Source organism: Aeromonas sp. LsrichE-8G, from assembly GCF_022869435.1.
GTDB lineage: Bacteria > Pseudomonadota > Gammaproteobacteria > Enterobacterales > Aeromonadaceae > Aeromonas > Aeromonas caviae.
In genome coordinates this window covers 1-57337 of record NZ_JALIHH010000044.1, presented here as the reverse complement: position 1 = coordinate 57337, position 57337 = coordinate 1, and the positions used below count along the sequence as shown (strand labels likewise).

53 protein-coding genes and 1 pseudogene (1 of these 54 cut by a window edge) are annotated in these 57337 nt (G+C 61.9%); 25 read left to right on the top strand and 29 right to left on the bottom strand.

Annotation, left to right across the window (positions count from 1 at the left end; all coding sequences use genetic code 11):
• A protein-coding gene (locus MUW49_RS09250; protein WP_244812652.1) for a DMT family transporter crosses the window boundary here: on the top strand, positions 1-39 show its end. 876 nt of this gene lie to the left of the window's left edge; 39 of the gene's 915 nt are visible here — the last part of the coding sequence; its start codon lies beyond the left edge, outside the window; the stop codon is at positions 37-39.
• A gap of 35 nt (positions 40-74) precedes the next feature.
• Here the strand turns inward: MUW49_RS09250 and envZ are convergent, their stop codons facing one another.
• Positions 75-1385, bottom strand: coding sequence for a two-component system sensor histidine kinase EnvZ (envZ, locus tag MUW49_RS09245; RefSeq protein ID WP_010672557.1), 1311 nt, complete (start codon positions 1383-1385; stop codon positions 75-77).
• The gene (ompR, locus tag MUW49_RS09240) at positions 1382-2101 is read right to left on the bottom strand and encodes a two-component system response regulator OmpR (RefSeq protein WP_103858161.1); all 720 of its coding nucleotides are present in this window, start codon (positions 2099-2101) and stop codon (positions 1382-1384) included. Before ompR ends, envZ begins: the two co-directional genes overlap by 4 nt.
• Positions 2102-2303: 202 nt before the next feature.
• Between ompR and greB the strand changes: the two genes are divergently transcribed.
• A complete protein-coding gene (gene greB, locus MUW49_RS09235) occupies positions 2304-2777 on the top strand; it encodes a transcription elongation factor GreB (RefSeq protein ID WP_045522388.1) in 474 nt (157 codons plus the stop codon).
• 268 nt (positions 2778-3045) lie between these two features.
• Positions 3046-5352, top strand: coding sequence for a Tex family protein (locus tag MUW49_RS09230; RefSeq protein ID WP_244812651.1), 2307 nt, complete (start codon positions 3046-3048; stop codon positions 5350-5352).
• A 58-nt stretch (positions 5353-5410) separates the two neighbouring features.
• Here MUW49_RS09230 and MUW49_RS09225 read toward each other — a convergent pair whose 3' ends face one another.
• The 3 genes from MUW49_RS09225 to bioH form a co-directional block, all read right to left on the bottom strand.
• Positions 5411-6175: a putative metalloprotease CJM1_0395 family protein gene (locus MUW49_RS09225; protein WP_182976163.1), complete on the bottom strand. Its 765-nt coding sequence runs from the start codon at positions 6173-6175 to the stop codon at positions 5411-5413.
• A 1-nt stretch (position 6176) separates the two neighbouring features.
• A complete protein-coding gene (locus MUW49_RS09220) occupies positions 6177-6410 on the bottom strand; it encodes a hypothetical protein (RefSeq protein WP_010672552.1) in 234 nt (77 codons plus the stop codon).
• Between the two features lie 72 nt (positions 6411-6482).
• On the bottom strand, positions 6483-7247 hold the full coding sequence (bioH, locus tag MUW49_RS09215; RefSeq protein ID WP_134996703.1) for a pimeloyl-ACP methyl ester esterase BioH: 765 nt from the start codon (positions 7245-7247) through the stop codon (positions 6483-6485).
• 38 nt (positions 7248-7285) lie between these two features.
• Between bioH and MUW49_RS09210 the strand changes: the two genes are divergently transcribed.
• Positions 7286-8014, top strand: a complete 729-nt coding sequence (locus MUW49_RS09210) for a ComF family protein (protein ID WP_134996702.1) — start codon at positions 7286-7288, stop codon at positions 8012-8014.
• Positions 8015-8162: 148 nt separating this feature from the next.
• Positions 8163-8741 carry a Fe-S biogenesis protein NfuA gene (nfuA, locus tag MUW49_RS09205; RefSeq protein WP_011704302.1) on the top strand — a complete coding sequence of 193 codons (579 nt, stop codon included), beginning with the start codon at positions 8163-8165 and terminating at the stop codon, positions 8739-8741.
• A gap of 69 nt (positions 8742-8810) precedes the next feature.
• Here the strand turns inward: nfuA and gpsA are convergent, their stop codons facing one another.
• Genes gpsA through MUW49_RS09190 form a run of 3 tightly spaced genes read right to left on the bottom strand, consistent with a single transcriptional unit; the run spans position 8811 to position 10767 of the window.
• The gene (gene gpsA, locus MUW49_RS09200) at positions 8811-9815 is read right to left on the bottom strand and encodes an NAD(P)H-dependent glycerol-3-phosphate dehydrogenase (RefSeq protein ID WP_010672548.1); all 1005 of its coding nucleotides are present in this window, start codon (positions 9813-9815) and stop codon (positions 8811-8813) included.
• A gap of 2 nt (positions 9816-9817) precedes the next feature.
• A complete protein-coding gene (gene secB, locus MUW49_RS09195) occupies positions 9818-10288 on the bottom strand; it encodes a protein-export chaperone SecB (protein WP_010672547.1) in 471 nt (156 codons plus the stop codon).
• Positions 10289-10335: 47 nt separating this feature from the next.
• Positions 10336-10767, bottom strand: coding sequence for a rhodanese-like domain-containing protein (locus MUW49_RS09190; protein WP_010672546.1), 432 nt, complete (start codon positions 10765-10767; stop codon positions 10336-10338).
• A gap of 348 nt (positions 10768-11115) precedes the next feature.
• Here MUW49_RS09190 and gpmM point away from each other — a divergent pair, with 348 nt between their 5' ends.
• Together gpmM and MUW49_RS09180 are read left to right on the top strand one after the other, a co-directional pair.
• Entirely contained in the window at positions 11116-12645 is a 1530-nt protein-coding gene (gene gpmM / locus MUW49_RS09185; RefSeq protein WP_043153519.1) for a 2,3-bisphosphoglycerate-independent phosphoglycerate mutase, read from the top strand.
• A gap of 9 nt (positions 12646-12654) precedes the next feature.
• A complete protein-coding gene (locus tag MUW49_RS09180; RefSeq protein ID WP_039039497.1) occupies positions 12655-14058 on the top strand; it encodes a peptidoglycan DD-metalloendopeptidase family protein in 1404 nt (467 codons plus the stop codon).
• Positions 14059-14264: 206 nt separating this feature from the next.
• On the opposite strand, the gene MUW49_RS09175 is transcribed toward MUW49_RS09180, so the two are convergent.
• Complete coding sequence (locus MUW49_RS09175; RefSeq protein ID WP_041212172.1) at positions 14265-14915, bottom strand: Qnr family pentapeptide repeat protein; 651 nt, start codon at positions 14913-14915, stop codon at positions 14265-14267.
• Between the two features lie 88 nt (positions 14916-15003).
• Between MUW49_RS09175 and MUW49_RS09170 the strand changes: the two genes are divergently transcribed.
• Together MUW49_RS09170 and MUW49_RS09165 are read left to right on the top strand one after the other, a co-directional pair.
• Complete coding sequence (locus MUW49_RS09170) at positions 15004-16011, top strand: substrate-binding domain-containing protein (protein ID WP_045522401.1); 1008 nt, start codon at positions 15004-15006, stop codon at positions 16009-16011.
• Positions 16012-16121: 110 nt separating this feature from the next.
• A complete protein-coding gene (locus MUW49_RS09165) occupies positions 16122-16511 on the top strand; it encodes a nuclear transport factor 2 family protein (protein ID WP_039039500.1) in 390 nt (129 codons plus the stop codon).
• Positions 16512-16566: 55 nt separating this feature from the next.
• Here the strand turns inward: MUW49_RS09165 and MUW49_RS09160 are convergent, their stop codons facing one another.
• The 4 genes from MUW49_RS09160 to MUW49_RS09145 all read right to left on the bottom strand — a co-directional run bounded on the left by MUW49_RS09160 (position 16567) and on the right by MUW49_RS09145 (position 20415).
• Positions 16567-17259: an AraC family transcriptional regulator gene (locus MUW49_RS09160; RefSeq protein ID WP_080990075.1), complete on the bottom strand. Its 693-nt coding sequence runs from the start codon at positions 17257-17259 to the stop codon at positions 16567-16569.
• A 138-nt stretch (positions 17260-17397) separates the two neighbouring features.
• Positions 17398-18039, bottom strand: coding sequence for a bifunctional 4-hydroxy-2-oxoglutarate aldolase/2-dehydro-3-deoxy-phosphogluconate aldolase (locus MUW49_RS09155; protein WP_244812650.1), 642 nt, complete (start codon positions 18037-18039; stop codon positions 17398-17400).
• 9 nt (positions 18040-18048) lie between these two features.
• Complete coding sequence (edd, locus tag MUW49_RS09150) at positions 18049-19845, bottom strand: phosphogluconate dehydratase (RefSeq protein ID WP_043153528.1); 1797 nt, start codon at positions 19843-19845, stop codon at positions 18049-18051.
• A gap of 60 nt (positions 19846-19905) precedes the next feature.
• Complete coding sequence (locus MUW49_RS09145) at positions 19906-20415, bottom strand: gluconokinase (protein WP_039039504.1); 510 nt, start codon at positions 20413-20415, stop codon at positions 19906-19908.
• Positions 20416-20580: 165 nt separating this feature from the next.
• Here MUW49_RS09145 and MUW49_RS09140 point away from each other — a divergent pair, with 165 nt between their 5' ends.
• The 4 genes from MUW49_RS09140 (at position 20581) to MUW49_RS09125 (ending at position 28005) form a co-directional block, all read left to right on the top strand.
• Entirely contained in the window at positions 20581-21942 is a 1362-nt protein-coding gene (locus MUW49_RS09140) for a GntP family permease (RefSeq protein ID WP_223931884.1), read from the top strand.
• Between the two features lie 152 nt (positions 21943-22094).
• Positions 22095-23444 carry a CDP-diacylglycerol--serine O-phosphatidyltransferase gene (gene pssA, locus MUW49_RS09135; protein ID WP_244812649.1) on the top strand — a complete coding sequence of 450 codons (1350 nt, stop codon included), beginning with the start codon at positions 22095-22097 and terminating at the stop codon, positions 23442-23444.
• A 176-nt stretch (positions 23445-23620) separates the two neighbouring features.
• Complete coding sequence (gene recG / locus MUW49_RS09130) at positions 23621-25690, top strand: ATP-dependent DNA helicase RecG (protein WP_201956040.1); 2070 nt, start codon at positions 23621-23623, stop codon at positions 25688-25690.
• A gap of 254 nt (positions 25691-25944) precedes the next feature.
• Positions 25945-28005: an AsmA-like C-terminal region-containing protein gene (locus MUW49_RS09125; RefSeq protein ID WP_201871940.1), complete on the top strand. Its 2061-nt coding sequence runs from the start codon at positions 25945-25947 to the stop codon at positions 28003-28005.
• Positions 28006-28051: 46 nt separating this feature from the next.
• On the opposite strand, the gene MUW49_RS09120 is transcribed toward MUW49_RS09125, so the two are convergent.
• Positions 28052-28960 (bottom strand): bifunctional GNAT family N-acetyltransferase/hotdog fold thioesterase, encoded by a 909-nt coding sequence (locus MUW49_RS09120; protein ID WP_010672532.1) that lies wholly within the window; start codon positions 28958-28960, stop codon positions 28052-28054.
• Positions 28961-29133: 173 nt separating this feature from the next.
• Between MUW49_RS09120 and MUW49_RS09115 the strand changes: the two genes are divergently transcribed.
• Positions 29134-29814, top strand: coding sequence for a methyltransferase domain-containing protein (locus MUW49_RS09115; protein WP_244812648.1), 681 nt, complete (start codon positions 29134-29136; stop codon positions 29812-29814).
• Between the two features lie 66 nt (positions 29815-29880).
• Here MUW49_RS09115 and dtd read toward each other — a convergent pair whose 3' ends face one another.
• From dtd to typA, 3 genes are all read right to left on the bottom strand, one after another.
• A complete protein-coding gene (gene dtd, locus MUW49_RS09110) occupies positions 29881-30318 on the bottom strand; it encodes a D-aminoacyl-tRNA deacylase (RefSeq protein ID WP_039039510.1) in 438 nt (145 codons plus the stop codon).
• A 126-nt stretch (positions 30319-30444) separates the two neighbouring features.
• Complete coding sequence (locus MUW49_RS09105; protein ID WP_039039511.1) at positions 30445-31317, bottom strand: virulence factor BrkB family protein; 873 nt, start codon at positions 31315-31317, stop codon at positions 30445-30447.
• A gap of 164 nt (positions 31318-31481) precedes the next feature.
• Complete coding sequence (typA, locus tag MUW49_RS09100; protein WP_039039512.1) at positions 31482-33293, bottom strand: translational GTPase TypA; 1812 nt, start codon at positions 33291-33293, stop codon at positions 31482-31484.
• A 350-nt stretch (positions 33294-33643) separates the two neighbouring features.
• Here typA and glnA point away from each other — a divergent pair, with 350 nt between their 5' ends.
• The 5 genes from glnA (at position 33644) to add (ending at position 39527) form a co-directional block, all read left to right on the top strand.
• Positions 33644-35053, top strand: coding sequence for a glutamate--ammonia ligase (gene glnA / locus MUW49_RS09095; protein WP_010672526.1), 1410 nt, complete (start codon positions 33644-33646; stop codon positions 35051-35053).
• A 191-nt stretch (positions 35054-35244) separates the two neighbouring features.
• Positions 35245-35814: a DUF4124 domain-containing protein gene (locus tag MUW49_RS09090; RefSeq protein WP_010672525.1), complete on the top strand. Its 570-nt coding sequence runs from the start codon at positions 35245-35247 to the stop codon at positions 35812-35814.
• Between the two features lie 86 nt (positions 35815-35900).
• Complete coding sequence (gene glnL, locus MUW49_RS09085; protein ID WP_010672524.1) at positions 35901-36956, top strand: nitrogen regulation protein NR(II); 1056 nt, start codon at positions 35901-35903, stop codon at positions 36954-36956.
• A gap of 9 nt (positions 36957-36965) precedes the next feature.
• Positions 36966-38384, top strand: coding sequence for a nitrogen regulation protein NR(I) (gene glnG / locus MUW49_RS09080; protein WP_010672523.1), 1419 nt, complete (start codon positions 36966-36968; stop codon positions 38382-38384).
• Positions 38385-38525: 141 nt separating this feature from the next.
• Positions 38526-39527, top strand: coding sequence for an adenosine deaminase (gene add, locus MUW49_RS09075; RefSeq protein ID WP_223945712.1), 1002 nt, complete (start codon positions 38526-38528; stop codon positions 39525-39527).
• A gap of 67 nt (positions 39528-39594) precedes the next feature.
• On the opposite strand, the gene hemN is transcribed toward add, so the two are convergent.
• The 4 genes from hemN to MUW49_RS09055 form a co-directional block, all read right to left on the bottom strand.
• Complete coding sequence (hemN, locus tag MUW49_RS09070; protein ID WP_244812647.1) at positions 39595-40968, bottom strand: oxygen-independent coproporphyrinogen III oxidase; 1374 nt, start codon at positions 40966-40968, stop codon at positions 39595-39597.
• A 28-nt stretch (positions 40969-40996) separates the two neighbouring features.
• Positions 40997-41437: a DUF2489 domain-containing protein gene (locus MUW49_RS09065; RefSeq protein ID WP_039039514.1), complete on the bottom strand. Its 441-nt coding sequence runs from the start codon at positions 41435-41437 to the stop codon at positions 40997-40999.
• Between the two features lie 11 nt (positions 41438-41448).
• Positions 41449-42030: a Der GTPase-activating protein YihI gene (gene yihI / locus MUW49_RS09060; protein WP_039039515.1), complete on the bottom strand. Its 582-nt coding sequence runs from the start codon at positions 42028-42030 to the stop codon at positions 41449-41451.
• Between the two features lie 800 nt (positions 42031-42830).
• Positions 42831-43448 (bottom strand): c-type cytochrome, encoded by a 618-nt coding sequence (locus MUW49_RS09055; protein WP_042882257.1) that lies wholly within the window; start codon positions 43446-43448, stop codon positions 42831-42833.
• A 143-nt stretch (positions 43449-43591) separates the two neighbouring features.
• Here MUW49_RS09055 and yihA point away from each other — a divergent pair, with 143 nt between their 5' ends.
• Positions 43592-44245, top strand: coding sequence for a ribosome biogenesis GTP-binding protein YihA/YsxC (gene yihA, locus MUW49_RS09050; protein WP_041212162.1), 654 nt, complete (start codon positions 43592-43594; stop codon positions 44243-44245).
• Between the two features lie 978 nt (positions 44246-45223).
• On the opposite strand, the gene aroE is transcribed toward yihA, so the two are convergent.
• The 7 genes from aroE to MUW49_RS09015 all read right to left on the bottom strand — a co-directional run bounded on the left by aroE (position 45224) and on the right by MUW49_RS09015 (position 51276).
• Positions 45224-46045: a shikimate dehydrogenase gene (gene aroE, locus MUW49_RS09045; RefSeq protein WP_041214090.1), complete on the bottom strand. Its 822-nt coding sequence runs from the start codon at positions 46043-46045 to the stop codon at positions 45224-45226.
• A gap of 103 nt (positions 46046-46148) precedes the next feature.
• Positions 46149-47057, bottom strand: a complete 909-nt coding sequence (gene hemF, locus MUW49_RS09040) for an oxygen-dependent coproporphyrinogen oxidase (RefSeq protein WP_119197053.1) — start codon at positions 47055-47057, stop codon at positions 46149-46151.
• 100 nt (positions 47058-47157) lie between these two features.
• Positions 47158-47718 carry a Sua5/YciO/YrdC/YwlC family protein gene (locus MUW49_RS09035; RefSeq protein WP_039039520.1) on the bottom strand — a complete coding sequence of 187 codons (561 nt, stop codon included), beginning with the start codon at positions 47716-47718 and terminating at the stop codon, positions 47158-47160.
• 273 nt (positions 47719-47991) lie between these two features.
• Complete coding sequence (locus tag MUW49_RS09030; RefSeq protein ID WP_045522424.1) at positions 47992-48549, bottom strand: type I DNA topoisomerase; 558 nt, start codon at positions 48547-48549, stop codon at positions 47992-47994.
• A gap of 55 nt (positions 48550-48604) precedes the next feature.
• Positions 48605-49078, bottom strand: coding sequence for a DUF494 family protein (locus tag MUW49_RS09025; RefSeq protein WP_010672510.1), 474 nt, complete (start codon positions 49076-49078; stop codon positions 48605-48607).
• The gene (gene dprA / locus MUW49_RS09020) at positions 49071-50186 is read right to left on the bottom strand and encodes a DNA-processing protein DprA (protein ID WP_134996691.1); all 1116 of its coding nucleotides are present in this window, start codon (positions 50184-50186) and stop codon (positions 49071-49073) included. The genes MUW49_RS09025 and dprA overlap by 8 nt, the downstream gene beginning before the upstream one ends.
• A 1-nt stretch (position 50187) precedes the next feature.
• Entirely contained in the window at positions 50188-51276 is a 1089-nt protein-coding gene (locus MUW49_RS09015) for a LysM peptidoglycan-binding domain-containing protein (protein WP_128345206.1), read from the bottom strand.
• Positions 51277-51384: 108 nt separating this feature from the next.
• On the opposite strand from MUW49_RS09015, the gene def reads away from it, so the two are divergent.
• From def to MUW49_RS08990, 5 genes are all read left to right on the top strand, one after another.
• Positions 51385-51897 (top strand): peptide deformylase, encoded by a 513-nt coding sequence (gene def / locus MUW49_RS09010; RefSeq protein WP_010672507.1) that lies wholly within the window; start codon positions 51385-51387, stop codon positions 51895-51897.
• 12 nt (positions 51898-51909) lie between these two features.
• Positions 51910-52854, top strand: coding sequence for a methionyl-tRNA formyltransferase (gene fmt, locus MUW49_RS09005; protein ID WP_041212156.1), 945 nt, complete (start codon positions 51910-51912; stop codon positions 52852-52854).
• 60 nt (positions 52855-52914) lie between these two features.
• Positions 52915-54207 carry a 16S rRNA (cytosine(967)-C(5))-methyltransferase RsmB gene (gene rsmB, locus MUW49_RS09000; RefSeq protein WP_223945715.1) on the top strand — a complete coding sequence of 431 codons (1293 nt, stop codon included), beginning with the start codon at positions 52915-52917 and terminating at the stop codon, positions 54205-54207.
• A gap of 74 nt (positions 54208-54281) precedes the next feature.
• Positions 54282-55658, top strand: coding sequence for a Trk system potassium transporter TrkA (gene trkA / locus MUW49_RS08995; protein ID WP_223945716.1), 1377 nt, complete (start codon positions 54282-54284; stop codon positions 55656-55658).
• A gap of 93 nt (positions 55659-55751) precedes the next feature.
• Positions 55752-57194, top strand: coding sequence for a TrkH family potassium uptake protein (locus tag MUW49_RS08990; RefSeq protein WP_010672503.1), 1443 nt, complete (start codon positions 55752-55754; stop codon positions 57192-57194).
• An 18-nt stretch (positions 57195-57212) separates the two neighbouring features.
• On the opposite strand, the pseudogene MUW49_RS08985 reads toward MUW49_RS08990, so the two are convergent.
• Positions 57213-57337: pseudogene (locus MUW49_RS08985) on the bottom strand (IS630 family transposase); the annotation flags it as partial.

The following is a 57337-nucleotide window of genomic DNA, read 5'->3' as shown; positions in this document are numbered from 1 at the left end:
GGCAAGCGCTACCGCAAGGTGAGCGACCCCCACTCCTGACAGACAAAGGGCGTATCCCTCGATACGCCCTGCTTTCAATCCATCCACTCCAGCGGCTGGTTCTTGGGTAGCCGGATCTCCACCTGCAAGCCCCCCAGTTCGGATCGCCCCAACCTGATGGTGCCGTGATGCTGGGAGACTATCTTGGCAACGATGGCCAGCCCCAGCCCACTCCCGCCACCGGTGCGCGCCACATTACCCTGGGTGAAGGGCTTGAGCACCCGGGAGTAGTCCTCTTCTGCAATCCCCGGGCCATTGTCGGAGAGTCGCAGCCGCACCCAGTGGCCATCATCCCTGAGCTCGGCCTGCAACCGAGTCGCACCATAGCGCAGGGAGTTGCCCGACAGATTGTTGAGGATACGGCGAATGCTGATGGGATGGCAGGCCACACGCACCGCCTCCTCCGGCAGGAGCAGCTCCACTTCCAGTCCCTGATCGGTCTGCATCAGCAACGCATCGTGAATGAGCTGGGTCAGGTCGACGGGCCGGGCATCGAGCCCCTCGTTCGGGCGAATGTAATCGATGAACTGATCAATGATGCCGTTCGACTCATCGATGTCCGCATTGATGCTCTCCTTGAGGTACTCATCCCCCGAGGACATCATCTCGGTTGCGAGACGAATGCGGGTGAGAGGGGTGCGCAAATCGTGGGATACCCCGGCCATCATCAGGTTGCGCTCCTCGATCAGCCCCTTGATGGAGCTCGACATGTGGTTGAAGGTGCGGGTCAGGCGGCGCACCTCCCGCGAGCCCTGCTCCCCCAGGGCATCGGGAAAGTTGCCGCGCGCTACCGCCACGGCCCCCGCTTCCAGATCCTCCAGCGGTCGCACCAGCTGACGGGCAAAACGCCAGGCTGCAAACAGGGTCACCACCAGCAAGACGCTCATATAGAGGATGAGCGGTTCGATGTCGTCATCTTCAATTTCCGTCAGGGGAATGCGAACCCACATCTGGCTGGCCTGGGGAGGCTGGATCCAGATGATGTAGTGATCCTGGATTTCAACTCTGACCCTGGTATCCCCTTTCAATTCGCGGCTGATGCTCTGCTCCAGATAGGGGTAGGGCTTGGAATCATTCAGCCCGTGCTGCTCCGCCTCGCTCTGGGTATAGATGTCGCTGCCAGTGGTCACATAGACCAGCGCCTCGGCATCTTCACTGAGCGCCAGCTGGTTGTTGTCCACCGGAAAGATGAGTTTGACCTGGTTTGCCAGCAGGTGGCTGATCTGCTTGACGGTCGGCGCCAGCAGGTAGTTGTAGAAGGTAACGTAGGAGACGACTTGATAGACCACCAGCACGGCAGCCAGAAACCAGAGCATACGGGAGAACATGCTGCCCACTTTCTTCATGCGTTCTCACCGTCCGGTACGAACACATACCCCAGACCCCAGACAGTCTGCAGATAGCGGGGCTGGGCCGGGTCCTGTTCCAGCAGGCGGCGCAGGCGGGAGACCTGCACATCAATGCTGCGCTCGGTGGCCGTGTACTCGCGACCACGGGCCAGGTTCATCAGCTTGTCACGGGAGAGCGGTTCGCGAGGATGACTCACCAGCACCTTGAGCACGGCGAACTCCCCGCTGGTCAGGGAAACCGGTTCGCCATCACGGCTCAGTTCACGGGTCGCCAGATTGAGTTGGTAGGCCCCGAAACTTACCATCTTCTCCGCCGCGGAAGGGGCGCCGGGCAGCTCCACGGTATGGCGGCGCAGCACGGCGCGGATCCGGGCCAGCAGCTCACGGGGGTTGAACGGCTTGGGCAGATAATCGTCGGCCCCCATCTCCAGGCCGACGATGCGATCCACTTCGTCCCCCTTGGCGGTGAGCATCAAGACAGGGATCTGGTTGCCGGCCTCGCGCAGGCGGCGGCAGATGGAGAGGCCGTCTTCCCCCGGCAGCATCAGATCAAGCACCATCAGGCTGAAGTTTTCACGCGTCAGCAGGCGATCGGCCTGCTCCCCGTTGGCGACACCTCGCACTACAAACCCCTGCTCGGTGAGGTAGCGCTCCAGCAAGGAACGCAGTTTTAGATCGTCGTCCACCACCAGGACCTTGTATTGCTGACTCATTGCCACCTCTCTTTTCTGTCTCCCCTCATACTAGAGCCGCCCCCTGCAACCACAAAGCATAAATATGTTACCGGTTATTGCCCTCATTCGGCCCCGGAGCCGGGAGGGATGGATGGCCAGCTCTGCTTTTTGCTCGACAGCGCGGCGACAATGACTAAGATCCCGAGCAACCGGATGCAATTGGCGAGGGAGTGATAACCCCATGAAAACCAAACTCATTACCCGTGAAGGCTACACCAGGCTCCGGCAGGAGCACGACATGCTCTGGCGGGAGGAGAGGCCCGATGTCACCAAAAAAGTGGCCTGGGCGGCGAGCCTGGGTGATCGCAGCGAGAATGCCGATTACCAGTACAACAAGAAACGCCTGCGGGAGATCGACCGCCGGGTTCGCTACCTGCGCAAGTGCCTGGAAGAGCTGACCATAGTCGACTACTCCCCCTCCCAGGAGGGCAAGGTCTTCTTCGGCGCCTGGGTCGAGGTAGAAAACGACGAGGGTGAGACCAAGCGCTTTCGCATCGTCGGCTATGACGAGATCTTCGGCCGCAAGGATTACATCTCCATCGACTCCCCCATGGCCCGTGCCCTGCTCAAGAAAGAGGTGGGCGATGAAGCCTTGGTGCAAACGCCAGTGGGTGACGCCTGCTGGTACGTCAATGAGATCAGCTATCCCAAATAAGCCAGGCCGACCCTGACTGCCAAATCGGCTGACAAGGCCAGGAGAGACCGAGCATGTCCGCCCACCGGGTATGAGAAACGTCATTTCTACCGGGGTGGCATCCCGCTGCCCGACCCCATATAGTGCTCACACCCGGCGCCTTGCGGCGCCAACCGGCCCGCGCGGCAGTGGCCTGGCAGGTATCTAAAGTATCGCCAGGACAGACCCCCTGCTCGGCGACATAGCCCCACGCTGGCCAGTTAGACAGGACCCGACCAAGAGACCCTCGATGCAAAGCCACGTAATAGAACATCAGATCGCCGGTGAGCTGAATGCCCGCCCGGAACAGGTGCAGGCAGCCGTTCGCCTGCTGGACGAAGGCGCGACCGTTCCCTTCATCGCCCGTTACCGCAAAGAGGTGACCGGCGGTCTGGACGACAGCCAGCTGCGTACCCTGGAGAGCCGCCTCGGCTACCTGCGTGAACTGGCGGATCGCCGCCAGGTGATCCTGCGCTCCATCGAAGAGCAGGGCAAACTGACCCCCGAACTGGCCCGCGAGCTGAACGAGGCCGACAGCAAGACCCGGCTGGAAGACCTCTACCTCCCCTACAAGCCCAAGCGGCGCACCAAGGGGCAGATGGCCATCGAGGCGGGGCTGGAGCCACTGGCGGATTTGCTGCTGGGTGACCCCATGAAGGATCCCGAACAGGAGGCGGTTCGCTTCCTCAATGCCGAGCAGGGGATCACCGACGGCAAGGCCGCCCTCGACGGTGCCCGTTACATCCTGATGGAGCGCTTCGCCGAGCAGGCCGATCTCCTTGAGAAGTTGCGGGACTACCTGTGGCACAACGCCACCCTGCGTGCCCGCGTGGTGGCCGGCAAGGAGCAGGAAGGGGCCAAGTTCAAGGACTACTTCGAACACGACGAACCCCTGCACAAGGCCCCCTCCCACCGGGTGCTGGCCATGCTGCGCGGCCGCAACGAGGGGATCCTCAACCTGGCGCTGGTTGCCGGCGACGACGAGAGCGCCAGCCCCTGCGAAGGGATCATCGCCCATCACCTCAGGCTCAACCTGCAACACCGCCCGGCCGACAAGTGGCTGCAGGGGGTGGTGAGCTGGACCTGGAAGATCAAGCTATCGCTCCAGATGGAGACCGAGCTCATCGGCCGCATCCGCGAGTCGGCAGAAGAGGAGGCGATCAAGGTATTCGCCATGAACCTCAAGGATCTGCTGATGGCGGCGCCGGCCGGCATGCGCTGCACCATGGGGCTGGATCCGGGCATCCGCACCGGGGTCAAGGTGGCGGTGGTGGATGCCACCGGCAAGCTGGTCGATCACGCGACCATCTATCCGTTCGAACCCAAACGCCAGGTTGACCAGAGTCTCAAGACCCTGAGCGAGCTGTGCCAGAAGCACAAGGTCGAGCTCATCAGCATCGGCAACGGCACCGCATCCCGGGAAACCGACCGCCTGGTGAGCGATCTGTTCGAGCGCTACCCGGCCGCCAAGGCGCAGAAGATTGTGGTGAGTGAAGCGGGGGCATCGGTCTACTCCGCCTCCGAGCTCGCCTCCCAAGAATTCCCGGATCTCGACGTCTCCATTCGTGGCGCCGTCTCCATCGCTCGCCGGCTGCAGGATCCGCTGGCCGAACTGGTCAAGATCGACCCCAAGAGCATAGGTGTCGGTCAGTACCAGCACGATGTCGGCCAGAGCCAGCTGGCCCGCCGCCTCGACGCGGTGGTCGAGGATTGCGTGAACGCGGTGGGGGTGGATGTGAATACCGCCTCGGTCGCCCTGCTCAACCGGGTTTCCGGCCTCTCCCAGACCCTGGCCCAGAACATCGTCGCCTACCGCGACGAGAACGGCGCCTTCCAGCATCGTCAGCAGCTGCTGAAAGTAAGCCGACTCGGGCCCAAGGCATTCGAGCAGTGCGCCGGCTTCCTGCGCATTCGGGGCGGCAGCAACCCGCTGGACGGCTCGGCGGTGCACCCGGAATCCTACCCGGTGGTGGAGCGGATCCTCGCCAAGCTGGAGCAGACCGTCGACAGCCTGCTCGGCAACAGCAGCCTGCTGCGCACCCTCAAGCCCACCGACTACACCGATGAGCAGTTCGGGGTGCCTACCGTCACCGACATCATCGGTGAGCTGGACAAGCCAGGCCGCGACCCGCGCCCCGAGTTCAAGACCGCCACCTTCAAGGAAGGGGTGGAGAAAATCAGCGATCTGGTGCCCGAGATGGTGCTGGAGGGTGTGGTCACCAACGTCACCAACTTCGGCGCCTTCGTCGACATCGGCGTCCATCAGGACGGGCTGGTGCACATTTCTTCCCTCACCGATCGCTTCGTCAAGGATCCCCGCGAGGTGGTCAAGGCCGGTGACATCGTCCGGGTAAAGGTGCTGGAAGTCGACGTACCGCGCAAACGCATCAGTCTGACCATGCGTCTGGATGAAAAAGCCGGCCAGCCTGCCCGCAAACCGGCCGAGCCGCGTCACACCGGCAACACCCGACCGAAACAGGCGCCCCGTCAGAGCACTCCGACCGAGGGTGCCATGGGCAACGCCTTCGCGGCTGCCCTGTCGAAACTGAAGAAATAAGCCCCCAGAATGCAAAAAAGCCCCGAAAGGGGCTTTTTCATGCCTGCACGGAGCGGGATCAGACGTCCTGACTCAGGCTATGCGGGGAGGCCGACCTCACCGCTTGCTGATAGTGCCTGGCAATCACCTGGTTTCGATTGTCCATATAAGCACCGAGCGGGCCTGTGGTTTCCTGCCTGAGGGTCATCAGATCCTTGCGGGCCTGTGCCTCCTTGCCAGAGGCGGCACGGGCCACACTCATGTCTTGTGACGATGGTTCATCGGGAGCCAGTGCTGCGGCACGCACCTGCTGCATCTTGGCGATGGTCGCGGCGGGATCCCCGGGAATGGTCCCCATGTCGATGACCACCTCCCCCCCGGTGGCATAACGCTTGCCATCCGGCCCACGGGAAAACTGGTAGGTAGGGCTTCCCGCATGCTCGCCGCCGGCTGCCTGGTGCGCCTGCTCGTGCTTGCGAACTTCGAGATCCCGTTCGACCAGCGCAGCCACCTGACGCTGCTGCTGCTTTTGCTGCTCCTGCTGTTCACCCTCCTGACGTTGTCGACGCTCCCCCTCCTCCCCCGTTGCCTCGACAAAACGGTGCGCCACCATCACGGGGCCGGTCTGGCCGTTCTCTTTCGTGGACGAGGATGGGGCGGCGGGATTGGCCTGGGCGGCCCGGGATCTCTCTTTCTGGGAACCGACGCCGGACTCGGCGTTGGACGCTTCGCTCTGGCGGCTGGGGGGCACCAGTTCTGCGCGGCGGTTGTCAGTCTGTGCCGATTCCGTCTGCGGCTGCAGTTGATTCGGGATGATGGTCGGCAGACTGACGTTGATGTTCATGTCACACCCGGATATCGATCAGGGTGCCCAGCATGTCGCTGGCCGTCTGGATCACCTTGGCGGATGCCCCGGCATGCAGCTCGGCCACCTTGAGATTCACCAGTTCATCCGGCAACTGCACCTGATCACCCGCTGGCGTATTGAGACGGGCGATCTGGCTGGAAGCCTGGCCCGCCAACTGCTCGGCCCGTTGGAACCCCTGCACGCCTGCCGTCATGGCTGATTCGATACGCATTGGCACACTCCTCTGTAGGGTTGGCTAATTATCCATCAACCTGACGAGTTATTGAAGCCTGCCGCTCAAATCTCAGTCAATGAACTGCCGCAGGAGGGTGATGAACTGCTCTGGATGGGAGATGAAGGGGGCATGGGATGCCTTCTCCAGCACCAGACTGTGGCTGGCAGGGTAACGCGCATCCAGCAAGGGAATGGCGGCCTTCGGCACCAGGGTATCCAGCCTGCCGTAAAGACGCTGCCAGGGCAGATCCAGGCCGATCAGTTCATCCCGCAGATCGACCTCGGCCAGCAGGCCCAGACCCGCCTCCAGGGCCGCAAGCCGGGGAGCGGGTCGCTCCGCCAGCCAGTGACGCAACTGGCGAATGTCGTTTCTGGCATGCTCGCTGCCCATGGCCTGGATCGCGAGGAAGCGCTCTATGGTCTGCATGAAGTCGCCGGCCAGCATCTGGTTGAACCCCGCCAGCACCTTGGGGGCAATCCCGGGCCACTCGTCGCGGGCCATGAAGCAGGGAGAACTGGCTACGGTAATGAGAGAGTGAAGGCGTTCAGGCATGGTCAGCGCCAACTGACTCGCCACCAGACCACCGAGGGACCAGCCGAGTAGATGGCATTTTTCAGGCAATATGGCCGCCACCTGCTCTGCCAGCCAGGGCAGGGTGTAGTCTGTCCCTGCTTGCAGGGGGCTGTTGCCAAAGCCGGGCAGGTCCACCAGATGCAGCCGATAGTGGGCAGCCAGTTCTTGGGCAATACCGTGCCAGACGGCCCCGTTCATGCCCCAGCCATGCAACAACACCAGGTCCGGGCCCTGGCCAAACCGCTCAACCGATACGCTCATCTAGACTCAAGATCCCTGTTTATCTGCTTGGAGCCTGCATGTTAAAGCGGCTGCTCGCCAAAGCAAGTCCGATCCTTGGCACCCAGTCCGACTGGCTCGGTCTGTGCCTGCTCTGTCGCCAGCCCTGTGACGAGACGCCTTTGTTGTGCTCCTGGTGCCGCCACGCCCAGCGCCAACACGACAGACGATGCCTGATGTGTGCAGCACCGCTGCCGGAGCAACATCGCGAGAGCGAACTGCTGTGCGGACGATGCCAGCGCAGACCCGCCCCCTGGGAGCGTTTGCAGGTGATCGGCGATTATCAGGCACCTTATGCCCAGCTCATCCCCCGGCTGAAGTATTCCGGTCAGATCCTGCTCGCGCCGCTGCTTGCCCGCCTGCTGGCAGACCATCTGGACCTCGCCAGTCCGCCGCAGGTCATCATTCCGGTTCCCCTGCACTGGTGGCGCCAGTGGTGGCGCGGCTTCAATCAGGCAGAAGAAATCGGCCATGCCCTGAGCGCACTCACCGGCATTCCTTGCGACACCCGCGTACTGCGCCGGACAAGGTCGACCCCGCAACAGACCCGGCTCAGTGCCGGCCAGCGGCGACGCAATCTGCGTGGCGCCTTCGAAATAGAACATCACCACTACCGGCATGTGGCACTGCTCGACGACGTAGTCACCACGGGAGCCACGGCCGGTCAGCTCACCCGGTTGCTCCATGAGAGCGGCATCATAAAGGTGGAGGTGTGGGCCATCTGCCGCACCCTCAGGCACCCCAGATAGCCTTGCAGTGAGCCGGCCAGAGAGGCCTGTGGCGGCAGGATTCCAATACGCTCGCGCTCACAAGCTCACCATCTGCACGCTACCCAAGCCCCGCCAAGCGCGTTATCATGAATACCCTAGTCGTACACTCAGGTTTATGAGGATAGTGATGATCAGCATTTCCGACACCGCCCAGGCCCACTTCCGCAAGTTGCTGGAGAAGCAGCCTGATGGCACCAACATCCGGGTGTTTGTGGTCAATCCGGGAACCCAGAATGCCGAGTGCGGCGTATCCTATTGCCCACCCGACGCGGTCGACCCGGAAGATCAGCACCTGCCTTTCAGCGGCTTCGACTGCCTGGTCGATCCCCTGAGCGCCCCCTTCCTGGTGGACGCCACCATCGATTTCGTCACCGATCAGATGGGCTCCCAGCTCACCCTGAAAGCCCCGAACGCCAAGATGCGCAAGGTGGCCGACGACGCTCCGCTGATCGACCGCATCGAGTACGTGCTGATGTCCGAGGTGAACCCCATGCTGGCCGGTCACGGCGGCAAGGTCACCCTGGTCGAGCTGACCGAGGACAAGCTGGCCATCCTGCAATTTGGCGGCGGTTGCAACGGTTGCTCCATGGTCGACTACACCCTGAAAGAGGGGATCGAGAAGCAGTTGCTGGAGAAATTCCCGGGCGAGCTCAACGGTGTGAAAGATGCCACCGAACACCAGCGTGGCGACCACTCCTACTACTGATTGGCCGTCTTGCGGCAAAGAAAAGGCCCCGCCAGCTGGCGGGGCCTTTTGCATTCTGCGGCTGGCAGATCACTCGTCCTTCTTGTCTCGCGACAGCAGGGCGATGGCTGCCTCTTTCGGGTTCTTGCCCTCGTAGAGCACCTTGAAGATCTGTTCGCAGATGGGCATCTCGACGCCACAGCGGGCCGCCAGCAGATGTACTTCCTTGGTGTTGCGATAGCCTTCCACCACCTGGCCTATCTCGGCCATGGCGGTGTCAACCGACTTGCCCGCTCCCAGCGCCAGACCAAAACGGCGGTTGCGCGACTGGTTGTCGGTACAGGTCAACACCAGATCCCCGAGCCCCGCCATCCCCATGAAGGTCTTGGCGTCGGCCCCGAGGGCGGCGCCCAGACGCTGCATCTCCACCAGGCCCCGAGTGATGAGCGCAGTTCTGGCGTTGGCGCCAAAGCCGAGTCCGTCAGAGAGACCGGCACCGATGGCGATGACGTTCTTGACCGCCCCGCCCAGCTGCAGACCGATGAAGTCCGGATTGGTATAGACCCGGAACGAGCGGCCGCAGTGCAGCAGGTGGGAGAGATCGTCGGCAAAGTCGTCGTGGGTCGAGGCCACCGAGATGGCGGTCGGCAGACCGGCGGCCAGCTCGCGGGCGAAGGTCGGGCCCGAGATGACCGCCAGTGGAATGGCATCCCCCAGCACCTCCCGCGCCACCTCTTGCAGCAGACGGCCGCTGTCCGGCTCCAGCCCCTTGGTGGCCCAGGCGATCCGGGTATCCGGGCGCAGGAAGGGTTTGACCCGGGCCAGTACCTGGCCGAACACATGACTCGGCACCACCAGCAGCAGCACGGGAGCGGCTTGCACCGCCGCCTGCAGATCCGACGTCAGTTGCAGATCGGCCGGGAAGGGGACATCCGGCAAGAATGCCTTGTTGCAGCGATCCTGTTCCAGCTCGGCGACATGGGCAGGGTCGTGACCCCACAGCAGGGTCGGATGACCATTGCGCGCCAGAGAAATGGCAAGGGCGGAGCCATAAGACCCCGCCCCCAGGACCGAGATTGCGATCTGGTCGGCCATTATCAGGCTTCCGCAGTCGCCTGCTGGGCCTGTACCTGCGCCATGTGCTGGGCGAACAGGGCGTCGAAGTTGACCGGTGCCAGGTTCAGCTGCGGGAAGGAACCCTTGCTCACCAGGTTGGACACCGCTTCGCGGGCATACGGGAACAGGATGTTCGGGCAGAAGGCCGCCAGGCAGTGGGCCAGTTGCGGCTCAGGCAGGTTGCCGATGGTGAAGATGCCGGCTTGCTGCACTTCGCACAGGAAGGCGGTCTCGGTTTCCAGCTTGCAGGTGACGGTCAGGGTCAGCACCACTTCATAGACGCTGTCGGCCAGGACATTGGTCTTGGTGTCCATGTCCAGCTTGACGTCCGGCTGCCACTCTTTCTGGAAGATGTGCGGAGTATTCGGGGCTTCGAAGGAAACATCCTTGGTGTAGACACGCTGGATGTGGAATTCCGGTTGCACTTCCTGGTTGTTGATTTCGTCAGCCATTTCGTTTGATTCCTTTTTAAGATAATGAGTGGGCGCAGGCCCTTAAATCAGCGTTTTTTGGTCACCGGCAGATTGTCTGCACGCCATTGGGCCATGCCACCGCTGAGCACATACACCTGCTTGAAACCGGCCTTGCTCAGTTGGCGACCCGCGCCACCAGCGGTCATCCCCGACTCGCACACCACTATGATGGGGGCATCCTTGTGCTTTTCAACCGGACCCAGATTATTCGCCTGGATCTGGGCGAGCGGCAGGTGATGGGCCCCGGCCAGATGACCCTTGGCAAATTCATCCTGACTGCGAATGTCCACGACGGTGGCGTTTTCACGGTTGATAAGCAGGGTAGCGGCGTGGTTGTTGACCGCCTTCACCGGAGAAAAACGAGCACGCACAGTGGTATACACCAGGGTGCCTGCCAGGCCCAACCAGGCTGCGGTCAGCAGCGGATTGCGGGCCGCGAAATCCAAATACTCTTGCATCTTCTACTATCCAGGGACCAAGACAAGGGCCCGAGTATACATGGGGCCCTGCATAAGATCAGCCATCTTGGCGGCAAAGCGAGAGCAAGCTCCCATCAGGGATGGCTGCCGATTCTTCCTCCTCCAACCGGGCAGAACGAGAGGATGTGCCATGCCGAAAAGAGGGGGGAAACAGAGGAAACCCCGCCGCGGCAGACAAGCCGGCAACATGCCTAAAACAGCGGGATAACAGTTAAAAAGCGAGGCTGGAGAGGGACTTGGCTATCAGGTGACTATTTCGGCAGATGTAGTAATATTACGCTAGTTTCACTTCCCGCAATTCATTCCTATCCGAGAGGACATAGCCTTATGTCAACAGCTAAGAAACCGCTGGTTCTGGTCATCATGGACGGTTGGGGCTACAGCACCAAGCAAGAGTACAACGCCGTTGCTGCTGCCAAGACCCCCAATCTGGATCGCCTGGCCCGTGACTACACCAGCACCCTGATCTCCGGCTCCGGCCTGGACGTGGGTCTGCCGGACGGCCAGATGGGCAACTCCGAAGTGGGCCACACCAACATCGGTGCCGGTCGCGTCGTCTATCAGGAGCTGACCCGCATCTCCAAGGACATCCAGGACGGCGACTTCTTCCAGAACGTCGAGCTGGCCAAGGCTGTCGACGCTGCCGTGACCAAGGGCAAGGCCGTGCACATCATGGGTCTGATGTCCCCGGGTGGCGTACACAGCCACGAAGAGCACATCATGGGCATGATCGAGATGGCCGCCAAGCGTGGCGCCGAGCAGATCTACTTCCACGCCTTCCTGGATGGCCGCGACGTCCCGCCGCGCAGTGCCCAGTCCTCCATCGAGCTGTTCGACGCCCTGTTTGCCCGACTGGGCAAGGGTCGTTTCGCCTCCATGATCGGTCGTTACTACGCCATGGACCGCGACAACCGCTGGGATCGCGTGCAGCAGGCCTATGACCTGATGACCCAGGGCAAGGGCGAATTCACCGCCGACAACGCCACCGACGCGCTGGCCGCTGCCTATGCCCGCGACGAGAACGACGAGTTCGTCAAGGCCACCCGCATCGGCGACGCTGCACCGATGATCGACGGCGACGCGCTGATCTTCATGAACTTCCGTGCCGACCGCGCCCGCGAAATCACCCGCGCCTTCGTCGATACCGACTTCACCGGCTTCGCCCGCACCGCCACCCCGGCCCTGCACTTCGTGATGCTGACCGAATACGCGGCCGACATCAAAACCGCCTGCGCCTATCCGCCCACCGCCCTGGTCAATACCCTGGGTGAGTGGCTGGCCAAGCAGGGCAAGACCCAGCTGCGCATCTCCGAGACCGAGAAGTACGCCCACGTCACCTTCTTCTTCAACGGTGGCGAAGAGGCCTGCTTCAGCGGCGAAGATCGCGAAATCGTGGCGAGCCCGAAAGTGGCTACCTATGACCTGCAGCCGGAGATGAGCTCCGAAGAGCTGACCGACAAGCTGGTTGCGGCCATCAAGAGCGGCAAGTACGACGTCATCATCTGCAACTACCCGAACGGCGACATGGTCGGTCACACCGGCGTGTTCGATGCGGCCGTCAAAGCCTGTGAAGCGGTCGACCACTGCATCGGTCGCGTCACCGACGCCCTGGCGGAAGTGGGTGGCGAGTGCCTCATCACCGCAGACCATGGCAACGCCGAGAAGATGATGGACGAAGAGACTGGTCAGGCCCACACCGCCCACACCAATCTGCCGGTTCCCCTCATCTACTTCGGTCGTAAAGCCGAGGTCGCCGAAGGTGGCAAACTGTCCGATCTGGCCCCCACCATGCTGACCCTGATGGGTCTGCCGGTGCCGCCGGAAATGACTGGCAAGCCCCTGATGATTCTGAAATAATCCTGCCCCATGCGGGGATGCGAAATTATTTCACAGAAAACCAGTCGCGTCGGCCTGTTGGCCGGCGCGCTGTTTTTTTGCCTGATCGGCGGTACCGGCACAGCCCAGGCTGCGAACCAGCAGCTGGGGGCCATGCAGTCCCAGATCAAGGAACAGCAACAGACCCTCAAGCTCAGCAAGCAGGAGCTTGCCAAGCTCAACACCCAGCTCAAGGCTGACGAGCAGGCCATTTCGGCTGCCGCCGCCAAACTCGAGCAGACCAGACAGCAACTCCGGCAGAACCAGCAGAAGCTGGCGTCCCTGCAGCAGGACAAGCTGGCACTGGAGCAACAAGCAAAACATCAGAAACAGTTGCTGGCCAAGCAGGCGGAAAGCGCCTTCCAGGCGGGCAACCACGATTACCTCAAACTGCTGCTCAACCAGCAGGATCCGGCCAAGCTGAGCCGCGCCCTCGACTACTTCGACTACCTCAACAAGGCCCGCATCGAGGCCATTGAAGCCCTGCGCGCCACCCGTGACAAGCTGGCCAAGAACCAGCAGGCCACCAGAGAGACCGAGAACCGCCTCCAGACCCTGCTCGGCGAGCAGCAGGAGCATCACCAGAGCCTGCTGGCCAGCCAGCAGAGCCGTGCCAAGGTGCGCAACCAGTTGCAGCAATCGGTGCAGGCCGACGAGCAGAAGCTCGACAAGCTGGTCAAGGCGGAGAAAGCGCTCAAGGCGCGGCTGGAAGAGCTGCGTCGCCAGCAGGAAGAAAAGGAACGCCGCGAACGGGCCGAGCGGGAGCGCCTTGCCAAGATCAAGGCCGAGCAGGAGCGCCAGCGCCGTCTGGAGGCCCAGCGCCTGGCAGCCGAACAGAAACGCATCGAGGAGCAGCAGCGGATCGCGGCCCAGCAGCGCCAGGTCGGCGAACAGCAGCGGCTGGCGGCCCAGCAGCAACGCGTCGCTGAACAGCAGGCCAAGGTGGCGCAGCAGCAAGCGGCCGCCCGCAACAGCGCCAAGGCAAGCAGCAACGGCTACGGCGGTCTGAGCACGGGTGGCAACCTGCGCTGGCCGGTGCAGGGCCCCATCCTCATCTCCTACGGCTCGCCACGTACCGCCGAGCTGAAGTGGAAGGGCACCCTGATCGGCGCCAGCGAAGGGACCCAGGTCAAGGCGGTGGCACCGGGCCAGGTGGTCTACGCCGACTGGCTCGACGGCTTCGGCATGCTGCTGGTCATCGACCATGGCAAGGGCTACATGAGCCTCTACGGCCACAACCAGTCGCTGCTGCGACAGGTGGGACAAAAGGTGGAGCAGGGTGAGCCCGTGGCCCTGGTCGGCGACAGCGGCGGACAGGAGCGCTCCGGCCTCTACTTCGAGATCCGCTATCAGGGCGAGGCCATCAACCCGACCAAGTGGCTGGCCAGACGCTAAGCCCGCCTTGTCGGTGCCCGAGTGGAGTCCGCTACCTCATCCCCAGCCCTTCTCCCGCGAGGGGAGCAGGGAGCAAAAGACAGCAACACCGCGTCGTTTAGCACTTCACCTGACAAAAAGTCTGCATCGCGCAGGCTTTTTGCTTGGCAGGGGAGGCACCACACCGCCCGCCCCGATGATGAAAACTTACCTCTTTTCCACCCCGCTCAGGGGAAGACCACCAGCCCGATCTGCTCCAGCAGCCCCTGCTGCTGATCTTCATTGATCTGCACCCCGGCGAGGTTGACCCGGCGCAGATCCAGGCCGGGCAGATCGCACTGGCGCAGATCGCACCCTTGCAGGTTGAAGCTGGTCCAGTCGATTTGCCCGAACTCGGAGCCGCTGAGATCCGAGCCTGCCAGGGAGGCGCCCAGCAGGTTGGCCCCCTGCCAGCGGTTTCCGGCAAGCTCGCACCGCTCCAGCAGGCAGCTTTCGAAGTTGGCGTAGCTGAAGTTGTTGCCGGTGAGGTGGGCCTCGCAGAAATAGCTTTTGGCAGTGATCCGGTTGGCGAAGCTGGCATGGGCGAAGTTAATCCCCATGGCCTGGCAGTCGCGCATCTCCAGCCCAAGACACTGGCTGCGGCCGAAGTCCGCCAGGGTGAGATCGCAGCGCAGGAAGCTCGCCTCCCTCAGATCGCAGCCCTGAAACAGGCATCCCAGCTCCCGTTCCCTGTCATAGAAGCTGCAGTCGACGAAGCGGCTCTCCCCGAGATCGAGCCAGGAGAAGTGACAGCCGATGAAGCGGCACCCCTGGAACTGCTCCCCCTCCACCTCCTGCTGCTCGAAGTGGACCCCCTCGAAACACCTGCCCTTGATCATCCCCTGCCCCCTGTTGATGGCGTCATATGCTGACATTGCCGTGCAAAAACGGTAATGTTACGTGTAACATTTTTTGCCGGATCCCCAGATGAACGACACCCGCAAGCGCCGCCCTACCCTGCAGGACATTGCCGACCTGACCGGTGTCACCAAGATGACCGTCAGCCGCTACCTGCGCGACCCGTCCGCCGTGGCCGAAGGGACCCGCGAGCGCATCGCCGCCGCGGTGGAGGAGCTCGGCTACATCCCGAACCGGGCGCCGGACATGCTGTCGAACGCCACCAGCAAGGCGATCGGCATCCTGATCCCCTCCCTCTCCAACCAGGTCTTCTCGGCGGTGATCCACGGCATCGAGGCGGTGACCCGGCCCGCCGGCTACCAGACCCTGCTCGCCCACTACGGCTACAGCCCGGAGCGGGAGGAGGAGCAGATCGCCTCGCTCCTCTCCTACAACGTGGACGGGCTCATCCTCTCGGACACCCAGCACACCGAGCGCACCCGCAAGATGATCGCCACCGCCGGCATCCCGGTGGTGGAGACCATGGATCTGCCCCTCTCCCCCATCGACATGGTGGTGGGCATGGATCACCGGGCCGCCGCCCGGGCCATGGTAACAGAGATGCTGCGCCGGGGACGGCGCAAGGTGATCTACCTCGGTGCCCGGCTCGACGTGCGCACCCAGTTGCGAATGGAAGGCTACTACCAGGCGATGGCCGATTTCGGTCTGACCGGCCAGCACCTGCTGACGGAGCAATCCTCCAGCTTCACCCTGGGGGGAGAGCTGCTGGCCCAGGCCATGGCGCGCTTCCCCGACCTCGACGGCCTGTTCTGCACCAATGACGACCTGGCGGTGGGGGCCCTGCTGCAATGCCAGGCCAGGTGGATCCCGGTGCCCCAGCAGGTGGCCATCGCTGGCAGCAACGCCCTCGACATCGGCCACGCCATGACCCCCAAGCTCGCCAGTATCGTCACCCCCCGCGAGACCATAGGTCGCGAAGCCGCCATCATGCTGCTGGCCCGCCTCGGCGGCCAGCCGCTGGCGACCAGGTGCAAGGACATCGGCTTCTCCCTCTATGAGGGGGAAAGCCTCGGCTGATCCCCGGCCATCATGGCGCGTTCGACCGCCATGATGGCGCCTTCTCCCCTCTCCCCTCGCCGTCCCCTGGCCTATGCTGGCTCCTCCATCCCCCCTGTCAGGAGCAGACCATGCACCACACCGAACGATTGAAAGCCTGCCTGCAGCGCGTCATCTGCGATCCCGCCTTCCCCCTGGCGGAGCTCGACGACTGGTTCACCCCCGACTACTGCCAGGAGGTGAACGGCGAGCGGCTCGACTACCCGGCGTTTCACCAGCACATCGCCACACTGCGCCGCCATCTGGCCGGGGCGAGCATCGAGTTTGTCGCCACCCTGGCGCAGGGGGAGCGGGTGCACTCGACCCATGTGGTGCGGGCCACCCGCCAGGACGGCGGCACCCTGGTCTGCAAGGTGAGCGGCCTCTTCACCTTTCGCGGCGATCGGATCTGCCACACCGACGAGGTGACCTGTCTGCTGGCAGGCAGCAAGGAGGATGCGGATATCGGCTCACGGCGCTGACTGCCGGCAACCCGCAGACACCGCCATGGCGAGCAGGAAGGCAGACGACGGGCCCTCAGGCCGCCGGTTCGCGCCGGGCAAGGCGCTGGAGGGCGCGGGACAAGGCGCCGGGATCTTCGTAGCCGAGCCGATCGGCGATCTGGGCCAGCGTGAGCCCCCGGTGCTGCAACTGGCGCGCCCGTCCCAGCACCACCTGCTCCCGCCACTGGCGAAAGCTGCACCCCAGCTGCTGGAGGAAGAGCCGGTTGAGGGTACGCACCGAGGCGCCGCAATCTGCCGCCAGCGCCGCCAGCGTCAGATGGATGGCGGGCGCATGGCACACCCTGTCCAGCACCCGCAACAGGCGCGGGTCCGGCTCACCGGCGAGGTGAATGCGCGCTGCGAGCGGGTCGGCGCGCTCCAGCTCCTGGCCAAGCACCGTCAGATAGGCCCCCTTCACCTCCTCCTCGACCAGCTCAGGCAGGCGGGCGAAGAGGCCCGCCAACAGCGGGCTGGCCTGCAAGGGGCCGAAGGCGGTGCGGGCCGACGTCGGCACATAAAGGAGGGAGAGCCGGGAGCGGCGCAGCACGCGAAACTCGTGCTCCCACCCCGCCGGAATAAAGCAGATCTGGCCCGCCACCAGCAGTTCTCCCTCCCCTCGCCCCGTGATGATGCCGCCCCCGTCGTGCAGATAGCAGTATTGGGCATGGGGGTGGCAGTGCAGCGCGGTGAAGTGCCCTTGCGGGTAGGATGGATGCAGACAGGACATGAAGGCTCCAGGGGAGAGGGGCAGCCCCCGACCTTAAGCCAGGGCGAGGCCGGAAGCAAACGGCCCACCCCCTCCCGAGGCGGAAAAACAGCAGGCCACCCGGGGGTGGCCTGTTTAATTTTTCTAAACGATATTTGCTTAGCGTTTAACCAATTCAACCGCTTCCCGGGAGAGGCGGGTCACCTCCTCCCAGTTGCCGCTCTTGACGGCGTCTGCCGGCAGCATCCAGGAGCCGCCGACGGTGGCCACACATTTCAGCGCCAGGTAGTCGGCCACGTTTTTCGGGCCGATGCCGCCGGTGGGGCAGAATTTCACCTGGGGCAGGGGCGCCGCGATGGCGAAGAGTGCCTTGGTGCCGCCGTTCGCCTCGGCCGGGAAGAATTTGAGGTGGTCGTAGCCCGCTTCCAGCGCCTGCATCACCTCGGACGGGGTGGCCACCCCCGGGATCAGCGGCGCCGTGCTCTTGGCCGCGTGGGCCAGCAGGGCCGGGGTCATGCCCGGGGAGATGACGAAGCGGGCACCGGCAGCGACGGCGGCATCAAACTGCGCGCAGTTGAGCACGGTACCGGCACCGACCATGGCATCCGGCATCGCCTTGGCGATGAGGGCGATGGCGTCCAGCGCCACCGGGGTGCGCAGGGTGATCTCGAACACCGAGATGCCGCCATCCAGCAGCGCCTTGGCCATCGGCAGGGCCTGCTCCAGGTCGTTGATGACCATCACGGGTACCAGGGGGGAGGCGGCAAACACCTCGGCAGGGGTCACTTTCCAGTTCTGCATAGCTCTTCCTCAGTCAAAGATGGTGGCGCCGCACTCGGCGCTCGATACCGCGCGACGCATCACGCTGAACAGTTCACGGCCCCACCCCTCTTGTTCCAGGGTGAGGTCGATCTCGGCCTGGGTACGGCCGCTCAAATCGGTCAGGCAGTCGAGGCGGCCAGACTCGGCATCCACCCGCAGCAGGTCGCCATCGGCGAGCAGGCCGATGGCCCCGCCGTGCAGCGCTTCCGGGGTGACGTGGATGGCGGCCGGGATCTTGCCGGAGGCACCGGAGAGGCGGCCGTCGGTGACCAGGGCCACCTTGTGACCCGCCTTCTGCAGGTTGCCAAGCACCGGCATCAGCTTGTGCAGCTCCGGCATGCCGTTGGCGGCCGGGCCGTTGTGGCGCACCACGATGACGGCGTCCTGGTTCAACTCACCGGCCTTGTAGGCCGCCTCCACCGCATGCTGGGAGGAGAAGACCCGGGCCGGGGCCTCGATGACCCGATACTCGGGCGCGACGGCGGAAACCTTGACCACGGCGCGGCCCAGGTTGCCCGCCAGCAGCTTGGTGCCGCCGGTGGCCTGGAACTCGCTGCCAGAGGGGGAGAGCACGCTCGGATCCCCGCTCTCGCCCACCGGTTGCCACACCAGCTTGCCATCCACCAGTGCCGGACGGCTGAGGTAGTCCTGCATCTCGCCGAAGACCGGGGTGGCATCCATGTGGATCAGCCCTTCTTCGGCCAGACGACGCATCAGGCCGGGCACGCCCCCCGCCTGCTCGAAGGCGTTGACGTCCGCCGGGCCGTTCGGGTACATGCGCACCAGGAGCGGCACCACGTCGGAGAGATCGCTCAGGTCGTCCCAGGTCAGCTCCAGCCCGGCGGCACGGGCCAGCGCCACCATGTGGATGCTGTGGTTGGTGCTGCCGCCGGAGGCGAGCAGGGCCACCAGGCCGTTGACCAGGGCGCGCTCGTCGATCACCGCACTCAGGGGGCGATAGGCCGGGGAGCCCGGGATCATGGCGCTGATGCGGCGGGCCGCTTCCTCGGTGAGGGCGTGGCGCAGCTCGCTGTGCGGATGCACGAAGGCGGAGCCCGGCAGCATCAGGCCCATGGCCTCGAACACCAGCTGGTTGGTGTTGGCGGTGCCGTAGAAGGTGCAGGTGCCCGCCGCGTGGTAGGCGCCGCACTCCATCTTGAGCAGGGCGTCGCGGCCCACTTCACCGGCAGCGTACTGCTGGCGCACCTTCACCTTCTCGTCGTTGCTGATGCCGCTCGCCATCGGGCCGGCAGGCACGAAGGCGGTGGGCAGGTGGGCGTGGGAAAGCGCCCCCATGATCTGGCCCGGGGCAATCTTGTCGCAGATGCCGAGCAGCAGGGTGGCGTCGAAGGTGTTATGGGAGAGGGAGACCGCGGTGGCCTGGGCGATGAGGTCCCGGGAGAAGAGGGACATGTCCATCCCCGGCTGACCCTGGGTCACGCCGTCGCACATGGCGGGCACGCCGCCGGCGACCTGGGCGCTGTGGCCGAGCTCGGCCAAGGCGCCTTTGATGATGTCCGGATAGCCCTGATAGGGCTGATGGGCACTCAGCATGTCGTTGTAGGCGGTGACGATGGCCACGTTGGCGCGGGTCATGTCGAGGATCCGCCCCTTCTCGTCACAGCTCGAGGCGGCCACGGCGTGGGCCAGGTTGCCGCAGGAGAGGGAGGCGCGGGTCTTGCCCTGATCGGCCTGGCGCTGGATGCGGGCCAGGAAGCGGGCACGGCGGGCGGTGCTGCGCTCGCGGATTCGGTTGGTCACCTGGGTGATCACGGGATGGGTCATAGCTTTCTCTCCAACTCTATATACGGGCGCGGTCGGCCGCAGCCGGGCGCGCGACATGGCTCATTGCGCCTGCGTCAGCGCGGTGACGGCACGGTCGACCACCTGTTCGAAGGTCCCGTCGATATCGATGCGAAACACGCCGGGCTCGCCATCCGGTCGCTCCAGGGTATCAAACTGGCTTTGTACCATGGCTTCGCGCATGAAGTGGCCCTGCCGTGCCCGCATCCGTTCGAGAATGAGGGACTGGCTGCCATCCAGAAACAGGAAACTCACCGAGTCGTTGCCCTCGCGGATCTGGTCGCGGTACTGCTTCTTGAGGGCCGAGCAGACGATGACGCCGAGCTCGTTCTTGCGCTCCAGGCTGTAGGCCGCATCGCGGATCCGCTCCAGCCAGGGGGCCCTGTCTTCGTCGTTGAGCGGGTTGCCCGCCGCCATCTTCTGGATGTTCGCGCGAGGATGCAGATCATCGCCGTCGATGAACTTGGCCCCCAGGGCATTGGCCACCTTGAGGCCGATGCTGGACTTGCCGCTGCCACACACACCCATCACGATAATGCACTTGCCCGCCATTATTTGACCTCTCTCTCACTTTTCAAAAAACGTTCGCCTGATGGGTTCTAAGCTACCACGTTACCGGTAACATGTTACCGGTAACGTTTCGCAATGTGAAGTGCAGCACAGAAATGTGCAGAACAACAACTAGAACCATTTGAGGACAATTTTATGGACGGAGCAATGAACACACCCGATGTCGCCTATCTGCTCTCGGTAGCGGGCGGAGCCATTGTCATGTTGCTGGTGCTGATCATGCGATTCAAGGTACATGCCTTCGTGGCATTGACCCTGGTCAGCATGCTGACGGCCCTGGCCACCGGGGTCACCTATGACCAGGTGATCCCCACCATGCTGACCGGTTTCGGCGGCACCCTGGCCTCGGTCGCGCTGCTGGTCGGCCTCGGTGCCATGATAGGCCGGATCCTGGAGATGACGGGGGGCGCCAAGGTACTGGCCGATACCCTGATCAACCGCTTCGGCTCCCACCGCGCCCCCTTCGCACTGGGTGTGGCCTCCCTGCTGTTCGGCTTCCCGATCTTCTTCGACGCCGGCCTCATCGTCATGCTGCCCATCATCTTCAGCGTGGCGAAGCAGTTCGGCGGCTCCGTCCTCAAGTATGCCCTGCCCTCCGCCGGCGCCTTTGCGGTGATGCACGCCTTCCTGCCGCCCCACCCGGGCCCGGTGGCCGCCAGCGAGCTGCTGGGTGCCAACATCGGTCTGCTCACCATCGTGGGCCTGCTGGTCGCGCTGCCCACCTGGTATCTGGGTGCCTACCTGTTCGGGCTCTGGTCCGGCAAGAAGTTTGAGCTGCCCCTGCCCCCGAGCTTCACTGCCAGCGCCGAGCAGCTCTCCGACAAGGCGCCGAGCTTCGGCCAGGTGATCTCCATCCTGCTGCTGCCGCTGGTGCTCATCTTCATGGATACCGGCCTCAATACCCTGGGCGTCATGGGCGTCATCGACAAGGGTGCGGACTGGGTCAACGTGCTGCGCATGGTCGGCAAGACCCCGGTCGCCCTGCTCATCACTGTGCTGTACGCCCTCTGGATGTTCCGCCAGAGCCAGGGCAAGGTGCAGCTCGAGAAGTTCTGCAACGACGCCCTGGCCCCGGTCTGCGCCGTCATCCTGGTCACCGGTGCTGGCGGCATGTTCGGCGGCGTATTGCGGGCGAGCGGCATCGGCACCGCGCTGGCCGACGTGCTCTCCGATACCGGCATGCCGGTGATCCTCGCGGCCTTCCTGGTATCCGCCGCGCTGCGGGTTGCCCAGGGTTCCGCCACCGTGGCCCTGACCACCACCGCCGCCCTGATGGCGCCGACCGTGGCCGCCACCACCGGCCTGAGCGAGCTGGACCTGACCTTCATCGTCATCGCCATCGCCGGGGGCGCCACCGTGCTCTCCCACTTCAATGACTCCGGCTTCTGGCTGGTCAGCCGCTTCCTCAACATGGACGAGAAGACCACCCTCAAGACCTGGACCGTGATGGAGACCCTGCTCGGCACCATCGCCTTCCTCATCGTGGCCACGGCCAGCGCCATCCTCTGACGGAAACACATCGGGGCCGCATCCGTCGGCCCCGATGTGATATTGCACCGACTTTTTACGGATTCTTGCTTGGGCCCATCGCCACAGATTGCTAGAATTGCCTATTCTTCGCCCCGAGTGGAACGCTTCATCCCGTGATTTCAGGCTTCTCTATGCATTCATCGGCACATTATCGACAGTTGCTGACCCGCTTACCCCAGATCGCCGTCGCCGCAGACCAGTTTGAAGTGCTCAACAGCGCCAAGGACTTCAAGAGCCGGATCCTGTCGCTCATCGCCCATGCGACCCAGCGCATCTATCTGATCGCGCTCTATCTGCAGGATGACGAGGCGGGACGGGAGATCCTCTCCGCCCTCTATGCCGCCAAGCAGCGCAATCCCTCTCTCGACATCAAGGTGTTCGTCGACTTCCACCGCGCCCAGCGCGGCCTGATCGGCAAGGGCAAGCAGGGGGGCAACCACCTGATGTACCAGGCCATGGCCGCCAGCCACCAACACCAGATCGAGATCTACGGCGTGCCGGTCAAGGGCCGCGAGCTGCTCGGGGTGCTGCACCTCAAGGGCTTCATCTTCGACGACACCCTGCTTTACTCCGGCGCCAGCCTCAACGACATCTACCTGCACCAGCAGGAGCGCTACCGCTTCGATCGCTATCACCAGATCCACAGCCCGGCACTGACCCGCAGCATGGTCAACTACGTGGATGACGTCTTCCTCGGCAGCGAGGCCGTCCAGCGACTGGATCGCACCGGCATCCCCGGCGCCAAGCAGCTCAAGGGACCGATCCGCCGCTTCAAGCAGCGCCTGCGCCTCTGCCAGTACCGCTTCGAGAGCATCCAGCCCAACGATCGGGTGATCGCCGTGACCCCCATGGTGGGCCTGGGCAAGCGGGGCAACCAGCTCAACCGGATGATCCGCAACCTGGTGCGGGCCACCGAGCGGGAGATCTTCATCTGCACCCCCTACTTCAACCCCCCCAAGGAGTTGAACAAGGACGTGGAGGCGCTGCTCAAACGCGGCTGCAAGGTGACCATCGTCGTGGGCGACAAGACCGCCAACGACTTCTTCATCCCCCCGGAGGAGAAGTTCTCCACCATCGGCGGTCTGCCCTATCTCTACGAGACCAACCTGCGCAAGTTTGCCGAGCGCAACCAGCACCACATCGACAACGGCCGGCTCAACCTCATGCTCTGGTGCTGCGAGAAGAACTCCTATCACCTCAAGGGGATCTTCGTGGATGAGGAGTGGGCCCTGCTCACCGGCAACAACCTCAATCCCCGAGCCTGGGCGCTGGATCTGGAGAACGGCCTGCTGGTACACGACCAGCACCATCACCTGCGCGAGCAGTTCAGTGCGGAGCGGGAGAACATCCTGGCCCACACCCGCCGCATCAGTCACTTCGACCAGATAGAGCAGATCAAGGATTACCCGGATCAGGTGCGCAAGCTGCTGGCCCGGATCCACAGGGTCAAGGCTCACCTCCTGCTCAAGCGCATCCTCTGACCGCCAGGGCGCCCCGTCAGTGAAAAGGCCTGCCGTTTCCGGCAGGCCTTTTTCATGGATGACCCTCCCCCCGCTCCCTTGCCCACCAGCCCGGAACGGCACAACGCGGCTTGCATCGAGGCCGCAACAACCCCTATCATCTGGACATATTTACAGTGTTTTCGGGCATCTAATTGATGAAATTGGATAAAATCTCCCTCGACAGCCTCAAGGGTGTCGGCAGCAAGATGCTGGAGAAACTCGAGCGGCTGGGGCTGGCCACGGTACAGGATCTGCTGTTCCACCTCCCCCTGCGCTACGAGGACCGCACCCAGGTGTGGCCCATCGGCGATCTGCCGCCCGGCCTGCACGGTGCCGTCGAGGGCGAGATCCAGGACACCCAGCTGGTGATGGGGCGCCGCCGCATGCTGGTGTGCCGTATCAGCGACGGCACCGGCAGCCTGACCCTGCGCTTCTTCAATTTCACCGCTGCCCAGAAAAACAGCCTGGCCCAGGGCCGCCTTATCCGCTGCTTTGGCGAGACACGTCCCGGCAAGTACGGCCTGGAGATGGCCCACCCCGAGTACAAGCTGCTCGGCGAGGAGCAGGCCGGCCAGACCGAAGAGGCCCTCACCCCCGTCTACCCCACCACAGAGGGGCTGCGCCAGCTCACCCTGCGCAGCCTCACGGATCAGGCCCTGGCCCAGCTCGACCTCTACGGGGTCGAGGAGCTGCTGCCTGCCGGCCTCTATCCCCAACAGATTGATCTTGCCGCCGCCCTGAAGCTGCTGCACCGCCCGCCTCCCTCGGTGGCGCTGGCCCTGCTCGAGAGCGGCCAGCACCCGGCACAGCAGCGGCTCGTACTGGAAGAGCTGCTGGCCCACAACCTCTCGGTCTTGAAGGTGCGGGCCCAGGCACAGACCCAGCTGGCCCGAGCCCTCAAGCCCGCTCCCGAGCTGGTCCGGCAGCTGCTCGGCGCCCTGCCGTTCACCCCCACCGGTGCCCAGAGCCGGGTGGTGGCGGAGATAGCCAGGGATCTGCAACAGAGCCACCCCATGATGCGGCTGGTCCAGGGGGACGTGGGCTCAGGTAAAACGCTGGTCGCGGCGCTGGCCGCCCTGCAGGCCATCGGCAACGGCTGCCAGGTGGGGCTGATGGCCCCGACCGAGCTGCTGGCCGAACAGCACGCCATCAACTTCGCCAGGTGGCTGGAGCCGCTCGGCATCAAGGTGGGCTGGCTGGCGGGCAAGCAGAAGGGCAAGGCGCGGGAAGAGGCGCTAGCCGCGATCAAAGACGGCAGCGTCAAGATGGTGGTGGGCACCCACGCCATCTTCCAGGAGCAGGTGGTATTCCAGCGCCTCGCCCTGGTCATCATCGATGAACAGCACAGGTTCGGCGTGCATCAGCGCCTCGCCCTGCGAGAAAAAGGAGAGCGGGAAGGGGTGCATCCCCACCAGCTCATCATGACCGCCACCCCCATCCCCCGCACCCTGGCGATGACCGCCTATGCGGACCTCGACACCTCCATCATCGACGAGCTGCCGCCGGGCCGCACTCCCATCACCACAGTCGCCCTGCCGGACAGTCGCCGCCAGGATGTGATCGAGCGGGTGAGGCTCGCCTGCGAGGAGGGCAAGCAGGCCTACTGGGTCTGCACCCTGATCGAGGAGTCGGAGGTGCTGGAGTGCCAGGCCGCCGAAGACACCGCCGCCGAGCTGCAAACCCTGCTGCCCGGCCTGCACATCGGCCTGGTACACGGCCGGATGCGCCCCGTCGAGAAACAGCGGGTGATGGAGGAGTTCAAGGCGGGCATACTGCAACTGCTGGTCGCCACCACCGTCATCGAGGTGGGGGTGGATGTGCCCAATGCCAGCCTGATGATCATCGAAAACCCCGAGCGACTGGGGCTGGCCCAGTTGCACCAGCTCCGCGGCCGGGTCGGGCGGGGGTCGGTGGCCTCTCACTGCGTGCTGCTCTATCATGCCCCCTTGTCCAAGACCGCCCAGAGCCGCCTCGGGGTACTGCGGGAGACCAACGACGGCTTTCTCATCGCCCAGCGGGATCTGGAGCTGCGTGGCCCAGGCGAGCTGCTCGGTACCCGCCAGACCGGCCTGGCCGATCTCAAGATCGCCGATCTGGTGCGTGACCAGCCGCTCATCCCTCAGGTGCAGAAGATGGCGCGCTTCCTGATGGACAAACACCCGGCGCATGTCGAGCCTCTGATCCGCCGCTGGCTGGGCCTGCGAGACCACTACTCCAATGCTTGACCAAGGCAGATGCAGAAGAGGGTCACCTTGCCTGATGGATAAACACCCGAGCCATGTCGAGCCCCTGATCCGCCGCTGGCTGGGCCTGCGGGACCACTACTCCAATGCTTGACCAAGGCAGATGCAGAAGAGGGTCACCTTGCCTGATGGATAAACACCCGAGCCGTGTCGAACCCTTGATACGATGCTGGCTCGGTCTACAGGATCACTACTCGAATGCCTGACCAAGCAACAGAAACAGGAGGAAAGCACTGATGAATTCCTGGCTGCGCGGCCTGCTCTACACCCTTGCCTTCCTGCTGCTCTTTGTCTGGGTCGGTCTCGGCCTGTTCGATGCCGAGCGTGCCAAAGGCCCCATCGCCAACTGGCTCAGCCAGCAGACCGGGGTGCCCGTCACCATAGGCCGGCTGGTGTTCAATCCGCTGCACCCCTACACCCTGCTGGCGGAACAGGTGCGCTATGGGGATGCGGTACAGCTGGAAAAACTCTATCTGGAGATCGAGCACATCGACTGGTTGAACCGGGATGTGCGCATCGCCCACCTGGACCTCATCCGTCCCGTCATCAAGCTGCCGCTCCCCAACCAGTTGCCAAGCCTGCCGGTTCACTCCCTCACCATCAGCGACAGCACCATCGACAACCTGAGCCTGCAGAGCGAGGCCCTGACCCTGCGCGGCCTCAGTGCGTCCCTGAGTGACTGGGAACTGATCGACCCGAGACGCCAGCCCCAGGCCAACCTCACCCTGGGCATCAACCAGCTGGAGACCCCCATGTTCACCCTGGCCCGTCTCAGCCTCAAGGGGCGGCTGGAGGGGCAGGTGCTCAGCACCGACAGACTGACCACCAACCTGTTCGACGGCCTGCTCGAGACCGGCATGGTGCTGAACTGGCCAGAGCGCAGCCTGCAACTGCACGATCTCAAGGCCCGCGCCATGCGACTCGAGCTTGGTGACATCCCCCCTGGCGAGTTCCCCCTGCGCCGCATCACCCTAGACAGGGGTCAGCTTGCCCAGGTGAGCATCAATGCCATCGATCAGGAGCTCTCCCTCAACAACTTCAACGGCCAGCTCACCGCCTTCGACTGGCAGACGGGCAGCCAGCCCAGCGGCTATCTGGCGGGCACCCTGGGCGACATGGGCCGCGGCCTGTTCCAGCTTGAGGCCGTCGAGGGCAAGCTCGCCTTCTCCCCCCGGCAGCTGGATGCCGAGCTGCGGGGCAAGGCATACGAAGGGGAGTTCAGCGTCGAGCTGGCCCTCGACACCCAGCAGCAGAAGCTCACCCTGAAGGATCTGGCCCTGAGCGGCATGGACATCAGTTTGCCCCAGGGGTGGTGGCAGGATTGGCAGGGCCGGCGCCCGCAACAGATCGACATCCGCAAACTGGCCTTCGACAAGCTCAAGGTGCTCTCTTTCGACGACACCCTGCCCCTCTCCCTGACCGGCTGGCAACTCTACCTGAACGATCTCGCCCTGCGGGGCAACCAGCCAGGCCCCCTGCTGGGGCGTGCCCGCATCGAGAGCAAGTGGTTCGAGCTGGTGTGGGACGGTCTCAGTGCTCGCAACGGCACCCTGGATGGCGAGCTGACCCCCAGCTTGTGGCAGCTCAACACCCTCACCACCTCCCTGCCCGACGAGGGCACCCTCAACCTGAGCGGCCAGTGGGGTAGGACGCCTGGGCAGGAGAGCCGCCTGCAGTTGCAGGGCAAGCAGCTGGATCTGGAGCAGTGGGGCAAGTTGCTGCACTCCCCCGTCTCCTTCGCGGGCAAAGTGGATCTGGCGGCAGATCTGCAAGCCGACCTCAACGGGCAGCCCGGCGAGCAGACGGCCAACTGGCGCCGGACCCTTCAGGGCAGCCTGAGCCTCGAGAGCAAGGATCCCTTCTGGGACAAGGTCGGCATCGACCCCTTGCTGGATGACTGGTTCAGGGAGCAGACCCCCCCCGATCTGACACCGCAGACGCTGTGGCAGGCGATGCAACGCGGAGACACCCCCTTCTATCAGATCAGGCTGGATGCCAGGGCGGAGCAGGGCAAGGTACGGATCGAGCAAGGCGGTGCTTCCACCATCACCCACCTGCTGGCACTGCAAGGGGGTGTCGACCTGGCCGCAGACCAGTGGCAGCTCGACCTCGGGGTCCTGAACAAGGGACGCTGCGCCGAGCTGCTCGCCCGCTGGCGCGGCCCCCTCAATGCGCCCGACCTGGGCTGGAGTTTCCCCACGGGACAGGACGCCTGTGGCTGGGAGGCGGGTGTGCGCTACCCCGCCCAGGGACGAAGCGGCCCGCTCTGGCGCCTACGGCCACCGGCCGCCCAATAACGAACAAGGCCTCGCGAAGAGGCCTTGTTGCTGTGAACACCAGGGATCAGCGTGCGCCGCGCTTGATGGGCAGTACCACATACTGACCGACAAACTCCACCGCCAGCTTGCGGCCGCTGAACAGCTGCACCCGCAGGCTGAACTTGGCGGACTCTCCGCCCCTCAGCGGCTCGAGCACGGCGGGCATGCCCTCCCGGGCCACCCGCGCCTCCGGCTCTTCGCTCACCGGCCGGTAATACTTGATGTTGCCCTCGGCCAGCACGGTATCGCCTCCCAGCCCTGCCTCCTTGAGCTGCAACCAGATAAGACCCCAGCCCGCCAGCACGCACTGGCTGTAGATGCTGCCGGCGAACATGGTGTCGTGGACGTTGAGATTGGCCGCCAGGTTGGCCTTGAGGTGGAAGGTCTGGCCATCGTAGTGGGTGATGTGCACCCCCATCTTCTCGCTGATGGGAATACCCCGCGACCAGCGGGTGGTGAGATCCTGGCACCACTCCGGACGGTACTGGATGGTCTGCATGGGACTCAGGGACTTGATCATCTGGCGGTGAGGGATGCGGCCGAAGGAGACAGGGCCCTCCCCTACCTCGAGGAAGCCGCAGCGGCGATAGAACTCCACAGCCTCCTGGCGGGCGTTCATCACCAGCCGTTTCACCTTCTCGTCGCGGGCAAGCTGCTCGAGATCCTCCACCATGCGGGCGCCCAGCCCCTGGCCGCGAAATTCGGGTCGCAGCGCCATAAAGCGGATTTGGGCTTCATCGCCGCCCACAAAGAGGCGACCCACGGCGATGGGCGTTCCGTCGGGTGAGAGCATCAGCCGGTGAATGGCAACGGTATCGTACTCGTCACGCTCGGAGCCAAGGGGCAGATTGAAGGGTTTGCGCAGTAGTTCCCAGCGCAACTGATAGTAAGCATCCAGCTCCGCTGGTGTTTCTGGGGTGACTACCCGGTACATAAAGCGATCCTTGAGTGTGCGCCGACTGGCAGATGGAAGGACTGACGCAACCATTTCTCCCGGCGCAGCCTGTAGTAGGTATCCAGCTCGGCTGCCGTTTGGGGGGTGACCACCCGGTACATAACAACATCCTTGAGTTACACTGGTCGAAAGCCATCTTGCCGTGCAAATTCATGGACTTCAATCTGCAAGCGTACCAAGCCGATCACTTATTGCACCTCAGTGCCAAACCCGAACGCCGCGTTTCGGTGCTTGAAAATGCCCGTCATCGCTGGCTGGAAATGGACGGCGTGGTGCAATCCGCCATGAGCCTCCACCAGCCGGCCCGCCTCTGTCTGCCTCATCAACGGAGCATCGCGGAGCAGTTGCCAAAGCAGGCAAGCCGGATCCTGGAGCTGGGGTTGGGCGGAGGGGATCTCACCCGTCACCTGGCGGCACGCTGGCCCGATGCCCACCACGACTGCGTGGATCTGGATGCCGAGATCCTCACCCTGTTCCAGCAGTTCTTCCTCCCCTCGTCAGGGGGCTCACCTCGGCTGCATCACGCCGATGCGCTGCACTTCCTGCACCAGAGCCAGGAGATCTACGATCTGGTGCTGCTGGATTTGTTCAGCCAGGACGGCAACCCCCTGCTGCTGTTCCAGGCTCCGCTCTATCAGGCGCTGGCCAGCCGCCTGAGCGGCACCCTCATCATCAATCTGCTGCCCCGCACCCGGCTCGAACAGGCACAGGCTCTGCGACTGGCAGAGGAGTGGATAGGCCCGACCCGCGTCCACGACGTGCCCGGCTACCGCAACGTCATCCTGCACGCGACCCGTCAGCATGGCCAGGGCGGGCGAGCACCAGCAGGGTGAAGAACCTGCGAAGTGTGCAGGCATCGCGTCCTGCCCCTCCGGTGAGGCCTGCCCTGCCTGCCATCCTTATACCTGCAGCCAGAAGGTGACGGGGCCGTCGTTGAGCAGCCTGACCTTCATGTCGGCGGCGAAGCGGCCGGTTTCGGTCGGCACGCCGCTCTCCCTGGCGCGGGCCACGAAGTACTCATAGAGTCGCTCGGCATCTGCGGGATGGGCGCCACCGGAGAAGCTGGGTCTCATCCCCTTGCCGGTATCCGCCGCCAGGGTGAACTGGGAGACCACCAGCAGGCTGCCACCCACCTGACTCACGTTGAGGTTCATCTTGCCGTTCTCGTCAGAGAAGATGCGATAGCCGCTCACCTTGTGCAGCAGCTTGTCGGCCTTGGCCTCGTCATCCCCCTGCTCCACCCCGAGCAGCACCAGCAACCCCTGGCCGATGGCCCCGGTCACCTCTCCCTCTACCGTTACGCTGGCCTCGCTGACCCGCTGAATCAGTGCAATCACATCCCTCTCCTCTCAAAACAGCACGACCGCCCATCCTGCGGGATGAGCGGTCGTCGATGCTACCAATAAATGCCCTGCCCGGGCCAACGCCTTTGTGTCGGGATCCGGTGTGATGGCCGGCCGGCGTCAGGCCAGTTCCTCTGCACCGGGCTTCTCGTACTCCCCGAGGCACGCGGTGGTCTCGGCCCCCAGCAACACCACCAGCCAGCTCAGATACACCCAGACGAACAGGATGGGAATGGTCGCCAGGGCGCCATAGATGGCCTGGTAGGAGGGGAAGTTGGTGATGTAGATGGCAAAGCCACGCTTGGCCAGCTCGAACAGGGTGGCCGCCACCAGGGCACCGATGAAGGCGTGGGTCAGCCGCACGCGGCAGTTGGGCACCACGGTATAGATCAGCAGGAAGGTGAGCACGGAGAAGAGGAACGGCAGGCTGCGCAGCAGCAGATAGCCGATACCGAACAGGCTGTCAGCCGCGAACAACCTGAGCGAGAGAATGTAGGAGGAGATGGCGATGCTGGCACCGATGAGCACGGGGCCCAGGGTCAGGATCATCCAATACATGGCGAATGCCTGGGCCAAGGGCCGGCTTCGGGTGGACCGCCAGATGTAGTTGAGATTCTTGTCGATGGCCGAGATGAGCATCAGGGCCACCACGATCAGGGCACCGATACCGACGGCCGTGGTGTTGGTGGCGTTGGCCACGAAGCCGTCGATGTACTCCTTGAGCATCTCCCCTGCGGTGGGGACGAAGTTGTGATAGACAAACTGCTCCATCGCCTGCTTCAGGCTCTGGAACACCGGAAAGGCCGACATCATGCCGAACACCACGGCGATCATGGGCACCAGGGAGAGCAGGGTGACATAGGCCAGGTAACCGGCGGTCACCGTCAATCTGTCCTGCTGGAAGCGGCCCCAGACAAACTGGGCGAAGTGGGCACCATCGTGGCGCAAGAAGGAGAGTGCATGGGCCAGACGGCCGCGGATCTGCTGCTGCATCTTGTTTCTCGTAAGCGTGATCATGCAGACATTGTGTCAGATAGGGTGGTCATTTGGCCACCCGCAGACCGGCCGGATGCGCCTCCATCCAGCTCAGGCCCCATGAGCCCATAAAAAAAGAGGCCTTAAGGCCTCTCTTTGGTCTGTCGATGAACAGCTATCGATCAAGCACGACCGGCGCGCTTGCGATCCAGTTCGGTCAGCAGCTTTTTACGGATACGGATGGCCTTGGGGGTGATCTCCACCAGCTCATCGTTGTCGATGAACTCGAGAGCCTGCTCCAGGGTCATGCGGATCGGCGGAGTCAGCACCTGGGCTTCGTCGGTACCGGAGGCACGCATGTTGGTCAGCTGCTTGCCTTTCAGGCAGTTGACGGTCAGGTCGTTGGAGCGGGAGTGGATCCCGATCACCTGGCCTTCGTACACTTCAGTCGCGTGACCGATGAACAGACGACCACGATCTTGCAGACCGAACAGGGCGAAGGTCAGGGCCTTGCCGGTGGCGTTGGAGATCAGCACGCCGTTCTGACGCTCACCGATGCTGCCACCCTTGTGCGGACCGTAGTGGTCGAAGGTGTGGTACAGCAGACCGGTACCGGAAGTCATGGTCAGGAACTCGGTCTGGAAGCCGATCAGGCCACGGCTCGGGATGATGAAGTCCAGACGGACGCGACCCTTGCCATCCGGGGTCATGTTGGTCATCTCGCCTTTACGCAGGCCGAGCTGCTCCATCACGGAACCCTGATGCGCTTCTTCCACGTCCACAGTAACGGTTTCGAACGGTTCTTGCAGTTCGCCATCCACGGTACGCAGGATAACTTCCGGACGGGATACCGCCAGTTCGTAACCTTCGCGACGCATGTTTTCGATCAGGATGGAGAGGTGCAGCTCACCACGGCCGGAGACGCGGAACTTGTCCGGATCTTCGGTCTCTTCCACGCGCAGGGCCACGTTGTGGACCAGTTCCTGGTTCAGACGCTCCAGAATGTTGCGGGAGGTGACGAACTTGCCTTCTTTACCGGCGAACGGCGAGGTGTTGACCTGGAAGGTCATGTTCACGGTCGGCTCGTCAACGGAGAGCGGCGGCAGGGCTTCGACGGCACTGTTGTCACAGATGGTGTCGGAGATCTTCAGCTCGCCCAGACCGGTGATGGCGATGATGTCGCCCGCTTGCGCGTCGGTCACTTCGGTACGGGACAGGCCCAGGTAGCCCAGCACCTGACCGACCTTGCCGGTACGCGGTTTGCCGTTGGCACCGACGATGGTGACCTGCTGGTTGGTCTTGACGCGACCACGAGTGATGCGGCCGATACCGATGACGCCCACGTAGGAGTTGTAGTCCAGCTGGGAGATTTGCATCTGGAAGGCACCGTCAACGTCGCCCTTCGGGGCTTCCACGTTGTCGACGATGGCCTGGAACAGAGGTTCCATGTTCTCGGACGGGACGTCCTGATCCAGGGTGGCCCAACCGTTCAGTGCAGAGGCGTAAACAACCTTGAAGTCCAGTTGCTCATCGGTGGCACCCAGGTTGTCGAACAGATCGAAGACCTGATCCATTACCCAGTCAGGACGAGCACCCGGACGGTCGATCTTGTTGATGACCACGATGGGCTTCAGACCCTGGGCGAACGCCTTCTGGGTCACGAAACGGGTCTGCGGCATCGGGCCGTCAACGGCGTCGACCAGCAGCAGCACGGAGTCAACCATGGAGAGTACGCGCTCAACTTCACCACCGAAGTCGGCGTGACCCGGGGTATCCACGATGTTGATGCGGTAGTCGTTCCAGCGGATCGCAGTGTTCTTGGCGAGAATGGTGATGCCACGTTCCCGTTCCAGATCATTGGAGTCCATGATCCGTTCCTGACCTTCGCTGGTGCGATCCAGAGTGCCGGATTGCTGCAGCAGCTTATCAACCAGAGTCGTTTTGCCGTGGTCAACGTGCGCAATAATCGCAATATTGCGTAAATTCTCTAACATTCTCGCCTCAAATCACCGGGTAAAATTGGGCGCTAATTGTACTCTCGCCTTTGTGATCTGCCTAGCAGAATTGCAACACATTCACGCACAACAAAGGATCAGGATCATGGACCCCGCAGCAAAAGGCTGCTTAGATGGCCTGGATACGCTGGCGCACCATCTCGGTGCACCAAAACGATCCAAGGTTGCACCACTTTAATGCAGCAACCGGCATGAGAACGGGTTTCTCGACAGCCTGAAACGGTGCAAGTGCCCTGAAATCAAGCTGTCACAAACTTGGCACGATACTGGCTTATGTGAATGTGACGACGCATTCACCCAAAGAGTTTTAACACCGGAGGTTACTTAGCATGTCAGCCCAGAACGTTTTGGCCCTGATCCAGGAACACGAAGTCAAGTTTGTTGATCTGCGTTTTACCGACACCAAGGGTAAAGAGCAGCACGTATCCATCCCTTCCCACCAGGTTGACGAAGACTTCTTCGAAGACGGCAAGATGTTCGATGGTTCCTCCATCGGCGGCTGGAAGGGCATCAACGAGTCTGACATGGTGCTGATGCCGGACCCGGCTTCCGCCAAACTGGACCCGTTCACCGAAGAGACCACTCTGAACATCGTCTGTGACGTGCTTGAACCCGCCACCATGCAAGGCTATGACCGCGATCCGCGCTCCATCGCCAAGCGTGCCGAAGATTTCCTGAAGTCCAGCGGCATCGCTGACACCGTGCTGTTCGGGCCGGAGCCGGAATTCTTCATGTTCGACAACATCACCTTCTCCAACACCATGGGCCACAGCTTCGTGAAGATCGAATCCGAAGAAGCTGCCTGGAACTCCGGTACCGACTACGAGCACGGCAACAAGGGTCACCGTCCGTTCGTCAAGGGTGGTTACTTCCCGGTTGCCCCGGTTGACTCCTCCCAGGACATCCGTGCCGCCATGTGCCTGGTACTGGAAGAGATGGGCCAGGTCGTCGAAGCTCACCACCACGAAGTGGCGACCGCCGGTCAGAACGAGATCGCAACCCGCTTCAACACCCTCACCCTGAAGGCTGACGAAGTACAGGTCCTGAAGTACGTGATCCACAACGTGGCCCACGCCTACAACAAGACCGTCACCTTCATGCCGAAACCCATGTTTGGCGACAACGGCTCCGGCATGCACTGCCACCAGTCCCTGGCCAAAGACGGCGTCAACCTGTTCGCAGGCGACCTGTACGGCGGTCTGTCCGAGATGGCACTGCACTACATCGGCGGCATCATCAAGCACGCCAAGGCCATCAACGCCTTCGCCAACCCGACCACCAACTCCTACAAGCGTCTGGTGCCGGGCTATGAAGCACCGGTCATGCTGGCCTACTCCGCCCGCAACCGCTCTGCCTCCATCCGTATCCCGGTCGTGCCGAGCCCGAAAGCCCGCCGCATCGAAGTGCGCTTCCCGGATCCGGCTGCCAACCCGTACCTGGCCTTCGCGGCCCAGCTGATGGCCGGTCTGGACGGTATCATCAACAAGATCCATCCGGGCGATGCCATGGACAAGAACCTGTACGATCTGCCGCCGGAAGAAGCCGCCGAAGTGCCGACCGTTGCCGGTTCCCTGGACGAAGCGCTGTCCGCACTGGATGCAGACCGTGAGTTCCTGACCCGTGGTGGCGTGTTCAGCGATGACTTCATCAACTCCTACCTGGAACTGAAACAGCAGGATGTTGACCGCGTGCGCATGACCCCGCACCCGCTGGAGTTCGAGCTGTACTACTCCGTCTAATCCGCTTTCCCATGACAAACCCGCCATCTGGCGGGTTTTTTTCATTCTGGCAACGGAAATACCGCCGAACGGGCACGATCATGCAGAAAGATGATCCCGTTCACGGAGCCGTACCACCCTCGGCTGTTCACACCCCGACCCCGTGGTTTTTCTCTGATAGGATTAAGGTGAACCCCGTCAAGGAGAGATGGATGAACACTGTACCCTGGCTGCTGAGCCTCCTGCTGATGGCCTCCTGTTCCGCACAGGCCGCCCGCGTCTACTCCTGGGTCGATCCCCAGGGGGTGACCCACTACACCGATGCCCCCCCTCCCGGCAAGAGCGCAAAAGAGGTGGACCTGCGGGTCTCGCCGCTCATCGGCACAGCCCCCCACTCGGTCCAGGTGGACAACTTCAACAGCCTGACCGGTGTCGATGCCAGGAAAGCCCTGGAAGCGGCTCCCCTGGAGATCGATCTCATCTCTCCGGAACCGGGCAGCACATTGCGCGACAATACCGGCAACATCGTCTTCCAGGGCGAGATCTCTCCCCAGGTCCCGGTGCAATACGATGTGCGCCTGATCCTGAACGGCAAGGCGGTGCCCCTGGTTCACAACAGCCTGGCCATACGGGTGGAAAACCTCGATAGGGGCGCCTATGAGGCACGGCTCGAGTTGCTCGCCAAAGACGGTACGATCCTTGCTAAATCTAAGCCAACCACCTTTTACCTGCACAGGGCGTCGGTGAATCAGGCTCCCAGAGCCGCCCCCAAGGCCAATTAGGGGTGATGTGACGCACCGATGCGGGTAAACTTGATGCACTATATTGGTGCATTCTAGGTGTACAGCACCGTTTTAGGGAGAAACCTGTGCCAACCCGCTCGGACAACGCCAAGACACTCTTGGACAACCTGCTGACCGCCGTCATTCTCATGGATGAACGTCTCTGCATTCAATTCGTCAACCCGGCGGCAGAGCAGCTGCTTTCCCTCAGCGAACGACGGCTGATCGGCATCGAACTGCCCCACCTGCTGGAACACATCTCTCTCGATCTGCAGCGTTTCAAACAGTGCCTCATTTCGGGGCAGGGCTTCACCGACAGCGAAGTCACCCTAGTGGTGGAGGGGGAGCCCAGGCTGGTGGAGATCAGCGTCAGTCCCATGGCCGATCATGAACAGCGACTGATGGTGGTAGAACTGCGCAAGATCGATCAGCAGAAGAAGATCAGCCAGGAGCTGCAGCAACACGCCCAGCAGCAGGCCGCCAAGGAGCTGGTGCGCGGCCTGGCGCACGAAATCAAGAACCCCCTGGGGGGATTGCGCGGCGCGGCCCAACTGCTGCAAAAGGAGTTGCCCGACCCGGCCTTGCGTGAATACACCGGCATCATCATCGAGCAGGCCGATCGCCTGCGGGTGCTGGTCGACAGGTTGCTCGGCCCCCAGCGTCCCGGCCGTCACCAGATGCACAACGTTCACTCCGTGCTGGAGCAGGTGCGCCGTCTGGTGGACCTGGAGCTGCCGCCGCAGATCCGCATCGAGCGGGACTACGACCCCAGCATCCCCGAATTCGAGATGGAATCGGACCAGCTGCAACAGGCGTTCCTGAACATAGTGCGCAACGCCGCCGAGGCCCTTGGGGATCAGGACGGCCTCATCCGCATCAAGACGCGCACCGCCTTCCAGATCACCATCCATGGCCAGCGCTATCGCCTGGCGGCCGAAATCAAGATCATCGACAACGGCCCCGGCATTCCCGACGCCATTCGCGACACCCTCTTCTACCCCATGATCACCGGCAAGGAAGGGGGAACGGGCCTGGGCCTCTCCATCGCCCAGAACCTGATCGATCAGCACAAGGGTCGCATCGACTGCATCAGCTGGCCGGGCCACACCGAATTCACCATTTATCTACCACTTCGCAAATAAGGGAACCTCATGACAGCAAAAGTGTGGATCGTCGATGACGACAGCTCCATCCGGTGGGTTCTGGAGCGCACCCTTGGCAGCGAAGGCTTCGAATGCGAAAGTTTCGCCGACGGCGAAGCCCTGCTGAGTTCACTGGAGATGCGCTCACCGGACGTGATCCTCTCGGATATCCGCATGCCGGGCATCGACGGCCTGAGCCTGCTGGAGCAGATCCATCGCCGCCAGGCCGATCTGCCCATCATCATCATGACGGCCCACTCGGACCTCGACAGCGCGGTCAACGCCTACCAGCGCGGTGCCTTCGAATACCTGCCCAAGCCGTTCGACATCGACGAGGCGGTCACCCTGGTACGCCGGGCCGAGAACCACCTCAAGGAGCAACGTACCAAGCGCAAGGCTCGCCAACAGGAAGCCACCACCACCCCGGAGATCATCGGCGAAGCCCCTGCCATGCAGGAGGTGTTCCGCGCCATCGGCCGGCTGTCGCGCTCCAGCATCTCGGTGCTCATCAACGGTCAAAGCGGTACCGGCAAGGAGCTGGTTGCCCATGCCCTGCACAAGCACAGCCCCCGGGCCCACAAGAACTTCATCGCCCTCAACATGGCGGCCATCCCGAAAGATCTCATCGAATCCGAGCTGTTCGGTCATGAGAAGGGGGCCTTCACCGGTGCCAACAACATTCGTCACGGCCGCTTCGAACAGGCCGATGGCGGCACCCTGTTTCTCGACGAAATAGGCGACATGCCGCTGGACGTGCAGACCCGGTTGCTGCGGGTACTGGCGGACGGGCAGTTCTACCGGGTTGGCGGCCACCAACCGGTGCAGGTGGATGTGCGGATCATTGCCGCCACCCACCAGAATCTGGAGAAGCGGGTCGCCGACGGCGAGTTTCGGGAAGACCTGTTCCACCGCCTCAACGTCATCCGCATCCATATTCCGGCCCTCAAGGAGCGCCGGGAGGACATCCCCCAGCTGGCCCAGCACTTCCTGCTGCGAGCCGCCAAGGAGCTGAACGTGGAGGCCAAGAGCCTGCACCCGGATACCCAGACCTACATCAGCCGCCTCCCCTGGCCGGGCAACGTGCGCCAGCTGGAGAACGTCTGCCGCTGGCTGACGGTGATGGCCTCGGGCCAGGAGGTGCTGGTAGGCGATCTGCCCACCGAGCTGCTGACTCCCATCACCAGCACCGCCGAGCCGGGCCAGCCCGCCCTGACCGGTGGCTGGCAGCAGCAGTTGCAGGACTGGGTGGCCGCCAAGCTGGCGCTGGGGGAGACCGATATCCTGGCGGATGCCATGCCCCAGTTCGAACGGATCATGCTGGAGACAGCACTGGATCACACCCACGGTCACAAGCAGGAGGCAGCCCGCCTGCTCGGCTGGGGCCGCAATACCCTGACCCGCAAGCTCAAGGAGCTCGACATTCCCTGAGCCTGCGGGAAAAACGATTCCCATCACGCCTTGAGGGAAAGCCTGACCAATCACACCCCGTTTGCTTGCAAACGGGGTATCTTTTTCAGGCGCCCCGCCTAGAATGGCAGGCTTTCCAACCCGACTCGCAGAAGGTGCCCCATGATTGACAGATCCCTCCCCCTGACCGACCTGCATCGCCATCTGGATGGCAACATCCGCCCGCAGACCATTCTCGAGCTGGGACGTCAGCACAACATCCGACTGCCGGCCGATGAGCTGGAAGCCCTGCGCCCGCACGTGCAGATCGTCGAGAACGAGCCGAGTCTGGTGGCCTTCCTGAAGAAACTGGACTGGGGTGTGGCCGTGCTGGCCGACTACGATGCCTGCCGCCGGGTCGCCTACGAAAACGTGGAAGATCTGCTGCGTGCCGGGATCGACTATGCCGAGCTGCGCTTCAGCCCGGCCTACATGGCGATGATCCACAAACTGCACCCGCAGGGCGTGGTCGAAGCCATCATCGACGGCGTGGCCGCAGGCAGCCGTGACTTCGGCATCAAGACCAATCTCATCGGCATCATGAGCCGTACCTTCGGCACCGAGCAGTGCAAGCAGGAGCTGGATGCCTGTCTGGCTCATCGCGATCGCCTGGTCGCCATCGATCTGGCCGGCGACGAACTGGGCTTCCCGGGCGATCTCTTCACCGACCACTTCCGCCGGGTGCGGGATGCAGGAATGCGAGTCACCGTGCACGCCGGTGAAGCCGCCGGCCCCGAGAGCATGTGGCAGGCCATTCGCGAGCTGGGAGCCGAGCGCATCGGCCACGGGGTCAAGGCCATCCAGGATCCGGCCCTGATGGCCTATCTGGCCGAACACCGCATCGGCATCGAGTCCTGTCTCACCTCCAACCTCCAGACCACCACGGTGGCGAGTCTGGCCGATCACCCGATCCGCCAGTTCCTGGCCGCCGGCGTGCTGGCCTGCCTCAATACCGACGATCCGGCGGTGGAGGGGATCGACCTGCCCCATGAATACGAGGTGGCGGCCCCGGCTGCCGGCATGACGGTGAGCGAGATCCGCACCGCCCAGCAGAACGGCCTGTCCCTGGCCTTCCTGAGCGAAGCCGAGAAGGCCGAGCTCAGTGCCCGTGCGGCTCAACGCTGAGCAGGGATAAAACCCAATAAAAAACCGCCGAAAGGCGGTTTTTTATTGTCCCACGACATTGCCCGGCCTAGATCACCCGGGAGAACTGCTGCCGGCGCGCCTTGCTGCGCAGGTAGACATCGAAGCACATGCAGATGTTGCGGATCAGCAGCTGACCGGTGGAGACCACCTCCAGCCCCTCTTCGGTCATGCGCACCAGACCGTCGTCGATGAAGGTCTGCAACAGCTTGAGATCCTCGGCAAAATACTCCTTGAACACCAGGCCGTGGGCCTGCTCCACAGCGGCGAAGTTCAGGGAAAAATCGCAGATGAGGCGCTTGATCACCTCACGACGGATCAGATCGTCCCGATTGAGGGAGCACCCCTTCCACTGGGCATGGCCCAGTGACTCGACCTGGGCGTAGTAGGTTTTGAGATCCTTCTGGTTCTGGGAATAGGCATCCCCCATCATGCTGATGGAAGAGACCCCCAGCCCCAGCAGATCGCAATCCCCCTGGGTGGTATAGCCCTGGAAGTTGCGATGCAGCTTGCCCTCGCGCTGGGCGACGGCCAGCTCGTCATCGGGCTTGGCAAAGTGGTCCATGCCGATGAACTGATAACCCTGGCCGGTCAGGAAGGCAATGGTGTCCTGCAGCATGGCCAGCTTCTCCTGCGGCGCCGGCATGTCCGCTTCTTTCAGCTTGTGCTGGGCGGCAAAACGGCTCGGCAGGTGGGCATAGTTGAAGATGGAGAGGCGGGCCGGGTCGGTCTTGAGCACCTCTTCCAGGGTGTGATGGAAGCTCTCCCGGTTCTGGTGCGGCAGACCGTAGATGAGATCCAGATTGGTGGAGCGGAACCCCAGCTCGCGGGCACGGACCAGCATGGCGCGGATGAAGTCGTTGTCCTGCTCCCGATTGACCGCGACCTGGACCGTCTTGTTGAAGTCCTGAACGCCGAGGCTGATGCGGTTGAAACCGAGCTCCCGCAGCACATCCAGCATGGACAATTCGATCTCGCGGGGATCCACCTCGATGCTGATCTCCCCCTCCTCGGCGAAGTGGAAGTGCTCCCGCAACATGGCCATCAGGCGACGAGTCTGGGGTTCGCTCAGATAGGTGGGTGTGCCGCCACCCCAGTGCAGCTGGGTGACCAGTCTCTCCTTGAACAGGGGGGCCTGGGCCTTGATCTCCTGTTCGAGGTAGTCGAGGTATTGATCTGCCTTGTGCTGGTGCCGGGTAATGACCTTGTTGCAGCCGCAGTAGTAGCAGAGCTTGTGACAGAAGGGGATGTGCACGTAGAGCGACAGATTGCGTGCAGGATACTGGCCCGCTGCCTGGACAAAGTCCGGATAGCCGAACCCCTCGTTGAACTCCAGCGCAGTGGGATAGGAGGTATAACGCGGACCACTGTAGTTGTATTTTTCGATCAGGGCCTGATCCCACACAATCTGTTCTGCTTGCACGCTTGCTTCCTCTGTCTTTGTCATGGGCTCACCGGCTTAACTGAAAATCCTTCAGTCTGGCGACATCCTCAAGGATCTGCGCCTCCAGCTCGGCCTCGTAGCCGCTGCGTTCGAGATCCATCTTCATCACTTCATTGCGCTTGAGTGCCCGCCTCGCCTCATGGGTCGGCATCTCCTTCACCTTCTCATAGAGGCCGTAGAGCCCCGGGAACTCGGTGGCAAAGGCGCGGCCCCCCTTTATTTGCAAGGCATCCAGCAGATTGGTCAGCCGGATGGCGCCTTCTGAGTAGTCGCACTGACCATCTCGTACCGCGTGGGCGATCACCCTGACACTCTCCAGAATCCGCTCGTTGCGGGCCGCAATAGCGTGCTGCTGCATCTCTTGCTGGCGTTTGAGACGCGCCATCAGGGTGCCGGCATAGACGGCAAGCCCCAGCAAAATCAGGCCACCCAACAGGGCGGCCAGCATCCATCCACTCATCACTTTTTCTTCGGCTCGGGTTTGGCTTCAGGCTGGTAGTCCGCCTGAGAGAAACGCTCCCACAGCTCCTCTTCGGAGGCAGGCTGACTCGGCTCATCAAAATCGGCATCATCAAAATCCATGTCGCCATCTTCGTCATCGTCGTTGTCGATGATGCCGAGCTCGTCCATCAGCTCCTGATAACGGTCAACCCGCTGATCGACCCATGCCTGCTCTGCGGCCTCCAGGGTTTCACCGGCATCCAGACGATCCAGCAAGGCATTGAGGCGATCATCATTCTCGATGGACGCCAGCTCCTGCTCGGGGGTCATCACCACCCGCTTCTCTTTCGCAGGCTTGGTCGCCACCGGCTTGCTGCCCTTCTCGTCGGCAATCAGCGCGATGGGCTTGCGAGAGCCGATGCGTGGATCCTTGGCCTGCTTGGAGCCGCTCTTTTTGCCCGCCTGCTCGACCTGTTGGCGGGAGCCCGCCTTCAGGCCCTTGCGCTTGGCGGCGCGCTTGCGCTCACGACCTTCCTGGGCACTGGCATCTGATTCTTTGCGCTTGCCGGTAGGCTTGCGGTTGGGTTGTTTGGCCGACATGAATGACTCCGACAAATAACTGAATGGAAACCCCCGGAGCGTGTCGTCCGGGGAGGATGCTGAAGCGGGGAACAGTAAATATGGAACAAGAGTGGGATCCCGCACCAATTCGACCACTTTGGGCCGCTGAACACCGCAGGATCGGCATCCTCTGGGCATGTTGCTGGTATTTTGACACAGAATGTCTTGGCGGGTTAATGACCCAATAGAAAAAAGGCAGCCGAAGCTGCCTTTTTCCATCATGCGAGTGCCATTCCCTGGTAGCCAATCGCCTTATCCCTGGGCGAACCACTGCACATCATTTCGTTGGATCATCCTGATCCTTATTGACCAGTCCTGAGTGTGCGCGTGTTTGTTTGTCTAACCCAAACCGGCGACATCCTGCCTCCCATCGGGGTGGTTGCCTCCCGCAGCCCCGCTCATCCCTGGCGGTCACCATCCTGGCTTTTTGCATCTATTGCTCATCGCATGCTCCGAGCCGACATCCTGTCAAACCGAAAACGGGTTTTGCCCCCTCTCTCCGGCCAATCCTGATTGCCTACTGTAACTTCTTCGCTGGATGACTCAATCAACCAAAGCACATTTCGAACTTGTACAAAGTGATGTTCTATTTCTTAATTCATTGAAAAACAAAACATAAAAAAATGTACGTGAGCAATTTTTCAGACACGACCAGCCCCGTATATAGAAGATCTCTTACAGCAATGCAGGCTGTTTACGGGCGATCGCGACAACCTCAAAAAAGAACAGGGAACACAATGGTTCCCTGTTCTTTTCAACAAGATAACTAACAGGCTATATCAGTGAAGCCCCGCCACATACTTGGAGAGCGCCTCGATGTCCTGATCCGTCAGCTTCTTGGCCACATCCCGCATCATGCCATTGGGATCGTTGTCGCGGGTCGCCGAACGAAAAGCGGTGAGCTGGGCCTTGATATAGGCGGGATGCTGCCCTGACAGGCTGGGATACTTCGCTTGCTCGACGCCGGAACCCCGTGGGCCATGACAGGCGGTACAGGCGGCCAGGCCTCGCTCCATGTCTCCCCCCATATAAAGCGCCTTGCCTGCGGCAACCACATCATCGGGCACGGCAACCGGCGTCACCTTCTGGCTGGAGAAATAGGCGGCAAGGTCGTCCATATCCTGCTCGGACAACGGCAACGCCATGGGTCCCATGACGGGCGCAACCCGACCAGTTTGGCCAGAAGCTGCAGCCTTCAGTTCAACTAATTGTTTTTTGATATATGATGCGTGCTGACCAGCAATCTTGGGATACATGTCGACTGGGCTGTTGCCGTCCGGTCCATGACAGGCCGCACAGACGGCAGCCTTGGTTTGTCCCGCAGCGGCATCGCCCTTGGCTTGTGCCATCCCAGTTACGCCAACCATCAGAGCAAGTGTAATGACTAGGTTCTTCATGGCGTTCCAACTTTCTCGTTATTAGGCTTCCAGATCCCATGCCGCTGAAGGCATGTTAAAATAAACGCGTTCAAGCGACGCCATTTTACACTATTTCACAAAAAAGTAACTCTATAACCCTCTATCTCTATGGGGAATTTACGTTGGATACACAAACTCTGAATTTCAATAAGGTGCATTTTGTGACCAGCGCACCCGACATCCGCCACCTGCCAAATGATGGGGGTGTCGAGATTGCGTTTGCCGGTCGTTCCAACGCTGGCAAATCGTCTGCATTGAATACCTTGACCAAACACAAGAACCTGGCGCGTACCAGTAAGACCCCTGGCCGTACTCAGCTGATCAACCTGTTTGAGCTGGAGCCGGGCAAACGCCTGGTTGACTTGCCTGGCTATGGATATGCCCAGGTTCCGCTGGAAATGAAGCTCAAGTGGCAAAAGTCACTGGCTGAATACCTGCAGCGACGGGAGTCCCTGAAAGGGCTGGTGATCCTGATGGACATCCGCCATCCGCTCAAGGAAACCGACATGAACATGCTGGAATGGAGTTCACACCGTGAACTGCCGGTGATGCTGTTGCTGACCAAGGCGGACAAGTTAAGCCCGGGGCCCCGCAACAACCAGGTGATCAAGGTTCGTCAGGCGGTGGCAGAACTGGGCCCGCAGATCCAGGTTGAAGCATTCTCTTCTCTGACCAATATCGGCGTCGAGAAGCTGGCCCAGACCCTAAGCGGCTGGTATCTATCCGAAGCAGACAACGCCCAGGCAGACGACGAAGATCATCAGAACGAGGAGTAAACGACTCCTCTCCCTGGCTGCAATTGGCGGAGTTGGACCTCCGCTGATTGAAAGGCTTTCATGATCCCCCCATCTCCGAGCCCTTCCTCCCCGCCTTCGCCATCTCTGAAGAATAACCTCAAAAAATATATTTAAATCATACTGATAGCCTATTTCGACGCGAAAAGAATTAACTAATCATCAACCTGATACCGTTTTCATAGATATCGAGTAAAAAATCAAAATTGAAGGCTGTAACAAACGAAACTGAAATTTAATTACACGATAAGCCAATATAGGGATAAAAATGAGGCCGGTCTTGCCATTGCAAACCGGCCTGAAGAAAAGAGTTCAAAAATTTGGGAAAAAGCGAGTTCTCGAGAACAAAGACGATTGGTTTTCCTCAAGAAACGCCTTCATTCTAACAAAGAACGGCAACAATTAAAGCATTTACTCTAAATGTTGCTCATAAAAAAACGCCCCGACGATGACTCATCGGGGCTGCTATTCAGCCACATTCAATTACGTGAAATAAAAGGTCTGAAAGATAGAACATCTTACCTCTGTACCCTACGCCGACAACTGTACAGCAAAGCAGCAGAAAGTGAAAGTAATTTATGTAATTTAGTTTCAACGGTAGAAAAAAGAAAAAATATTCATAATTTTCATGCAGATAAAAAAATCCCCAGTACGAATACCGGGGAGTTATAAAGGTGACTAGCTAGCACTTCCTCAACTATCCAGTTAGTCAGCAGTCCGTTACAGAAGTTCCGCTGCTTTGAGAAAAAACTCAAAAAAATTCTGCGAGTGACGGAAAAGTAAAAGTAACTTATTGTTACGCAATGGTTTTATAAAAATGGCACCTGTTCTGCCACACCCACCGCAGAACGACCGTTTCACATCACACGTGCCGTGCCGCATCACGAGGGAGCCCTTATCCAGAGATGCAGAATCTCTACATCAGACCTGCCGACAGCCCAATAGAACGCACAAGCTGGTTCACACGACGCCCAGATTGCGCTGCAACTCTCTCAATACCTGCTTGGTGCCGGGCCGGATCCCTCGCCATACGGTAAAGGCCTCAGCAGCCTGCTCGACCAGCATGCCCAATCCATCCATGGTATGGCGCGCGCCATGTTGTTTGGCCCAGCCGATGAAGGCTGTGTCCGTTGCGCCATACATCATGTCGTAGATCGCGATGTCCGGGTGGATGAGGGTTGGCGCCAAAGGTGGCAACTCTCCTTGCAGACTCGCTGAGGTGGAATTGATGATGAGATCGAACGGCCCCACCAGCTGTTCATAGGATTGAGCAGTGATGCTGCCCAGATCCCTGAACTCCACAGCCAGCTGTTCCGCCTTGGCATGGGTACGGTTGACCACGACGATCTCGCCCGGCGCTTCCGCCAGCAGGGGGGCCAGGGCACCACGAGCTGCGCCACCGGCCCCCAGAAGCAGGATCCTGCTACCGGCAAGGTTCACTCCGTGAGCCTTGAGATCGGCGACCAGCCCGGCGCCGTCGGTATTGTCACCCAGCAGCACACCATCATCAGTCAGTTTGATGGTGTTGACCGCTCCCGCCCGCTTGGCCCTGGGGCTCAGCCGCTCCACCAACACGAAGGCTTGCTCCTTGAAAGGCACGGTCACGTTGCACCCCTTCCCTCCTTCGGCGAAGAAGTGGTTCAGAGCGCTGGCAAACTCATCGACGGCCGGTTCTGCCAGACCATACTCCAGCTCTTGCTGGGTCTGCCTGGCAAACAGGGTATGAATGAAGGGAGATTTGCTGTGGCGCACGGGGTGGCCAAAAACCAGATAACGATCCATCAAGGCGTTCCTTTTGAGAGCAATATCCCGATTTAACGGGTTTTCTCATGAAGGAACAAGCCGAATATCGACCAATAAGAAGGGGCCATCATGGCCCCTCTGGTCACAACCACTCGCGCGGTTTGAGGTAGTCGCTATAGAGCAATGCCTCCGGGCTGCCAGCCTCCGGCTGCCAGTCGTACTCCCAGCGCGCCAGCGGCGGCATCGACATCAGGATGGATTCAGTGCGCCCCCCCGTCTGCAGTCCGAACAGGGTCCCGCGGTCGTAGACCAGATTGAACTCCACGTAACGGCCACGGCGATAAAGCTGGAACGCCCGTTCCCGCTCCCCATAAGCAAGCCCCTTGCGTCGCTCGACAATCGGCAAGTAGGCCGCCAGGTAACCCTCACCCACTGCACGCATGAAGGCAAAGCAGTCGGCAAAGGGCCAGCGGTTCAGGTCATCGAAGAAAAGACCACCCACCCCGCGCGTCTCGCCCCGATGCTTGAGGAAGAAGTAACGATCGCACCAGGATTTGAACTCGGGATAAATGTCGGTGCCGAACGGCTGACAGAGCTCATGGGAGACCTGATGCCAATGCCTCACGTCCTCTTCGAACGGATAGAAGGGCGTCAGGTCGAAGCCGCCACCAAACCACCAGATCGGCTCCTCCCCCTCTTTCTCGGCGATGAAGAACCGCACATTCGCATGGCTGGTCGGTACATAGGGATTATGCGGGTGGATCACCAGCGACACCCCCATGGCCTCAAACCTGCGGCCAGCCAGTTCGGGACGATGTGCGGTCGCGGATGCCGGCATGGCATCGCCATAGACATGGGAGAAGTTGACCCCACCTTGCTCGATCACCGCCCCCTGACGCAGCACCCGTGTTCTACCGCCACCACCACCTTCGCGACTCCAGGCATCTTCCACAAAGCGCCCGCATCCATCGGCCTGCTCCAGGCCACGGCAGATATCATCCTGCAATTGCAGCAGGAAGGCTTTTACCTGGGCCACATCCGGTTTGCTCATTTTATCTCCTGTCAGACAGGCATCATGCATGCACTGCCTGCACTTCTCGTATTGTCATGACCTCATCGCACAACCTGCATGAAACAGGGCCGTGCCCAACTCAGGATGGGCGAATGATGGCCCCGGTGCGGGCGTCCTTGATTTCGGACGGGTTGGCTTGCCCCCCGACTTCGCCGGGCAGAATGTAAGCCAGCTGGCTTGCCAGCAGATCGCCAATATCAGCCACCCGGCGAGCGGGTTCCTCACCGGTTAGATTGGCACTGGTGGACACCAGCGGTTTGCCAAATGCCCGGCAAAGCCCTTGCACCTGTGGGTGGCCTGTGACCCGCACCGCCAGGGTCTCGAACTGACCGGTCAACCAGGACGGCGTCGTCGCGCGAGCGGGCATGATCCAGGTGAAGGGACCAGGCCAGCTCGCCTGCACGCGAGCAAGCTGCTCATCGCTGAGCTGGCTCAGGTCGATGTAGTCCTGCAATTGCGCCAGATCTGCCGCGATCAGGATCAATCCCTTCTCCACCGGCCGCTGCTTGATGGCCAGCAGCCGCTGCACGGCGGCTTCGGAATCAGGATCACACCCCAGACCAAACACGGCTTCGGTGGCATAGGCGATAACCCCTTCTCCTTGAAGGGCGGCAACCGCTTGTTCAAATTCATTTGGCATAAGCACATGCGACAGCCACGCTGCCGCCTCTCATCACTGGATTGTATGTTGAACCGACATGACGGCATCGGGGCCATCACTGCTGCGATATGGGCTATATCCCTGCTCCTCTTCAGTCATGCATTTCGGCTCAGACGCTTGCGTGCATCAGTGAACCGAGCAACCGCAGGGAGCTGGAGATGGCGATCATGATCAGGGCGACTTGGGCGATGCGCATCGGCTCACAACCTCACGCTGACCAGCAATCCGCCTGCCTGATCATGGGCGGCGAGATTATACCCGCTCAATCTGGTGGGAGCATTTCTTTTGCGGGCAGACCCAGCGCAGGTTTCCCCGCACCTTCTTTTCGATCATGATGCCCCAGCCACACTCGGGACAGGGTATGGGAACCGGCTTGTCATTCACCACATACTTACAGTGAGGATAGGCGTCACACGAGTAGAACTGTTTGCCATAACGGGACGTGCGGCTCACCAGATGACCTTTGCCACACTCCGGGCAGAGGATTTGGGTATCGTCACTCTCCTGAAGGGATTCGATATGCTGACAGGCCGGGTACTGGGTACATCCCACAAACAGACCGTAACGACCCTTCTTGATGGCCAGTGGATGGCCACAATCCGGACAGGACGACCCCTCGAGCACTTTCTCTATATCGCGGCCAGAGGGGGTGAGGGAGCGAATGTAATCGCAAGCGGGATAGGCTGAACAACCAAGGAAGGGACCGTGCTTGCCCTGGCGGATCACCAGTTCAGCACCACACTGCGGGCACGGCTCGCGCTCGAAGGCATGTTCGTGGGCAGAGAAGAGATGGTGATCGATCTTTGACATGGGCCGCGCCTTGAAATCCAGATGGCCTGAATTCTACCAGCGCGGCACCGGGCTGTCAGTGGATGACGCCGTCCGACTCGTCAAACACCAGCTCTTCCATCTGCTGGTAGGCGTTTTCACTGCCTGGCACATTGAACAGCACCATCATGACGACCCACTTCAGATCGTCCAGCTCGATGTCCGGCTTGTCCAGCTCGAGCAACCGTTCGATGCAGATTTCACGGGTTTCGGCATTCAACACTTGCGCCTGCTCCAGGAACAGCAGAAAACCGCGACATTCAGTACTGAGGCGAACCAGCTCCTGCGGCGCATAGATCCGCATAGAGCCCTGCTGGCTTGCGGTGACATAGACTTCCCGCTCGCTGTCGTGCAGGTTGGCCAGTCGCTCCAGCCAGTTGAGCGCTTTCTCGATCTCGTCCTTGTCGAAACCGGCCCGGCTCAGTTCGTCGGTGAGTTCATCCTGCTCGACCATCACATCTGCATCGCTGTGGATGTAGGTCTCGAAAAGGTACATCAATACATCAAACATGATTCGCCCTCCTCGCTCTGACGTATCCACCGGCTACCGCCATCACTGCACCAACCAGCTCCAGCTCTACCAACCTGCCCAGTACGACATCGACAGGAAGCCGGGCCCGTTCGGCAACGGTATCCACGCTCGTGGTCTCATAATCTACGTTATCCAACAAATCGGCATAAGGCAATTCGCTATTATGCTGCGCCTCGGAAGAACCGTTGGCGGGTCCAGGGGGCAAGACCAGCCTTGGAAACTCTTCCAGGATATCGGCGGCATTCAAGACCAGCTTGGCACCCTGTTGAAGCAGACGGTTGCACCCTGCTGCCTGTGCATTTTGCGGAGCGCCGGGAACGGCAAAGACCTCGCGGCCCTGCTCCAGCGCATAACGGGCCGTGATGAGCGAACCACTCTGTTCTGCCGCTTCCACCACCAGTGTCCCCAGCGACAGGCCACTGATTATACGGTTGCGGCGAGGAAAGTGTTCAGCCAGGGGGCCTTGCTGGGGCGCCAACTCGGAGACAAGCAGACCTTCCTGCTCGAGGATCTGCATCGCCAACCCCTGATGACGCTTGGGGTAGAGACAATCCAGACCGGATCCCAGCACCGCCAGGGTGATTCCGCCCGATGCCAGCGCCTGCTGATGGCAGACGCCATCGATGCCCAACGCGAGGCCGGAGGTGATCGCCAGACCACAGCCCACCAACTCGGCACACAAGCGTGTCGCATTGTCTTTGCCGGCATAGGTGGGGTGGCGGGTACCCACCATCGCCAACTGTGGCAGGGAGAGGGATGAGACGTTCCCGCGGCAGTAGAGCAAGAGCGGTGCGCCGGGGATCTCTTTGAGCAGGGCAGGATATGCGGGGTCATCGGGACAGAGGAGGTGATTGCCGGGCTCGGCGGCCCAGCTCAATCCCTGCTCCACGACAGGAAGAGGCCATCTCATCTGCTGAATCTGGGCACTCTGCAGACCAAGAACTCGCAGGGCGCCATCGTCTGAGTCAAACAGAGTTGTGATGTCACCACCCACATGAGCCAGCAGGCGAGCGGCGGTGACCGGGCCTATGCCTGTAACGGCATCCAGCGTCAGCCATAGCGACAACCGCTCCAGTGGCAAGGACACGTTAGAAATTACTGACCTGATAACCAGAGCCGACCAGATCCTGACTCTGCAGGATAAGACCGTAACTCAATTTGTCGTAGACCTTGAACAACATGACTCTGGCAACGGCCTCGGCAGGCAGCGATGACTTGCCGGCAGAATAGAACGCCTTATCATAGACGGATGAATATTCCCGGTATGACACCTTGCCATTCTTGTCCACCATCTCGGCTCCTGGGCGCAGGATCTCGAGCACATCGCCCGGGGCCACCTGATCACGCTCCCCCTTGTTGATGAGTACCACATCAAATTTGCCCCCACCATGTGCCTTGCTCGGCAGCTCGATCACATAGCCGGGGGAAATGGAGGGTGCCGCCTTTGGCATGAACACGGCAGAGATGCTCTCCTGCGACGGCAGCGGCATCACCTTGTCGCCCTGATACACCTCACGCCGGTTATGGGTCAGCGTCACTTTGGTGGTGTCGTGGGCAAGGTACTCCTCTGCCCGCACCGTGCCGACAAAAATCGCCTCCTGACCGAGCGACTCGCCAGTATGCTTGTCCTTGTATGCCACCCCCGGGCGATAGAGGCCATAACTCTGACCCGGGTTCAAGGCTCCTTTCACATAGAGAATGTCGCCCTCCAGCATCCCGACATGCTTGTCATTGTTGCCGAGCACATAGGGCAGGTCCTTGCTCTGCTGGCTATTGGCCAGAATGTGGTCGGTCTGCAGGAAGGGCGCTATCTCACTCAGAGGCAGGGTCGGTATGGGATTGGCCTTGTTTTCATAGCGGTTCTTGGGCGAAAGACGGATGACCTGCTTGCCCCCCTGACTGGCTTTGCCGAGCCGAGGCTCACCATTGACCCAGCTCAGGTGCAGCACGTCACCGGGATAGATCCAGTGGGGATTGGCGATCTGCGGATTGATGTTCCAGAGGCGTGGCCAGAGCCAGGGTTCGGCCAGATACTGGCCCGAGATGTCCCAGAGGGTGTCCCCTTTTTGCACCACATAAGTCTCGGGGTAACCGGATTTGAGCGTCAACTGCTGTGCCATGGCGCCACCGGCCAGGGCTGTCGCCAGGCAGGCGACGACGATTTGCTTCAGATACATAACACTCCCTGTTACTTCTGCACGCAAAGTGTTGCTGTTTTTTGTCGGCGTAAATGACTAGAATTACGTCAATATTGACTGCGTTTATATGAAACTAAAGAAAAAATTATGGCCATTCTAGATGTATTGCGTTTCCCCGATGAGCGTCTGCGCACAGTCGCGGCCCCTGTCGAAGCCTTTACACCCGAGTTACAACACATTGTAGATGATATGTTCGAAACCATGTACGCGGAGGAAGGCATCGGCCTGGCCGCGACCCAGGTCGACATTCATCAGCGCATCATCGTCATCGATGTCTCCGAGAACCGCGAAGAACAGCTGGTGTTGATCAACCCGGAGATCCTGGAGCAGTCCGGCAGCACCGGCATCGAAGAGGGCTGCCTCTCCGTGCCCGGCAACCGTGCTCTGGTTCCGCGCGCCGAGTGGGTCAAGGTCAGGGCGCAAGATCGCCACGGCAACACCTTCGAGCTGGAAGCGGACGATCTGCTCGCCATCTGCATACAACATGAGATGGATCATCTGGTCGGCAAGCTGTTTGTGGATTACTTGTCCCCGCTCAAGCGCCAGCGTATTCGTCAGAAGCTGGAAAAGATGGCCCGTGAAGATCGCAAAGTCCTCTGAGGATCCGCTCCATTGAACAAGCTGAAACTGATTTTTGCCGGTACCCCCGACTTCGCCGCCCGTCATCTGGCGGCGTTGTTGTCTTCCGGCCACGAGGTCGTCGCCGTTTATACCCAGCCGGACAAGCCCGCCGGTCGCGGCCAGAAGCTCACCGCCAGCCCGGTCAAGGAGCTGGCGCTGGCCCACGATCTGCCGGTCTATCAACCTGCCTCCCTGCGCAATGAAGCGGCGCAGGCCGAACTGGCTGCTCTGGGTGCCGATCTGATGGTCGTCGTGGCTTATGGCCTCATCCTCCCCAAGGCGGTGCTCGATACGCCGCGCCTGGGTTGCATCAACGTGCACGGCTCCCTGCTGCCGCGCTGGCGCGGTGCCGCCCCGATTCAACGCTCCATCTGGGCGGGGGATGCCGAAACCGGCGTCACCATCATGCAGATGGACGTGGGGCTGGATACCGGCGCCATGATCCGCAAGGTAACCTGCCCCATCGCCAGTGATGAGACCTCTGCCAGCCTCTATGACAAGCTGGCCGGTCTGGGCCCGCAGGCACTGGTCGATACCCTGGACGCCATGGCTGCCGGCAACACCGCCGCCGAGCCCCAGGACGATGCGCTGGCCAACTACGCCGAGAAGCTCTCCAAGGAAGAGGCCCGCATCGACTGGTCGATGGACGCCGTTGCCATCGAACGCTGCATCCGTGCCTTCAACCCCTGGCCCATCAGCTGGTTCGACGTCGCCGGACAGACCGTCAAGGTGTGGCAGGCCGAGGTCGTCGCACAGGATCACGGCCAGGCAGCCGGCACCCTGCTCAAGGCCGACAAGCAGGGGATCGAGGTTGCCACCGGTCAGGGCGTGCTGCGCCTGCTGACCCTGCAACCTCCCGGCAAGAAGGCCATGTCCGTTTCGGATCTGCTCAACTCTCGCCGCGACTGGTTTGAACCTGGCACGCAACTGATTTGATCTGGATTGAATTGACACAAGCGGGGCCCTGGCCCCGACTTGTGCATCTAAGGTAACGCTATGAAAACACGCGCACAGGCCGCTCTCGTCATTCAACAGGTGCTGGATCAGGGTCAATCTCTCTCCGCCGTTCTGCCTGCTGCCCAGGAGAAGGTCGCCCCTCGCGATCGCGCCCTCCTGCAAGAACTCTGCTACGGCACCCTGCGCTGGCTGCCCCGCCTCGATGCGGCGGTCAGCGAGATGATGGACAAGCCGCTCAAGAACAAGAGCCGCATCTTCCACTACCTCATTCTGGTCGGCCTTTACCAGCTCATCTATACCCGCATTCCGGCTCACGCCGCCGTGGCCGAGACCGTCAACGCCGTCAAGCTGCTCAAGGGTTCTTCCCTGCGCGGCCTCATCAACGGCGTACTGCGCAACTTCCAGCGCAGCGCCGAAGTGATCCTGCTGCGCATCGACCGCGTCCCCAGCGTCCGCCTCGGCCACCCCGAATGGCTCACCAAGCGCCTGCGTCAGGCCTATCCCGATGACTGGGAGTTCATCATGGAGGCCAACAACCAGCGCCCGCCCATGTGGATCCGCAACAACAGCCAGCGCCAGAGCCGCGAGGCCATGCTGGCCCGCATGAGCGAGGCGGGCATCCCGGCCATGGCCGGTGTGGAAGGGGAAGATTGCATCCTGCTGGAGCACCCCTGCGACGTGACCAAGCTGCCCGGCTTCGAGCAGGGTGACTGCTCGGTGCAGGACGGTGCCGCCCAGCAGGCCGCCGCCCTGCTCGATCCCCAGCCGGGCGAGTGGGTGCTGGACGCCTGCGCCGCCCCCGGCGGCAAAACCGCCCACCTGCTGGAACGCCAGCCGGCCCTTGCCGGCGTGGTTGCCGTCGACGCCGATGACAACCGCCTCAAGCGGGTGCAGGAGAACCTGGATCGCATCGGCCTTCAGGCCCAAGTGATCCACGGTGATGCCAGCACGCCGGATCTGTGGTGGCCACAGGGGCAGTTCGACCGCATCCTGCTGGATGCCCCCTGCTCCGCCACCGGCGTCATCCGTCGTCACCCCGACATCAAGTGGTTGCGCCGGGATCAGGACATCCGCGAACTGGCCGAGCTGCAACGCCGCATTCTCGACGCCCTCTGGCGCAAGCTGAAGCAGGGCGGCACTCTGCTCTACGCCACCTGCTCCGTGTTGCCGGAAGAGAACCGGGAGCAGATCCGTGCCTTCCTGGCCGATACCCCGGATGCCCGCCTGGTGCCGTTGCATGCCAAAGACACCCCGGCCTGTCCGGGTCGCCAGTTCCTGCCCGGCGAGGCGGAGATGGACGGCTTCTACTATGCCAAGCTCATCAAGCTGTAGGCCGAACCGGCGGATGGCAGGCCCGGTGACGGGTCGCCTCATTACGAAGCAACAACCTTGAGTAAGATGGCCTTATGAAAATCATCATTCTGGGCGCAGGTCAGGTGGGTGGCACCCTGGCCGAGAATCTCGCCGGCGAGAACAACGACATCACCATCGTCGACACCGACAGCGAGCGCCTGCGCGAACTGCAGGACAAATTCGACCTGCGGGTGGTGAACGGCCACGGCGCCCATCCCAGGGTGTTGCGCGAAGCCGGCGCCCAGGATGCCGACATGCTGGTCGCCGTCACCAACAGTGACGAGACCAACATGGTCGCCTGCCAGGTCGCCTACTCCCTGTTCAACACCCCGAACAAGGTGGCGCGCATTCGGTCTCCCGCCTATCTGGTGGAGCGGAATCGCCTGTTCCTGCCCGAATCCGTCCCCGTGGATCACCTGATCGCCCCCGAGCAGTTGGTGACTGACTACGTGCGTCGCCTGATCGAGTATCCGGGGGCGTTGCAGGTGGTGGATTTTGCCGACGGCAAGGTGGGCCTGGTGGCAGTCAAAGCCTATTACGGCGGCCCCCTGGTGGGCAATGCGCTCTCCACTCTGCGGGAACACATGCCCAACATCGAAACCCGGGTCGCCGCCATCTTCCGCCAGGGACGCTCCATCCGCCCCCAGGGCACCACCATCATCGAAGCCGATGACGAGGTGTTCTTCGTGGCCGCGGCGGGCCATATCCGCGCCGTGATGTCGGAGCTGCAACGCCTCGAGAGCCCCTATCGGCGCATCATGATCGTCGGCGGCGGCAACATAGGCGCCGGTCTCGCCCGCCAGCTAGAGAAGCGCTACAGCGTCAAGCTCATCGAGCGCAACCAGAAGCGGGCGGAGCAGCTCTCCGAGCATCTGGAACACACCATCGTCTTCTGCGGCGATGCGGCGGATCAGGAGCTGCTGGCGGAGGAGCACATCGACCAGATCGACGTCTTCATCGCGGTGACCAACGAGGATGAGGCCAACATCATGTCGGCCCTGCTCGCCAAGAAGATGGGGGCCAAGAAGACCATGGTGCTGATCCAGCGCGGCGCCTACGTGGACCTGGTACAGGGCGGCTCCATCGACATCGCCATTTCCCCCCAGCAGGCCACCATCTCGGCCCTGCTGACCCATGTGCGTCGCGCCGACATCGCCAACGTCTACAGCCTGCGCCGCGGGGCGGCCGAAGCCATCGAGGCGATCGCCCACGGGGACGAGAACACCTCCAAGGTGGTGGGCAAGACAGTGGGCGAGCTCAAGCTGCCCCCGGGCACTACCATAGGCGCAGTGGTGCGCGGTGATGAGGTGCTGATCGCCCACGATCGTACCCAGATACAGCAGGATGACCACGTGGTGATGTTCCTGGTGGACAAGAAGTACATCCCGGAAGTGGAGCGTCTGTTCCAGCCCAGTCCCTTCTTCCTGTAAGCCGGCCATGTCTCTGGCAACGGTATCCGGACCCGGCCCCTTTTCTCAGGAAAGGTCCGGGTCTTTTTTCAATCAACGACCAGGTTTTCTTGCATGATCAAGCTGCATCCAATCGTCTTCACGCTCGGGCTGGTGCTCTCCAAGCTGGCGCTCTTCATGTGGCTGCCCACCCTGCTGGCCCTGCTGACCGGTTCGGAAGGTTTCGTCGAATTTCTCAAGTCGGTCTTGATCACCCATGGTGCCGCTCTGCTCTGCCTCCATTACGGTCGCAAGGCAGAGTTTCACCTCGGCGTGCGGGAGATGTTCCTGCTCACCACCTCGGTCTGGGTGGTCGCCTGCGTCTTCGGGGCCCTGCCCTTCGTCTTCATCACCCATATCGACTTTGCCGACGCCTACTTCGAGACCATGTCGGGGGTCACCACCACGGGATCCACCGTGCTGTCGGGGCTCGACGGCATGGCCCACAGCATCCTGCTGTGGCGATCCATCCTGCAGTGGCTGGGCGGAGTCGGCTTCATCGTGATGGCGGTGGCGGTGCTGCCCTACCTCAACGTCGGAGGCATGAAGCTGTTCCAGACCGAGAGCTCCGATTGGTCCGACAAGAGCGCCCCCCGCGCCAAAACGGTGGCCAACAATATAGTGCTGGTCTATCTGGTACTCTCCATGCTCTGCTTCCTCGCCTACTGGGTGAGTGGCATGAACCTGTTCGAAGCGGTCAACCACGCCATGACGACCCTCAGCACCGGCGGCTACTCCACCTCCGATCAATCCATGTCCCACTTCTCCCACGCGGCGCACTGGATAGGCACCCTCTTCATGTTCCTCGGTGGCCTGCCCTTCCTGCTCTATGTGCAGGCTCTCTCCCGCCGTGACAACAGCCTGTTCAAGGATGCCCAGGTGCAGGGCTTCTTCTGGCTGATCGTCTGGGTGACCCTGGTCGTCACCTTCTATCTCTGGGTGAGAGACATCTACGGCTTCATGGATGCCTTGCGCATCAGCAGCTTCAATATCGTCTCCGTGCTCACCACCACGGGTTTCGGACTCGGCGACTTCGGCACCTGGGGCCCGCTCACCACCATTATCTTCATCATCCTGCTGGCACTCGGCGCCTGCTCCGGCTCCACCTCGGGCGGGCTCAAGATCTTTCGGGTCCAGGTGGCCTTCGCCCTGTTCAAGAAACAGATGCGCCAGCTGATGCACCCCTCCGCCGTGTTTCCCCAGAAGTACAACGGCCGTCCGGTCAACGACGCCATCATCCGCTCCCTGATCTCCTTCGTGCTGGTCTACTTCGCCATTATCCTGCTGATCGCCGCCCTGCTCGCCGCCATCGGGCTGGACCCCCTGACCGCCATCTCGGGCTCCATCACCGCTGTGGCCAACGTGGGCCCGGGCATGGGGCCTGTCATCGGTCCCAGCACCAACTTCGCCAGTCTGCCGGATGCGGCCAAGTGGATACTGTCGTTCGGCATGCTGCTGGGACGCCTCGAGATCCTGACGGTGGCGGTGCTCTTCTTCCCCTCCTTCTGGAAGCAATAATACCAATCGGATTAAACATTAGGTCAGTTTTATCCAATCTCGGCTACAAAGTGACATCACCCGCTCCACATCGGCAATAAAGTGCTTCCAGGCCGATGTGCAGGCATCAAGGATGTCGTCGTAATCCTTGAAGCTGCGATTAG

Coding starts and splice junctions, on each gene's coding strand:
- add (WP_223945712.1), top strand. CDS start 38,526: ATGATTGACAGATCCCTCCCCCTGACCGACCTGCATCGCCATCTGGAT.
- MUW49_RS09230 (WP_244812651.1), top strand. CDS start 3,046: ATGCAAAGCCACGTAATAGAACATCAGATCGCCGGTGAGCTGAATGCC.
- MUW49_RS09225 (WP_182976163.1), bottom strand. CDS start 6,175: ATGAACATCAACGTCAGTCTGCCGACCATCATCCCGAATCAACTGCAG.
- MUW49_RS09120 (WP_010672532.1), bottom strand. CDS start 28,960: ATGTACCGGGTAGTCACCCCAGAAACACCAGCGGAGCTGGATGCTTAC.
- MUW49_RS09165 (WP_039039500.1), top strand. CDS start 16,122: ATGCACCACACCGAACGATTGAAAGCCTGCCTGCAGCGCGTCATCTGC.
- MUW49_RS09175 (WP_041212172.1), bottom strand. CDS start 14,915: ATGATCAAGGGCAGGTGTTTCGAGGGGGTCCACTTCGAGCAGCAGGAG.
- MUW49_RS09180 (WP_039039497.1), top strand. CDS start 12,655: ATGCGGGGATGCGAAATTATTTCACAGAAAACCAGTCGCGTCGGCCTG.
- pssA (WP_244812649.1), top strand. CDS start 22,095: ATGCATTCATCGGCACATTATCGACAGTTGCTGACCCGCTTACCCCAG.
- MUW49_RS09210 (WP_134996702.1), top strand. CDS start 7,286: ATGTTAAAGCGGCTGCTCGCCAAAGCAAGTCCGATCCTTGGCACCCAG.
- envZ (WP_010672557.1), bottom strand. CDS start 1,385: ATGAAGAAAGTGGGCAGCATGTTCTCCCGTATGCTCTGGTTTCTGGCT.
- MUW49_RS09220 (WP_010672552.1), bottom strand. CDS start 6,410: ATGCGTATCGAATCAGCCATGACGGCAGGCGTGCAGGGGTTCCAACGG.
- secB (WP_010672547.1), bottom strand. CDS start 10,288: ATGGCTGACGAAATCAACAACCAGGAAGTGCAACCGGAATTCCACATC.
- hemF (WP_119197053.1), bottom strand. CDS start 47,057: ATGAGCAAACCGGATGTGGCCCAGGTAAAAGCCTTCCTGCTGCAATTG.
- aroE (WP_041214090.1), bottom strand. CDS start 46,045: ATGGATCGTTATCTGGTTTTTGGCCACCCCGTGCGCCACAGCAAATCT.
- bioH (WP_134996703.1), bottom strand. CDS start 7,247: ATGAGCGTATCGGTTGAGCGGTTTGGCCAGGGCCCGGACCTGGTGTTG.
- greB (WP_045522388.1), top strand. CDS start 2,304: ATGAAAACCAAACTCATTACCCGTGAAGGCTACACCAGGCTCCGGCAG.
- def (WP_010672507.1), top strand. CDS start 51,385: ATGGCCATTCTAGATGTATTGCGTTTCCCCGATGAGCGTCTGCGCACA.
- ompR (WP_103858161.1), bottom strand. CDS start 2,101: ATGAGTCAGCAATACAAGGTCCTGGTGGTGGACGACGATCTAAAACTG.
- MUW49_RS09105 (WP_039039511.1), bottom strand. CDS start 31,317: ATGCAGCAGCAGATCCGCGGCCGTCTGGCCCATGCACTCTCCTTCTTG.
- gpsA (WP_010672548.1), bottom strand. CDS start 9,815: ATGGCCGACCAGATCGCAATCTCGGTCCTGGGGGCGGGGTCTTATGGC.
- MUW49_RS09155 (WP_244812650.1), bottom strand. CDS start 18,039: ATGCAGAACTGGAAAGTGACCCCTGCCGAGGTGTTTGCCGCCTCCCCC.
- trkA (WP_223945716.1), top strand. CDS start 54,282: ATGAAAATCATCATTCTGGGCGCAGGTCAGGTGGGTGGCACCCTGGCC.
- MUW49_RS09025 (WP_010672510.1), bottom strand. CDS start 49,078: ATGTTTGATGTATTGATGTACCTTTTCGAGACCTACATCCACAGCGAT.
- MUW49_RS09125 (WP_201871940.1), top strand. CDS start 25,945: ATGAATTCCTGGCTGCGCGGCCTGCTCTACACCCTTGCCTTCCTGCTG.
- MUW49_RS09015 (WP_128345206.1), bottom strand. CDS start 51,276: ATGTATCTGAAGCAAATCGTCGTCGCCTGCCTGGCGACAGCCCTGGCC.
- MUW49_RS09145 (WP_039039504.1), bottom strand. CDS start 20,415: ATGGCGGGCAAGTGCATTATCGTGATGGGTGTGTGTGGCAGCGGCAAG.
- MUW49_RS09055 (WP_042882257.1), bottom strand. CDS start 43,448: ATGAAGAACCTAGTCATTACACTTGCTCTGATGGTTGGCGTAACTGGG.
- MUW49_RS08990 (WP_010672503.1), top strand. CDS start 55,752: ATGATCAAGCTGCATCCAATCGTCTTCACGCTCGGGCTGGTGCTCTCC.
- MUW49_RS09170 (WP_045522401.1), top strand. CDS start 15,004: ATGAACGACACCCGCAAGCGCCGCCCTACCCTGCAGGACATTGCCGAC.
- glnG (WP_010672523.1), top strand. CDS start 36,966: ATGACAGCAAAAGTGTGGATCGTCGATGACGACAGCTCCATCCGGTGG.
- yihI (WP_039039515.1), bottom strand. CDS start 42,030: ATGTCGGCCAAACAACCCAACCGCAAGCCTACCGGCAAGCGCAAAGAA.
- typA (WP_039039512.1), bottom strand. CDS start 33,293: ATGTTAGAGAATTTACGCAATATTGCGATTATTGCGCACGTTGACCAC.
- rsmB (WP_223945715.1), top strand. CDS start 52,915: ATGAAAACACGCGCACAGGCCGCTCTCGTCATTCAACAGGTGCTGGAT.
- MUW49_RS09090 (WP_010672525.1), top strand. CDS start 35,245: ATGAACACTGTACCCTGGCTGCTGAGCCTCCTGCTGATGGCCTCCTGT.
- MUW49_RS09030 (WP_045522424.1), bottom strand. CDS start 48,549: ATGTCAAAGATCGATCACCATCTCTTCTCTGCCCACGAACATGCCTTC.
- recG (WP_201956040.1), top strand. CDS start 23,621: ATGAAATTGGATAAAATCTCCCTCGACAGCCTCAAGGGTGTCGGCAGC.
- edd (WP_043153528.1), bottom strand. CDS start 19,845: ATGACCCATCCCGTGATCACCCAGGTGACCAACCGAATCCGCGAGCGC.
- gpmM (WP_043153519.1), top strand. CDS start 11,116: ATGTCAACAGCTAAGAAACCGCTGGTTCTGGTCATCATGGACGGTTGG.
- nfuA (WP_011704302.1), top strand. CDS start 8,163: ATGATCAGCATTTCCGACACCGCCCAGGCCCACTTCCGCAAGTTGCTG.
- MUW49_RS09160 (WP_080990075.1), bottom strand. CDS start 17,259: ATGTCCTGTCTGCATCCATCCTACCCGCAAGGGCACTTCACCGCGCTG.
- MUW49_RS09115 (WP_244812648.1), top strand. CDS start 29,134: ATGGACTTCAATCTGCAAGCGTACCAAGCCGATCACTTATTGCACCTC.
- glnA (WP_010672526.1), top strand. CDS start 33,644: ATGTCAGCCCAGAACGTTTTGGCCCTGATCCAGGAACACGAAGTCAAG.
- MUW49_RS09035 (WP_039039520.1), bottom strand. CDS start 47,718: ATGCCAAATGAATTTGAACAAGCGGTTGCCGCCCTTCAAGGAGAAGGG.
- MUW49_RS09140 (WP_223931884.1), top strand. CDS start 20,581: ATGAACACACCCGATGTCGCCTATCTGCTCTCGGTAGCGGGCGGAGCC.
- MUW49_RS09190 (WP_010672546.1), bottom strand. CDS start 10,767: ATGCAAGAGTATTTGGATTTCGCGGCCCGCAATCCGCTGCTGACCGCA.
- MUW49_RS09065 (WP_039039514.1), bottom strand. CDS start 41,437: ATGCTGGCCGCCCTGTTGGGTGGCCTGATTTTGCTGGGGCTTGCCGTC.